General features: G+C 36.0%; 53 protein-coding genes (2 of these 53 only partly in view). 20 read left to right on the plus strand and 33 right to left on the minus strand.

The features are described 5' to 3' along the window. The 5 genes from BCF58_RS16130 to ileS all read right to left on the minus strand — a co-directional run. Window positions 1-152, minus strand: the 5' portion of a protein-coding gene (locus BCF58_RS16130) for a SanA/YdcF family protein (protein WP_121462825.1). 493 nt of this gene lie to the left of the window's left edge; the window shows 152 of its 645 coding nt (coding positions 1-152); its start codon is at window positions 150-152; the stop codon falls past the left edge of the window. A gap of 3 nt (window positions 153-155) precedes the next feature. Continuing rightward, window positions 156-794, minus strand: a complete 639-nt coding sequence (locus BCF58_RS16135) for a lipoprotein signal peptidase (RefSeq protein WP_121462826.1) — start codon at window positions 792-794, stop codon at window positions 156-158. Window positions 795-822: 28 nt separating this feature from the next. Beyond that, window positions 823-957, minus strand: coding sequence for a DUF6576 domain-containing protein (locus tag BCF58_RS17665; protein ID WP_262697008.1), 135 nt, complete (start codon window positions 955-957; stop codon window positions 823-825). Between the two features lie 191 nt (window positions 958-1,148). After that, window positions 1,149-1,529, minus strand: a complete 381-nt coding sequence (locus BCF58_RS16145) for a TraR/DksA family transcriptional regulator (RefSeq protein ID WP_121462827.1) — start codon at window positions 1,527-1,529, stop codon at window positions 1,149-1,151. 59 nt (window positions 1,530-1,588) lie between these two features. Further along, the gene (gene ileS, locus BCF58_RS16150; RefSeq protein WP_121462828.1) at window positions 1,589-4,978 is read right to left on the minus strand and encodes an isoleucine--tRNA ligase; all 3,390 of its coding nucleotides are present in this window, start codon (window positions 4,976-4,978) and stop codon (window positions 1,589-1,591) included. A 301-nt stretch (window positions 4,979-5,279) separates the two neighbouring features. Here ileS and BCF58_RS16155 point away from each other — a divergent pair, with 301 nt between their 5' ends. Together BCF58_RS16155 and BCF58_RS16160 are read left to right on the plus strand one after the other, a co-directional pair. After that, window positions 5,280-6,572: a phenylacetate--CoA ligase family protein gene (locus tag BCF58_RS16155; protein WP_121462829.1), complete on the plus strand. Its 1,293-nt coding sequence runs from the start codon at window positions 5,280-5,282 to the stop codon at window positions 6,570-6,572. Between the two features lie 40 nt (window positions 6,573-6,612). Further along, complete coding sequence (locus BCF58_RS16160; RefSeq protein WP_121462830.1) at window positions 6,613-7,206, plus strand: hypothetical protein; 594 nt, start codon at window positions 6,613-6,615, stop codon at window positions 7,204-7,206. A 42-nt stretch (window positions 7,207-7,248) separates the two neighbouring features. Here BCF58_RS16160 and BCF58_RS16165 read toward each other — a convergent pair whose 3' ends face one another. Next, window positions 7,249-8,496 carry an NAD(P)/FAD-dependent oxidoreductase gene (locus tag BCF58_RS16165; RefSeq protein ID WP_121462831.1) on the minus strand — a complete coding sequence of 416 codons (1,248 nt, stop codon included), beginning with the start codon at window positions 8,494-8,496 and terminating at the stop codon, window positions 7,249-7,251. Between the two features lie 98 nt (window positions 8,497-8,594). Between BCF58_RS16165 and BCF58_RS16170 the strand changes: the two genes are divergently transcribed. The 7 genes from BCF58_RS16170 to BCF58_RS16200 all read left to right on the plus strand — a co-directional run bounded on the left by BCF58_RS16170 (window position 8,595) and on the right by BCF58_RS16200 (window position 16,918). Continuing rightward, on the plus strand, window positions 8,595-10,115 hold the full coding sequence (locus BCF58_RS16170) for an HAL/PAL/TAL family ammonia-lyase (RefSeq protein ID WP_185144850.1): 1,521 nt from the start codon (window positions 8,595-8,597) through the stop codon (window positions 10,113-10,115). Between the two features lie 58 nt (window positions 10,116-10,173). Next, window positions 10,174-10,905: a 3-oxoacyl-ACP reductase FabG gene (fabG, locus tag BCF58_RS16175; RefSeq protein WP_121462833.1), complete on the plus strand. Its 732-nt coding sequence runs from the start codon at window positions 10,174-10,176 to the stop codon at window positions 10,903-10,905. A 75-nt stretch (window positions 10,906-10,980) separates the two neighbouring features. Then, window positions 10,981-12,201, plus strand: coding sequence for a beta-ketoacyl-[acyl-carrier-protein] synthase family protein (locus BCF58_RS16180; RefSeq protein WP_121462834.1), 1,221 nt, complete (start codon window positions 10,981-10,983; stop codon window positions 12,199-12,201). Between the two features lie 4 nt (window positions 12,202-12,205). Next, window positions 12,206-12,460: an acyl carrier protein gene (locus tag BCF58_RS16185; protein ID WP_121462929.1), complete on the plus strand. Its 255-nt coding sequence runs from the start codon at window positions 12,206-12,208 to the stop codon at window positions 12,458-12,460. Window positions 12,461-12,579: 119 nt separating this feature from the next. After that, a complete protein-coding gene (locus tag BCF58_RS16190; protein WP_121462835.1) occupies window positions 12,580-13,464 on the plus strand; it encodes an LpxL/LpxP family acyltransferase in 885 nt (294 codons plus the stop codon). Window positions 13,465-13,662: 198 nt separating this feature from the next. Next, window positions 13,663-15,189, plus strand: a complete 1,527-nt coding sequence (locus BCF58_RS16195) for a phytoene desaturase family protein (RefSeq protein WP_121462836.1) — start codon at window positions 13,663-13,665, stop codon at window positions 15,187-15,189. A 64-nt stretch (window positions 15,190-15,253) separates the two neighbouring features. Further along, a complete protein-coding gene (locus tag BCF58_RS16200) occupies window positions 15,254-16,918 on the plus strand; it encodes a C45 family autoproteolytic acyltransferase/hydolase (protein ID WP_170149047.1) in 1,665 nt (554 codons plus the stop codon). Window positions 16,919-16,951: 33 nt separating this feature from the next. On the opposite strand, the gene BCF58_RS16205 is transcribed toward BCF58_RS16200, so the two are convergent. The 6 genes from BCF58_RS16205 to BCF58_RS16230 form a co-directional block, all read right to left on the minus strand. Next, window positions 16,952-17,314 carry a thiol-disulfide oxidoreductase DCC family protein gene (locus BCF58_RS16205; protein ID WP_121462837.1) on the minus strand — a complete coding sequence of 121 codons (363 nt, stop codon included), beginning with the start codon at window positions 17,312-17,314 and terminating at the stop codon, window positions 16,952-16,954. Window position 17,315: 1 nt separating this feature from the next. After that, entirely contained in the window at window positions 17,316-18,185 is an 870-nt protein-coding gene (locus BCF58_RS16210) for a GLPGLI family protein (protein WP_121462838.1), read from the minus strand. Beyond that, complete coding sequence (locus BCF58_RS16215) at window positions 18,130-19,050, minus strand: HTTM domain-containing protein (protein WP_121462839.1); 921 nt, start codon at window positions 19,048-19,050, stop codon at window positions 18,130-18,132. The genes BCF58_RS16210 and BCF58_RS16215 overlap by 56 nt, the downstream gene beginning before the upstream one ends. Beyond that, a complete protein-coding gene (locus BCF58_RS16220) occupies window positions 19,047-19,604 on the minus strand; it encodes a hypothetical protein (RefSeq protein WP_121462840.1) in 558 nt (185 codons plus the stop codon). Before BCF58_RS16220 ends, BCF58_RS16215 begins: the two co-directional genes overlap by 4 nt. A gap of 79 nt (window positions 19,605-19,683) precedes the next feature. Beyond that, window positions 19,684-19,980, minus strand: a complete 297-nt coding sequence (locus BCF58_RS16225) for a hypothetical protein (RefSeq protein WP_121462841.1) — start codon at window positions 19,978-19,980, stop codon at window positions 19,684-19,686. A gap of 96 nt (window positions 19,981-20,076) precedes the next feature. Beyond that, complete coding sequence (locus BCF58_RS16230) at window positions 20,077-20,295, minus strand: hypothetical protein (protein WP_147462073.1); 219 nt, start codon at window positions 20,293-20,295, stop codon at window positions 20,077-20,079. A 239-nt stretch (window positions 20,296-20,534) separates the two neighbouring features. Here BCF58_RS16230 and BCF58_RS16235 point away from each other — a divergent pair, with 239 nt between their 5' ends. Next, window positions 20,535-22,253: a helix-turn-helix domain-containing protein gene (locus tag BCF58_RS16235; RefSeq protein WP_121462843.1), complete on the plus strand. Its 1,719-nt coding sequence runs from the start codon at window positions 20,535-20,537 to the stop codon at window positions 22,251-22,253. Here the strand turns inward: BCF58_RS16235 and BCF58_RS16240 are convergent. The 16 genes from BCF58_RS16240 to BCF58_RS16315 form a co-directional block, all read right to left on the minus strand. Then, complete coding sequence (locus BCF58_RS16240; protein ID WP_121462844.1) at window positions 22,250-23,422, minus strand: DUF2062 domain-containing protein; 1,173 nt, start codon at window positions 23,420-23,422, stop codon at window positions 22,250-22,252. The genes BCF58_RS16235 and BCF58_RS16240 overlap by 4 nt on opposite strands. 4 nt (window positions 23,423-23,426) lie before the next feature. Beyond that, the gene (locus BCF58_RS16245; protein ID WP_121462845.1) at window positions 23,427-23,912 is read right to left on the minus strand and encodes a hypothetical protein; all 486 of its coding nucleotides are present in this window, start codon (window positions 23,910-23,912) and stop codon (window positions 23,427-23,429) included. Window positions 23,913-23,917: 5 nt separating this feature from the next. Next, complete coding sequence (locus BCF58_RS16250) at window positions 23,918-24,289, minus strand: 3-hydroxyacyl-ACP dehydratase (RefSeq protein WP_121462846.1); 372 nt, start codon at window positions 24,287-24,289, stop codon at window positions 23,918-23,920. Between the two features lie 3 nt (window positions 24,290-24,292). After that, entirely contained in the window at window positions 24,293-24,928 is a 636-nt protein-coding gene (locus BCF58_RS16255) for a hypothetical protein (protein ID WP_121462847.1), read from the minus strand. Continuing rightward, complete coding sequence (locus BCF58_RS16260) at window positions 24,894-25,520, minus strand: LolA family protein (protein ID WP_121462848.1); 627 nt, start codon at window positions 25,518-25,520, stop codon at window positions 24,894-24,896. The genes BCF58_RS16255 and BCF58_RS16260 overlap by 35 nt, the downstream gene beginning before the upstream one ends. 148 nt (window positions 25,521-25,668) lie before the next feature. Then, window positions 25,669-26,424: a polysaccharide deacetylase family protein gene (locus BCF58_RS16265; protein WP_121462849.1), complete on the minus strand. Its 756-nt coding sequence runs from the start codon at window positions 26,422-26,424 to the stop codon at window positions 25,669-25,671. 189 nt (window positions 26,425-26,613) lie between these two features. Then, entirely contained in the window at window positions 26,614-27,675 is a 1,062-nt protein-coding gene (locus BCF58_RS16270) for a beta-ketoacyl synthase N-terminal-like domain-containing protein (protein WP_121462850.1), read from the minus strand. Continuing rightward, window positions 27,672-28,871 (minus strand): beta-ketoacyl-[acyl-carrier-protein] synthase family protein, encoded by a 1,200-nt coding sequence (locus tag BCF58_RS16275; RefSeq protein WP_121462851.1) that lies wholly within the window; start codon window positions 28,869-28,871, stop codon window positions 27,672-27,674. Before BCF58_RS16275 ends, BCF58_RS16270 begins: the two co-directional genes overlap by 4 nt. 80 nt (window positions 28,872-28,951) lie before the next feature. After that, the gene (locus BCF58_RS16280; protein ID WP_121462852.1) at window positions 28,952-29,209 is read right to left on the minus strand and encodes a phosphopantetheine-binding protein; all 258 of its coding nucleotides are present in this window, start codon (window positions 29,207-29,209) and stop codon (window positions 28,952-28,954) included. Between the two features lie 95 nt (window positions 29,210-29,304). Beyond that, entirely contained in the window at window positions 29,305-29,862 is a 558-nt protein-coding gene (locus BCF58_RS16285) for a 3-oxoacyl-ACP synthase (RefSeq protein ID WP_228434825.1), read from the minus strand. After that, entirely contained in the window at window positions 29,856-30,989 is a 1,134-nt protein-coding gene (locus BCF58_RS16290) for a beta-ketoacyl synthase N-terminal-like domain-containing protein (protein WP_121462853.1), read from the minus strand. The genes BCF58_RS16285 and BCF58_RS16290 overlap by 7 nt, the downstream gene beginning before the upstream one ends. After that, on the minus strand, window positions 30,986-31,414 hold the full coding sequence (locus BCF58_RS16295) for an acyl-CoA thioesterase (RefSeq protein ID WP_121462854.1): 429 nt from the start codon (window positions 31,412-31,414) through the stop codon (window positions 30,986-30,988). The genes BCF58_RS16290 and BCF58_RS16295 overlap by 4 nt, the downstream gene beginning before the upstream one ends. Then, window positions 31,404-32,669 carry an ABC transporter permease gene (locus tag BCF58_RS16300; protein WP_121462855.1) on the minus strand — a complete coding sequence of 422 codons (1,266 nt, stop codon included), beginning with the start codon at window positions 32,667-32,669 and terminating at the stop codon, window positions 31,404-31,406. The genes BCF58_RS16295 and BCF58_RS16300 overlap by 11 nt, the downstream gene beginning before the upstream one ends. Beyond that, the gene (locus BCF58_RS16305; RefSeq protein WP_121462856.1) at window positions 32,659-33,414 is read right to left on the minus strand and encodes an ABC transporter ATP-binding protein; all 756 of its coding nucleotides are present in this window, start codon (window positions 33,412-33,414) and stop codon (window positions 32,659-32,661) included. Before BCF58_RS16305 ends, BCF58_RS16300 begins: the two co-directional genes overlap by 11 nt. A gap of 3 nt (window positions 33,415-33,417) precedes the next feature. Then, on the minus strand, window positions 33,418-34,413 hold the full coding sequence (locus BCF58_RS16310) for a BtrH N-terminal domain-containing protein (RefSeq protein ID WP_121462857.1): 996 nt from the start codon (window positions 34,411-34,413) through the stop codon (window positions 33,418-33,420). Continuing rightward, window positions 34,410-34,817, minus strand: coding sequence for a hypothetical protein (locus tag BCF58_RS16315; RefSeq protein ID WP_121462858.1), 408 nt, complete (start codon window positions 34,815-34,817; stop codon window positions 34,410-34,412). The genes BCF58_RS16310 and BCF58_RS16315 overlap by 4 nt, the downstream gene beginning before the upstream one ends. A gap of 281 nt (window positions 34,818-35,098) precedes the next feature. Between BCF58_RS16315 and BCF58_RS16320 the strand changes: the two genes are divergently transcribed. Next, window positions 35,099-38,011, plus strand: coding sequence for a M16 family metallopeptidase (locus BCF58_RS16320; protein ID WP_121462859.1), 2,913 nt, complete (start codon window positions 35,099-35,101; stop codon window positions 38,009-38,011). Between the two features lie 216 nt (window positions 38,012-38,227). Here BCF58_RS16320 and BCF58_RS16325 read toward each other — a convergent pair whose 3' ends face one another. Genes BCF58_RS16325 through BCF58_RS16345 form a run of 5 tightly spaced genes read right to left on the minus strand, consistent with a single transcriptional unit; the run spans window position 38,228 to window position 44,860 of the window. Continuing rightward, the gene (locus BCF58_RS16325; protein ID WP_121462860.1) at window positions 38,228-38,671 is read right to left on the minus strand and encodes an ABC transporter permease; all 444 of its coding nucleotides are present in this window, start codon (window positions 38,669-38,671) and stop codon (window positions 38,228-38,230) included. A 5-nt stretch (window positions 38,672-38,676) separates the two neighbouring features. Beyond that, on the minus strand, window positions 38,677-39,108 hold the full coding sequence (locus BCF58_RS16330) for a hypothetical protein (RefSeq protein ID WP_121462861.1): 432 nt from the start codon (window positions 39,106-39,108) through the stop codon (window positions 38,677-38,679). Next, entirely contained in the window at window positions 39,108-40,247 is a 1,140-nt protein-coding gene (locus BCF58_RS16335) for a beta-ketoacyl-ACP synthase III (RefSeq protein WP_121462862.1), read from the minus strand. The genes BCF58_RS16330 and BCF58_RS16335 overlap by 1 nt, the downstream gene beginning before the upstream one ends. Before the next feature lies 1 nt (window position 40,248). Next, window positions 40,249-41,163: a dialkylrecorsinol condensing enzyme DarA gene (locus BCF58_RS16340; protein ID WP_121462863.1), complete on the minus strand. Its 915-nt coding sequence runs from the start codon at window positions 41,161-41,163 to the stop codon at window positions 40,249-40,251. A 43-nt stretch (window positions 41,164-41,206) separates the two neighbouring features. Beyond that, window positions 41,207-44,860: an MMPL family transporter gene (locus BCF58_RS16345; RefSeq protein ID WP_121462864.1), complete on the minus strand. Its 3,654-nt coding sequence runs from the start codon at window positions 44,858-44,860 to the stop codon at window positions 41,207-41,209. Window positions 44,861-45,050: 190 nt separating this feature from the next. On the opposite strand from BCF58_RS16345, the gene BCF58_RS16350 reads away from it, so the two are divergent. The 9 genes from BCF58_RS16350 to BCF58_RS16385 form a co-directional block, all read left to right on the plus strand. Beyond that, complete coding sequence (locus BCF58_RS16350) at window positions 45,051-46,052, plus strand: hypothetical protein (RefSeq protein ID WP_121462865.1); 1,002 nt, start codon at window positions 45,051-45,053, stop codon at window positions 46,050-46,052. A 3-nt stretch (window positions 46,053-46,055) separates the two neighbouring features. After that, window positions 46,056-47,195 (plus strand): EpsG family protein, encoded by a 1,140-nt coding sequence (locus tag BCF58_RS16355; protein ID WP_121462866.1) that lies wholly within the window; start codon window positions 46,056-46,058, stop codon window positions 47,193-47,195. A 308-nt stretch (window positions 47,196-47,503) separates the two neighbouring features. After that, window positions 47,504-47,653 (plus strand): hypothetical protein, encoded by a 150-nt coding sequence (locus BCF58_RS17500; RefSeq protein ID WP_170149041.1) that lies wholly within the window; start codon window positions 47,504-47,506, stop codon window positions 47,651-47,653. A gap of 156 nt (window positions 47,654-47,809) precedes the next feature. Further along, window positions 47,810-51,139 (plus strand): T9SS type A sorting domain-containing protein, encoded by a 3,330-nt coding sequence (locus tag BCF58_RS16360; RefSeq protein ID WP_121462867.1) that lies wholly within the window; start codon window positions 47,810-47,812, stop codon window positions 51,137-51,139. A gap of 151 nt (window positions 51,140-51,290) precedes the next feature. Continuing rightward, window positions 51,291-52,439, plus strand: coding sequence for a hypothetical protein (locus BCF58_RS16365; protein WP_121462868.1), 1,149 nt, complete (start codon window positions 51,291-51,293; stop codon window positions 52,437-52,439). 52 nt (window positions 52,440-52,491) lie between these two features. Continuing rightward, a complete protein-coding gene (gene topA / locus BCF58_RS16370; RefSeq protein ID WP_121462869.1) occupies window positions 52,492-55,032 on the plus strand; it encodes a type I DNA topoisomerase in 2,541 nt (846 codons plus the stop codon). Between the two features lie 157 nt (window positions 55,033-55,189). Then, window positions 55,190-56,260 carry a formimidoylglutamase gene (locus BCF58_RS16375; protein WP_121462870.1) on the plus strand — a complete coding sequence of 357 codons (1,071 nt, stop codon included), beginning with the start codon at window positions 55,190-55,192 and terminating at the stop codon, window positions 56,258-56,260. A gap of 3 nt (window positions 56,261-56,263) precedes the next feature. Then, the gene (locus BCF58_RS16380; protein ID WP_121462871.1) at window positions 56,264-57,265 is read left to right on the plus strand and encodes a glycosyltransferase family 2 protein; all 1,002 of its coding nucleotides are present in this window, start codon (window positions 56,264-56,266) and stop codon (window positions 57,263-57,265) included. Between the two features lie 93 nt (window positions 57,266-57,358). Continuing rightward, window positions 57,359-57,671 carry the 5' end (the start) of a glycosyltransferase family 4 protein gene (locus BCF58_RS16385; RefSeq protein ID WP_121462872.1) on the plus strand. It continues 806 nt past the right edge of the window, so only the first 313 of its 1,119 coding nucleotides appear in the window; the start codon lies at window positions 57,359-57,361; the stop codon falls past the right edge of the window.

The raw sequence follows: 57,671 nt of genomic DNA on the forward strand, positions 1-57,671 counted from the left end.
GCCGTTTTCGTTGCGGGAACATCTGCAATAGTATAAGATACAAAAGCGTCACTTTGCTTTTTAATGCTGTAGTTGGCAAAAGCAATAAAAATAATTCCTGCGACGATAAGAAGCAGGAAAATTTTAAAAATATTTTTGATTATTTTTTTCATTTTTTAAAATTCAAGGCCGTTGGGAAATGCCTTTTTCCTGAAAATTAACAATAGGACCGCTCCAATGGTAATGGCTGAATCCGCAACATTGAAAATATATTTGAAAAATTCAATATGTTTTCCTCCGATTAACGGAACATTTTCAGGAACGTTCCAGTCTACCAAAGGGAAGTGGAGCATATCTACCACACAACCTTTCATAAATGTGGAATACCCTTCACCAAAAGGGACGAATTTAGAAACTCCGCCATAGCCGATCCATCGATCGATGCTTGGGTCATAGACTGTTCCGCTGTCGAAAATCAAACCATAAAACATTCCGTCAATAAGGTTTCCGATTGCTCCGGCAAAAATCATGGCCATTGGAATCAAAAGGTAATTGGATTCTCCTCTTTGCAGCCACTTTTTGAAAAGATAAATCATTCCTCCGATCAATAATACCCTTACAATCACCAGGAAATATTTACCGATTATTCCTCCGAAATGAAGTCCGTAAGCCATTCCCGGGTTTTCTACAAAGGTAAGTTTGAATCCCGGTAAGACAGAGATACTGTCATCAAGGTTAAAATGTGTTTTAATATAGATTTTTGAAGCCTGGTCAATTAATAATATAAGGAATGTTACGGCTAGGATCTTTTTCAAGGTTTCTAAATTTTATCTTTCTTTAATTTTACTTTTTGGACAATTCATCAAGTCTTTTCCTGTCTTTTGCAGAAAGATCATTGATGCCATTTTTGCCCATTTTACCTAAAAGCTGGTCGATTTCTTTTTCTCTTTCCGCGCCTGTCGGAATTAAACTGATCATCAATGGTATAATTCTTTTGTTTATCCGGAAAGAACCTGTTTTTGATCCAATCCCTGTTGAAAAACCAAAGAACCGCGATAAGAATAATCCCTAAAATCAAATATTCGCTCATGGGTATACATTAAAAATTAGGTTTATAAAGTATTGATGAAATACCATATAAACCCAAATTTATTGTTGCAAACCTACTGCTATTTCTGCATGTTTTTTGCCTCGATACTTAACGTAGCGTGAGGAACCGCAAGAAGTCTTTCTTTAGGGATCAACTTTCCTGTTACCCGGCAAACACCATAGGTTTTATTCTCAATTCTTATTAGCGCATTTTTCAGATCACGGATGAATTTTTCCTGTCTTCCCGCTAAAATTGCATTTTGTTCTTTACTAAGGGTTTCTGCCCCTTCTTCGAATGCTTTGAAAGTAGGGGATGTATCATCCGTTCCGTTATTCTGGTCATTGATAAAACTTTCGTTGATCAGTGCCAAATCTTTCTCAGCTTTTGCAATTTTCTCGTGGATGATTTTCTTAAATTCCTGTAAATCAGAATCGTTATATCTTACTCTTTCGTCTTGCATGTTCTTTTCTCTTTTTTAATAAAATTATGAAATGGAATTTGAAATACAATAACTATATGTTAATTTTTTTCAATATTTATCTTAAAATTAACGTTATCTATTTCGATTTCGTTAAAATTAAGAAGTGAAGATACAACTTCTATTTTATTTGACAAGACTTCTGACGAAATATATTCTTCATTTTTCCTGATATCTTCAAGGAATGGAGAGTTTTCTTCGATAGAAATTCTAATTCTATCGGTCAGGTCAAAATCTTTGTCTTTTCTTAAGTTCTGAATTCTGTTGATGAATTCTCTTGCAATACCTTCAGATTTTAATTCCTCTGTTAACGTCAAATCTAATGCCACAGTTGTTTTTCCATCGGAAGTTACTGTCCAGCCGGGGATATCTTTCGTTGAGATTTCCACGTCATCAAGGGTGATTTCATAGCCCTGGATGTCTATTTTCCCTTCTTTTTCAAGAGTTGTAATCTGTTCTGCAGAGAACCCGGCGATTTCATTCCCAACCACTTTCATGTCTTTTCCTAATTTAGGACCCAGAGCTTTAAAATTAGGTTTGATCTGTTTTACAATTAAATGGGATGCTTCTTCCGCATTGATCAATTGTAATTCTTTTACATTCACTTCCTGCTTGATCAGTTCCGCAACGGCTAAGATTTGCTCCTCTGTTTTAGAGTCCAATACGGGAACCAATACTTTCTGTAATGGTTGACGTACTTTTACATTCTCTTTCTTTCTCAGAGAGAAAACCATACTGGTGATATTTTGTGCCAAATGGGTTTTTTCAACCAGATCCTGATCAATTAAGCTTTCATCAGCAACAGGGAAATCGGTTAAGTGTACCGATTCACATTTTTCTTTTCCGGTTACCTTATTTAAATCCTGATATAACTGATCCATAAAGAACGGAGCAATGGGAGCAGATAATTTAGCAACTACTTCAAGGCAGGTATATAAAGTCTGGTAAGCGGAGATCTTATCTTCTGTATAATCACCTTTCCAGAAACGTCTTCTGCATAATCTTACATACCAGTTACTCAAATTATCATTCACAAAAGTGCTGATCGCTCTTGCTACTCTTGTCGGTTCGTAATCCTCATAGAACGCTTTTACCTCTTTAATTAAAAGATTAAGCTCGGAAAGAATCCATCTGTCTATTTCAGGCCGGTTTTCCACTTCTTTTTCTGCATAGCTGAACCCATCAACATTCGCATATAAAGAAAAGAATGAATAAGTATTGTAAAGCGTGCCGAAGAATTTTCTTCTTACTTCATCAATTCCTTCAATATCAAATTTTAAGTTTTCCCAAGGATTGGCATTGGAGATCATGTACCAACGTGTTGCATCCGGTCCGTATACAGAAAGTGTTTCAAACGGATCAACGGCATTTCCTAAACGCTTTGACATTTTCTGTCCGTTCTTATCCAAAACAAGACCGTTACTCATTACATTTTTGTAAGCAACAGAGTCGAAGACAGCAGTGGCAATTGCATGAAGTGTATAGAACCAACCACGGGTCTGGTCAACACCTTCTGCGATGAAGTCTGCAGGGAATGCTTTATTGCTGTCAATCATTTCCTTATTTTCAAAAGGGTAATGTAATTGGGCATAGGGCATTGAACCTGAATCGAACCAAACGTCGATAAGGTCGCTTTCACGCTTCATGGGTTTTCCTGATTCTGAAACCAACACTACTTTATCAACTACATTTTTATGCAGGTCTACTAAAGCGTAATTTTCTTCAGACATATTTCCGATCTCGAAACCTTTGAATGGGTTTTCAGTCATGAATCCTTTTTCAACTGATTTTTCGATTTCATTATATAATTCCTCTACAGAACCGATGATCTTTTCTTCTTTTAAATCATCCGTTCTCCAGATCGGTAATGGGATTCCCCAATATCTTGAACGGGACAAGTTCCAGTCGTTCACATTTTCCAGCCAGTTGGCAAAACGCCCTTCACCGGTCGCTTTCGGCTTCCAGTTGATTTCTTTGTTCAGGTCAACCAATCTGTCTTTCACGGCAGTCATTTTCACAAACCATGAATCCAAAGGATAATACAATACCGGCTTGTCAGTTCTCCAGCAGTGTGGATAACTGTGGACGTATTTCTCTACTTTGAAGGCTTTGTTTTCTGTTTTTAATAAGATGGCCAATTCTACGTCCCAAGATTTTTCAGGAGCGGTACCTTCATCGTAATATTCATTTTTAATATATTTTCCAGAGAAAACTTCCGGAACATTATCTCCGGCAAGGAATTTACCTTGTAAATCTACCAACGGAACAAGATTGTCATTCTCATCTTTCACCAACATTGGCGGAACTCCTGCTTCTTTCGCAACTCTTGCATCATCTGCACCAAAAGTAGGTGCAATATGAACGATACCTGTACCGTCCTCAGTAGTTACGAAGTCTCCTAAAATTACTCTGAATGCTTTTTCAGGAGTTTCAGATGGAGTGAACCAAGGAATTAATTGCTCATACTGAGTTCCTGCAAGCTTTTCTCCCGTGAATTCTTTTAGAACTTTATACGGAATTGTTTTGCTTTCTGAAGTATAGTTAGCAAAATCCTCATCAGTTCCTTCTGCATATTTTTTACCAAAGTTCTTTTCTAAAAGTACCCTCGCCAAAACAACAGTTACAGGCTCAAATGTATATTGATTGAACGTTTTAACTAAATAATATTCAATATCTCTTCCTACCGCAAGAGCCGTATTGGAAGGTAAGGTCCAAGGAGTTGTTGTCCAGGCCAGGATATTTACCTCTCCATTTACATCATTGAATAATTCAGAAGATTCTTTTTTTACTTTGAACTGAGCCACGATCGTAGTGTCTGAAACATCACGATACGTTCCCGGCTGATTCAATTCGTGGGAAGAAAGTCCTGTTCCTGCTTTTGGAGAATAAGGCTGGATCGTATACCCTTTGTATAATAAGCTTTTATCATACAATTGTTTCAGCAACCACCAAACAGTCTCCATATATTTTGACTTATACGTGATATACGGATCATCAAGGTCTACCCAATATCCGATTTTCTCCGTAAGGTCATTCCAAACATCGGTATAACGCATCACCGCTTCACGGCAAGCTTTGTTATAGTCTTCAATAGAGATTTTTTTGCCAATATCTTCTTTCGTGATTCCTAATTCTTTTTCTACACCAAGTTCCACTGGAAGTCCGTGAGTATCCCAACCTGCTTTACGGAAAACCTGCTTTCCGTTCTGTGTCTGGAAACGGCAGAAAATATCTTTCAATGCTCTCGCCATAACGTGATGGATTCCAGGCATACCGTTTGCAGAAGGAGGTCCTTCATAAAATACAAACTCAGGATTGCCCTCACGAATCTCAACACTTTTGCTGAACGTTTTATTTTGTTTCCAGAATTCCGATACATTCTCGGCTATGTCGATAAGGTTGAGGTTTTTATATTCTTTAAATTGGCTCATTGTAAATATCTCAATTCGATGATTAATTAAGTTTGCAAATTTAGTGAATTTTGTCGGTTTATAATATATGTTTTATTTAGGTTTTGTCTATTAAAAACTTCACTTCCAGAATGGTAATATAAAGATGATATGAATATTGAAAACTGCTTTTATTTATCTCGTAGATTGAACAGATCACACAGATTTTACATATGATTATCTGTGGAATTTTGTGTGATCTGTGGGAAAATATATCTCTACAGGAATTAAAGAAAGAAGTATAGTTAAGTTTTAATAAATTTGTTACTTAAAATCGAAACTATTGGAATTATATCCGTCAATTGAAAAATCAACTGTTCAGGAAATTAAAAAGTTTCAGGAGGAAAAACTCAGGGAGCTGTTAATTTATCTTGAAGGAAATTCTCCTTTTTACCAGAGACTGTTTAAGGAAAGTAATATTGGTATTGCTGATATCCGATCTTTGGAAGATTTACAGAAAATTCCGACAACCACGAAAAATGACCTTCAACAGTATAATCATGATTTTTTCTGTATAACTAATGATAAAATTGTGGATTACAGTACGACTTCAGGAACATTAGGAGATCCCGTAACTTTTGGGTTATCGGACAATGACCTTGAAAGATTGGCTTATAATGAAGCTATTTCTTTTGCCTGTGCTGGAATTCAGAAAGGAGATGTTGTACAGATGATCACCACTATTGATAAAAGGTTTATGGCAGGGCTGGCTTATTTTCTGGGATTAAGGAAAATGGGGGCAAGTGTTGTCAGAATGGGACCCGGAATTCCCGAATTGCAATGGGATTCTATTTTCAGATATAAACCCAAATATCTGATCACTGTTCCGTCTTTTTTATTAAAGATGATCGATTATGCAGAGAAAAATGGATTAGATTATAAAAATTCCAGTGTTTATGGAGCAGTTTGTATCGGGGAAAGCATCAAAAACCAGGATTTTACGGATAATATTCTATCGCAGAAGATCAAAGAAAAATGGAATATTAAGCTTTTTTCTACGTATGCCTCTACAGAAATGAGCACGGCTTTTACGGAATGTGAGTTTCAGATCGGAGGGCATCATCATCCCGAACTGATTATCACGGAAATTCTCGATGACGATGGAAACCCAGTGAAAGAAGATGAAAGCGGTGAGCTTACCATTACTACTTTAGGCGTTGAAGCCATTCCTTTATTGAGATTTAAAACAGGAGATATAGTGAAAGCTCATTATGAACCTTGTTTATGTGGAAGAAATACGATGCGTTTAGGACCTGTTATCGGAAGGAAACAGCAGATGATCAAATATAAAGGGACCACCTTATATCCACCTGCCATGAATGATATCCTGAATGATTTTGCCACGATTTCCTGTTACCAGATTGTGATCCAGTCTAATGAAATAGGATTGGATGAGATCATCATCAAAGTGAGTACAGAGCGTGAGGATGAAAATTTCGTGAATGAAATAAGGGATCATTTCCGAGCTAAGTTAAGAGTAAGCCCTAAAATTGAAATATGGGATTTCGATGTATTGTCTAAAGTGGTTCATCATCCGAATAGCAGGAAACCTATTACATTTATAGATTTGAGATAATTTGATAAGTAAGAATAAATAAACATAAATATTAACAACCATGAAAAAATTACTATTGATCGTAATGATTATTACTTCATCTTTTGTTTTAGCACAGAAAATGAAAGTTGTATCGGGAAATTTTGAATTTTTAAAAGGCGAAAAGGAATTAAACGTTGAGTTTGATTATAGTACAGTGACCTTTTATAAAGAGAAAATGACAGAAGCACAATATCTGGAAAAAAGAGTAAAAGAAATTGCCAAAGATAAAGGGGATGCAGAAGCTGAAAGATGGAAAACAGATTGGAATTCCTCAAAGGAAACATCTTTTGTAGACAAGTTCCTTGCTTCTATGAATAAAAATATGGCTATTAAAACAGGTTTAAATCCTAATGCCAAATATACTGTGATTGTTGTAACAACGTGGATTTATCCGGGATGGTTTGCAGGAGTAATGAATCAACCCTCAAAAGTAAGTACACTTCTGAAGTTTGTTGAAACGGCAAATCCAGGAAATACCTTGTTGGCCATCGAAGCAACAAACGCTCCAGGAGATAACTTTGTTGGTTTGCCTAACAATAACGATAGAATAGCGGAGGGCTATGCAAAAACAGGGAAGACTTTGGCAAAAATGATAGAGAAAAAAATAAAATAGTATTAATAAAAGATTTCGGCGGCCAAAGGCCGCCGAAATCTTTTATTGCTGTTGCTCTCTTTCTGATTTAATGAGGTTTGCAAGATTTTTAATGACTGTATCATGTTTCTTTACAAAAGGATTGTCCTTATTCCATACATACCCCGCTAAAACAGCGCATATTTTTCTTTTTACATCCTCATTTTCAGGTCTGTGGAAGAATAATTCCTGAAGATTTCCTGTGTACCATTCCTTTACATACGTTGTGAAAACATCCACACCGTACAATATATAATCTGAGTATTCTTTTTGCCAGTCTATGGTTTCGCCGTTTATCTGTCTCAGTGCCAATTTTGCAGCAAGCATTCCTGATTCTGTGGCAAAAGCCATTCCCGAAGAGAATACCGGATCCAGAAACTCAGAGGCATTACCTGTTAAAGCAAAGCCGTCTCCGAATAATTTTTTCACGGAACAGGAATAATCTTTCAGATGTTTCGGTTCAAAAAGGAAATCTACGTCTCCGAAACGTTTTACATAATAATCCGAAAGGGAAATAGCTCTTTTTAAAGCTTCTGCGGGATCTCCGTTTTCCGATAACTTATCGATATAATCTGTAGGGCCTACAATTCCAACGCTGGTGTTGCCATTGGAAAAAGGAATTACCCAAAGCCAGACTTCAGTTTCAATAATATCAAAAGAGATCAGGGTTCCTTCAACACCTTCTTCTCTGTTAATATCTTCCACGTGAGAAAAAATTGCGGAATGTGGCGAAAGTTTAGAAGGTTTTTCAAGATCAAGCAAGCGGGGTAAAACCCTTCCATAGCCACTGGAATCGATCACAAATTTGGCGTGGATTTCTTTAGCTTTACCTTCTTTATTAACCACGGTAGTAACAGAATCTGTCCCATTAAATTTAATATCTGTAACCTCGGCTTCAAATTCAAGATCAATACCTTTATTAATAACTTCCCGGGCTAAAGTATTATCAAAATCAGCTCTTGGAACCTGCCAGGTCCAGTCCCAGCCTTCTCCGAATTTTTCACTGAAATCAAAAAGACAGACTTCGTCACCGCGTAAAAAACGAGCTCCCAGCTTTTTTTCAAAGCCCATTTTATCCAAAGCAGGAAAAAGGCCGGCTTCATCAAAATGATCCATCACTCTTGGAATTAAGCTTTCGCCTACCACCAATCTTGGGAATTTTGTTTTCTCAACAACCTTTACGCTGATATTATTCTTCTTTAAGTATGAAGAAGATACACATCCGGAAGGTCCTGCCCCAATTACGAGAACGTCAACAAACTCTTTGTCCATCTTTGATTTTTTATTTTAATAATAACTTCTATCTTTGCCGCAAAATTAATGACAATTAATTAATATTTTATAAAATTATATATTATTACTTTTAATTGATGAAAATAAATAACTTTTTAGAACTGAAGGATTTTCAAAAGATTATCGTTGAAAATGAAAAAATAGAACTGGATGATGCACTTTTAGCCAGAATTGATGCTAGCTTTCAGTTTTTAAAAGAATTTTCGAAGAATAAAGTAATATATGGTGTGAACACCGGTTTCGGACCGATGGCCCAGTTTAAGATCAATGATGAAGATAAGCACCAGTTACAATATAACCTGATAAGAAGCCACTCGTCAGGAATCGGAAATCCATTGCCTCCACAAGAAGTGAAAGCATGTATGTTGGCGAGATTAAATACCCTGTCATTAGGAAATTCAGGCGTTCATCAATCTGTTGTTGATTTACTTAAAGAACTAATTAACAGAAATATTACCCCGTTGATTTTTGAACATGGAGGAGTAGGAGCAAGTGGAGATTTAGTCCAATTAGCTCATCTAGCATTGGTACTTATTGGTGAAGGAGAGGTTTTCTATAAAGGAGAAAGAAAATCGACAAAAGAAGTATTTGAAATAGAACGCTTAAAGCCGATACAAGTAGAAATCCGTGAAGGTCTGGCTCTAATGAACGGGACCTCTGTTATGTCAGGAATAGGAATTGTGAATGCTTACAAAGCCAATCAGTTAACTGAAATTTCTATTCAGCTTTCTTGTGCCATCAATGAAATTGTTCAGGCATATGATGATCATTTGTCAAAAGCGTTGAATGGAACTAAAAAACATTATGGTCAGCAAAAAATCGCAGAAAAAATGCGTGCGCATTTATCTGACAGTCAGCTGATCAGGAAAAGAGAAGACCATTTGTACACTCATTTTGAAGAGCAAGAGACCGTATTTAAAGATAAAGTTCAGGAATACTATTCATTAAGATGTGTTCCACAAATCTTAGGACCAGTCCTGGATACGTTGGAATATACTGAGAAAGTTCTTGAAAATGAGATCAATTCAGCGAATGATAACCCGATTATCAATGTTGAAGATCAGCATGTTTACCACGGAGGAAATTTCCACGGAGATTATATCTCATTGGAAATGGATAAATTGAAGTTGGTAGTCACTAAGTTGACGATGCTAGCCGAAAGGCAGTTGAACTACCTTTTGAATTCGAAAATTAACGAAATTTTGCCTCCTTTTGTAAATTTAGGTAAATTAGGGTTTAATTTTGGAATGCAGGGAGTACAGTTTACGGCAACTTCCACTACGGCAGAGAGTCAGATGTTATCCAATTCCATGTATGTTCACAGTATTCCTAATAATAATGATAATCAGGATATTGTGAGCATGGGAACGAATGCAGCCGTAATTTGCAGAAAGGTAATTGAAAATGCTTTCGAAGTACTGACTATTGAAGCAATTACGATTGTTCAGGCTATTGAATATCTTGGTTTTCAGGATAAGGTGTCTTCATCTACCAAAAAATTGTACGATGAGATCAGAAAAATTATCCCGGCTTTTTCCGATGATATGGTGATGTATCCGTATCTGGAAGAAGTAAAGAAATATTTAAAGACAATGTAATTAAATCTTATAATTAATTGTCAGTAATTAAGGGTTGAAATAAAACTAACATTAATACATGAAATGTGCAATAGTAACAGGAGGCTCCAGAGGAATAGGGAGGGCTATCTGTATAAAACTCGCAGAAGAGAAAAACTATCATCTGCTGATTAACTACACTTCCAATGAAGCGGCAGCGAATGAAACATTGGCCAAAGTTACAGAATTGGGAGCTACAGGGGAGATCCTGAAATTTGACGTAGGAAATGCAGAGGAAACACTGAAAGTTTTATCAGATTGGCAGGAAAAAAATCCTGATGCGATTGTTGAAGTGATTGTAAATAATGCAGGAATCACGAGAGACGGATTATTCATGTGGATGAAAAATGAAGACTGGAACAGTGTGATCAATACCAGTTTAAATGGATTTTTCAACGTAACCAATTTCTTTATCCAGAAACTGTTGCGTAACAAATATGGCAGAATCATCAATATGGTTTCTGTTTCCGGAGTGAAAGGAACTGCCGGGCAAACCAATTATTCTGCAGCAAAAGGCGCTTTGGTAGGAGTTACAAAAGCTTTGGCTCAGGAAGTAGCTAAAAGAAATATCACTGTGAATGCAGTGGCTCCCGGATTTATCAAAACAGATATGACACAGGAATTTAATGAAGATGAACTGAAAGCAATGATTCCGGCCAATAGATTTGGAGAAGCAGAAGAAGTAGCAGATTTGGTGGCATTTTTAGCCTCTAAAAAAGCTTCTTACATTACAGGTGAAATTATTAATATTAATGGGGGAATTTACTCATAAAATAAGGTGGCAGATAATGGGTAACAGTAAAAAAGCTGTACCTACAACCTGCAACCTAAAACCTTTAAATTTTAAATGGAAAATAGGGTTGTAATTACCGGAATGGGAATTTATTCCTGCATCGGGACTTCTTTGGAAGAAGTCAAAGAATCCCTGTATCAAGGAAAATCCGGTATTGCTTTAGTGAAAGAAAGAAAAGAGTTTGGTTTCAGATCAGGACTTACAGGTGTTGTCCCGAAACCGGATTTAAAAAACCTTCTTAACAGACGACAGCGAGTAAGTATGGGAGAAGAGAGTGAATACGCTTATCTTGCCACGATGGATGCTTTGAAACAAGCCAACCTGGATCAGGATTATCTTGATACCCATGAAGTGGGGATTTTATATGGAAATGACAGTGTTTCTCAGGCAGTTATCGAATCAATTGATATCGCCAGAGAAAAGAAAGACACTACCTTAATGGGTTCAGGAGCCATTTTCAAATCCATGAACTCTACTGTTACCATGAACCTTTCCACCATATTTAAGCTAAGAGGGATTAATTTGACCATTAGTGCAGCATGCGCAAGCGGATCACATTCCTTAGGACTGGCTTATATGATGATCAAAAATGGTTTCCAGGATATGATTGTATGTGGTGGTGCTCAGGAAACCAATAAATATTCAATGGCAAGCTTTGATGGATTGGGCGTTTTTTCAGTAAGAGAAGACGAGCCTGCAAAAGCATCAAGACCGTTCGATTCAGGAAGAGACGGATTAATTCCAAGTGGTGGAGCAGCCTCTCTGATTGTTGAAAGCCTGGAATCCGCACAAAAAAGAGGAGTGCCCATATTAGCTGAAATTATAGGCTATGGGTTTTCATCCAACGGAGGGCATATTTCCACTCCAAATGTTGACGGGCCAGCTTTAGCAATGGACAGAGCATTAAAGCAATCAGGCTTAGCTGCAAAAGATATTGATTATATCAATGCTCATGCAACTTCCACACCTATTGGTGATGCCAATGAAGCCAAAGCCATTTATGAAATTTTCGGAAGTGAAGTCCCTGTAAGTTCTACCAAATCCATGACAGGTCATGAATGTTGGATGGCAGGAGCAAGTGAAGTGATCTATTCTATTCTGATGATGCAAAACGATTTCGTTGCCCCGAACATCAATCTGGAAAATCCTGACGATGAGGCGAAAAAGATAAATTTAGTCTCCGAAACGAAAAATCAAAAAATTGACGTATTTTTGTCAAATTCTTTCGGATTTGGGGGAACCAATTCCGCATTAATTGTTAAAAAATTTAATTAAAAACATGGAAAGGGAAAAAATTGTTGCCATTGTTAATGATTTTCTGGTTAATGAATTTGAGGTAGATGGTGACGAAATCAGCAATGAAGCCAACCTTAAAAATACATTGGGTCTGGACAGTCTGGATTATATTGATATGGTAGTGGTAATAGAATCTAACTTTGGAGTGAAGTTGGGAGAAGCCGATTTTAAAAAGATGGTTACCTTTGATGATTTCTATACAACTATCGAGAATAAAATTGCTGAAAAAAACGCTTAATTATTAGATTAGAACTTGACTTAATTAATGTAACAATACCAATTCAGCAGTATACCAATGTTGCTCAATTCCAATAAAATATTGTTGCACTGTTATATTGTACATTGGTAAACTCAATTATGAACAAATGGAAAGGTAAGTCTAAAGGGACAATATTAGGATATAAGATATTCGTCTGGTGCATTAGAAATATTGGTATCCGAAGCTCATATATTGTTCTCTATTTCGTAGCAGCCTACTATTTTCTTTTTCTGAAAAAAAGCAACCAATATATCTTTTATTATTTCCGCAAAAGGCTGAACTATAGCTTTTGGAAATCCAAGATGTCTATATTCAAAAGCTACTTCATTTTCGGCAAGGTCCTAATAGATAAAACTGCTATTTCTGTAGGGCTGCGAGATCGTTTTACTTATGAATTTGATGGTGTTGAAAACCTGAAGAACCTTTTAAATGAAAAAAAAGGAGGTGTTCTTATCAGCGCCCACATAGGAAACTTTGAAATTGCAGAACACTTTTTTGCAGATATAGATTTTGATTGCCAGATTAATTTGGTGACCACAGATCAGGAAGTTACGGTGATCAAAGAATATCTGGAAAGTGTAACGGTTAAAAAAAGCAATATTAAGTTCATCTATGTGAAAGAAGATATGTCGCATATTTTTGATATTAATCAGGCGCTTTCCAATAATGAATTGATCTGTTTTACCGGTGACCGCTATTTCGAAGGCTCAAAATATCTCGAAGCGGAATTGCTGGGGAAAAGTGCCAAATTTCCTGCCGGACCATTTTTAATTGCTTCCAGATTGGGAGTTCCTGTTGTGTATGTATATGTGATGAAAGAAAGCAACCTGCATTATCACTTATTTGCAAGACTGGCTCAAAATATTAAAAAACGTGATGCACAGGGACTTTTACATTCTTATGTTCAAAATCTTGAGTTCATGTTGAAAAAATATCCTGCCCAATGGTTCAATTATTTCGATTTTTGGGATGATATTGATTAATTTTTCTAATTTTAAGTCTGAAAACTAATAATAAAATAACTCAAACCATTAAGATTTTTAGAGGATAAAACTTTAAGTCCGGGTATTATGATTCTTCATTTCTTAGGAATATAAACCTGGTTAGAATTCTTACAGAAGGACCTATATATACCTGTAAAGAAAAGCTCTAAAATTCTTGCTAAAAAACACTTTTCTCTATTGAAAAAAGAATACGACATACTTGTAATCGGAAGCGGATTGGGAGGCCTTGTTTCGGCACTTATTTTGGCTAAAGAAGGCTTGAAAGTTTGTGTTCTGGAGAAAAACAACCAATATGGCGGAAACCTGCAAACTTTTTCACGGGATAAGCTGATCTTTGATACCGGTGTTCATTATTTAGGCGGACTTTCCAAAGGACAGAACCTAAACCAATATTTTTCCTATCTGGAAATAATGGATGACCTTGAGATCAAAAAGATGGATGAGGATGCCTTCGACAGAATTACTTTTGAAGACGATACAACCGAGTACCCTCATGCACAAGGCTATGAAAACTTTGTAAAGCAATTATCTGAGTTTTTTCCCAATGAAAAAGAAAACATTGAGAATTATTGCGAAGAAATCCAATATGTATGTAGCCAGTTTCCGAGATATAATGTTATCGGAAACGATAATTATGACCGGGAGATCCTCCATCTTAATACCAAAAGGTTCATAGAATCCATTACTTCGGATAAAAAACTTCAATCAGTCTTATTAGGATCCAATTTCCTGTACGCGGGAGATTCGGAGAATGCTCCCTTTTATGTTCATGCTCTCACCGTAAATTCATATATTCAAAGTGCTTACAAATGCGTGAGAGGCGGAAGCCAGATCTCTAAATTGCTGATCCGGAAATTAAGGCAGTACGGAGCAGAAGTTCATAAACATTCTGAAGTTTCGGAAATGATTTTTAAAGATGACCTGTTGGACACTGTAAAAACCAAATCCGGAAAAGAATACCATGCGAAGAAATTTATTTCAAACATTGAAATTCGTTCTACCATACAACTGATCGGCGAAGAACGGCTAAAGAAATCTTTTTTGAACAGGGTGATGAGCTGGGAGCCGGCGCCCTCATGTTTCAGTGTTTATCTTGTTTTGAAACCTCACACAATCCAGGCTTTTAACTATAATATTTACCACCATTCTTCCACAGAACATGTATGGAGTACTTATCGATATACAACGGAAGCCTGGCCGGAAACCTATATGCTTTCCTCTACCCCGTCAAAACTTTACCCGGAATTTGCCGAAAGTTTAACCGCTATCTCTTATATGAATTTTGATGAGGTTGAAGCCTGGAAAAATACGGTAAATACAGTGGCTGATGAACACGAAAGAGGAAAACAATACGAAAAATTCAAACAGGAGAAAGCTGAGAAAATGATTGATGCGCTGGAAAAGAAAATTCCGGATTTAAGACATGTGATCAAAAAAGTGTATACATCCTCTCCATTATCTTACCGGGATTATATCGGGAGTTTTGAAGGAAATATGTACGGATACATGAAAAGCTCGGAAAACCCTCTTAAAACAATGGTTTCACCCCGAACTAAAATAAATAACCTTTTCCTGACAGGGCAATCCGTCAATATGCATGGAATTTTGGGAGTAACAATTGGCGCATTCAATACCTGTGCTGAAATCTTAGGAAGGGATCTTATCGATGAACGTCTCACTCAAATGATGAATAAAAGTGAGTAATAATTGGTTGAATGTTGTCATCCAGGGTACAGATGAGGGCAGAGATTCCTTCTTGTGTCGGAGTATCAAACGTTTCGCACTAGCATTTTTCTCACTGTTCCTCATTGTCCACCTCATTTCCTGCGGTGTTTCAAAATCCGTTCATCATCTTCCGGACGTTAAGCAATATTCATTAGAAATTCCTAAAGTCAGTAAAATCAATGATTCTACTTTTAGTTATAAACATAATTATTTGACTAAAAACAGGCAACAGCTGTGGGAACTCTATATACAGGGAAATCCTTTACAATTGGGTTATAATAATGGTGCATTGACTCAGGATTTAATGCAAAAACAGGAAGAAATATTCTTCTCTAAGGTGGAAGGCTTTGTTCCATCCAAATTCAAGCAGAAATTATTAAGAGGTTTTTTAAAATGGTACAACAGGAAAATGTACCTTAATGTAAGGGAAGACTATCAGGCAGAATTATATGGGTTATCCCGATATTCATCTGAAAAATACAATTTCATTGCTCCCCAATATTTAAGAAGCCTGTATTTACATGGGGCTCATGATATTGGACATGTATTACAGGATTTAGCGATGGTTGGTTGTACCTCCTTAGCCGTGTGGAATGAAAATACAGAAGATGGAGATTTACTGATCGGAAGGAATTTCGATTTCTATGTCGGAGATGATTTTTCCAAAAATAAAGTCGTTGAGTTTGTAAAACCCGAACAGGGGATCCCATATATGTCCGTAAGCTGGCCGGGAATGATAGGGGTAGTTTCGGGAATGAATAAGGAAGGAATTACCGTTACCATTAATGCCGGGAAATCAAAAATTCCTTTAACGGCGAAAACGCCTATTTCCTTAGTCACGCGGGAGATTTTACAATACGCTGCCACTATTGATGAGGCGATTGCCATTGCTGAAAAAAGAAAAGTTTTCGTTTCCGAATCTATTCTGGTGGGAAGCGCGAACGATAAAAATGCAGTAATTATTGAAGTTTCTCCAACAAATTTCGGGGTTTACAGGGTTCAGAATTCAAGCCAGGTATTCTGTACCAATCATTTCCAGTCAGAAGCCTATAAAAATGATCAAAGGAATCAGAAGCATATTGTAGAAAGCCATTCCGAATACCGTTATGAAAAGCTTCAGGAGCTTTTACAGGAAAAGAAAAAGCTGAATCCGGAGAAAATGGCGGCCATTTTAAGAGATCAATCCGGTTTAAAAGGAGAGAAGATAGGTTATGGAAATGAGAAAGCGATCAACCAGCTTTTGGCACATCATGCGGTAATATTTTCGCCTCAGAAGAAATTGGTTTGGGTTTCTTCAAATCCGTATCAGTTAGGAGAATTTGTCTGCTATGACCTGAATGAAATTTTCTCAGGCGAAAGTTTGCAGAAAAGAGAACTGGCAAAATCACAGATGAATATTGCGGAAGACCCGTTTGTACATTCCCGGGAATTCAAAAACTATGAGCAATATAAAATAATGAACTCTGAAATAATTGACGCTATTAATAAGGATATATTGCTTCCAGAAGATTTCATCAGCCATTATCAATCTTTAAATCCGGATTTCTGGGGGGTATATTATCAGGCTGGAAAATATTATTATCAGTTAAAGGATTATGAAAAAGCAAAAACCGAGTTTACAAAAGCACTGACAAAAGAAGTTACAACGCTTCCGGATAAAGAAGATATTGAGAAATATTTAAGAAAAACATTGGAAAAGCTAAAATAAAAGACTCTTAATCCCTTTGCCGTATCTAAAGCTCTAAGGTATTTCGCAACTATTTTCATCACAATGGATCGGAATGATTTTTCTTTTAAGAGCTAATTCCGAGTATAAGAATTGCCCGATCGCGGATATTTTGAGCAAATAAAGAAAAGGTATAAAGATCCAAAATACAGGTAGCTTGATAAGAATAAAGTAAATTGATGTGAAACCATAATGCCATTTTCCGTTATAGGATGCCATTTGTTTCAGAGCAACTGTTCTATCAAGTTTTGGGAATTTATTGGTGTGAAGAATGTCTCTTAACGGTTTTTCTTCAATACAATAAAGCCAATCGAGCTTTTTGACTATTTGCACAAATCTTGTGCAATTCGGGCACCAGTTATCATAGAAAATCAGCATGTCAATTACAAGTTGGGGTTAATTCTATAGGATCTTCAAAAAATTTCATTGCTTCCCATTCTTTTTTATTAAAAGCATCTTTTACCTCACGGCTATTGACATCCTTACCGTTGATGACATAAGTTGTTTTCTCTGTATTCAGATTTTCAAGGACCATCGAAGGCTGTTTCCGGTAACTATCCCAAAATTTCTCCCATTGTTTAGGTGATAGACTGGCTGCTTTGGAAAAACCAAAATTGCGGTGTTCAATATCATTACTTTCTTTTGTAATGGATTTTATTTCGAAAATATAGTTCTTTTCAGAATCCTGAATTTTCAGAATAAGTCCGGGAAGTCCGGAGAATTTGTATGGACCATCCATAATGGGGATCTCATTGGTAAACCAGGCTGTCCACTTTCTTCCTCCAAATTCACAAACGGCTTTTTGAGCTTTATATCCTAAGATAGTTTCTGTATTACTGTCTGATTTTATCACCCATTTTATTGGACAGTTATAAGTCACTGAAAATAGTTTGACATAGGCCTTTTCTTCTACTGTAATTGTTTTGTCTACAGGGTTTTTGATAATCAAAGGCCTGTAAACAGATTTTTTTTCATCAGAAGGAAGTCGCAAAGGTCCTTGTCGGTTATTTTTAGAATAATCGGTTATTATTTTTGTTTTTAAAGAATCCAGCCTGAAATTTTCATAGGACTCAAAAAAAGAAGGCTGATTATCTCTCGTAATCAAAGCACAAAGCTCGCTATTGTACTCCATGCTTTTTTTGTTTGATTTCCATTTAAAATCGTATATAAACTTGTATGATTGTGCATAGGAGCTAGTAAATGCCACTAGCAGAAGGATGAGAATGGGTGGAAATGGTTTTATTTTCATGATAATAATTAAAGTAATATGATGTGAGGTTCCATACGATCATTATAGAAGAGAAAAAGAAAAGGTTAAAGCTCAGAATAATGCCAAGATGCATTGAAATGGTAAGCATAAGCCAGATCTTTCTCGTCTTATTTATATTAATAAAGATAGGATAAAAAAGTTCTATAATAATAACTCCCCACCCCAATATAATATAAAATAAAGGGTTTTGTATATGGTTACCTATTTCTATATAGCTGTAAAGATTCGGCAGATGTACTGCTTTCCATACAGATTCCCCGTTCCACCAGTTGAATCCTAATATCTTATCCAGCCCTGAAAAAAAATAAGCGAGGCATAAGTGAATCTGAATCAATCTTTTACATAGTGTTAATGATTGCTTGCTCTCTGAAAATAAGGGAAATAGTTTTTTCTGGATAGAGAAATAAGAGCTTGAGGGGAAAATTACAATATAGAATAAAGACATGCTCGTAAAAAAATCGGCACCATAAAAGAAAAGACTGCCGGATTTGATAAACGAGATTTGCAGTATGATAAGAATAATAGCACTAAGTCTGCTAAAAAAACCTGAGATAATCATTAAGCAAAGAAAAATATAAGAAAATTTAAAAAGTAAAATGGATTGATGATTATCTAAGAAGTTATTAAAAAATGCCAGAATACTTTCTACCGTCAATACATTATAAGTACCGTAAATGGTATGTAATTCGAGAGGAATAATGCTGTTATTCGTATATAGTAAATCGAAATCCTTCCAAAAAGATAAAAAATGAATGAGTATGATAATGCCTGTGGCGATTCTGAAAAATACAATGAAATCAGGGGTGAATGGTTTTGAAAATATGGAGTTGGTTATAGTTTTCATTTTATTTCATCGATTTTTATTAAATGCTCTTTTTTGATTTTTACCTCACCCAGCTTAGGATATTCATACAAATACACTGAGGTGGTGAACTTAGAATTATATTTCTTTTCAAACATTTTATTAATTCTTTTAAGAATGATCTTATTGGCCGCCATTTTATCCTCATCTTTTTTATTCCCGAAATTGTTGAAGAATACATCGTTTGCCCCCATAAAACGTGTTTTTCCCTCATTGGTCTGCAAAAGATCTGAAGAATTATAGACTTTCTCTGCGTTTTCACTGAAAATGATAAAATTGCTTGAAACGTTGGGAGCGAAAAACCCATACCCGGTATCAAAACCCGTATAAGTGAAAATGGGATTTCTATACAAAGAACTTTTATTGATCGTTTCTGCGAGTTCCGGTTGTTTATATTCATAAAATTCACAGAAACTGGAAATCGTTGTTACTACTCCTGTAATAAACACTTTAAGAATAACTATCGCAAATATGGCAACTTCTATTTTTCTGGGCTTATGAGTCATGATTACACTTACTTTTGATGTTATAGCCATTGAAACAAAACCTATTTGCTCCAATATTTTATAAAAACAGACAGGATGAGCTGTAACTCATCCTGTCTTTAGATGGAAATTATTGATATCTAGCAATAATTTGTTTGATCTGAGCTACAGTCTGAGCATTGTCCGGGAAATCTCTGTACTTTGTTGTACACTCATTGCTCATAGCCTGATAATCACAAACTGACCAGCCTACCATATGCTGAGCTAAGAAATCTAGATCAGCAGGTTTTACTGCTTGTGTATTCGTAAGAGTAACTCTTTGTCCTTCTATCTTGAAAATAGGATCTGCTTTTTTGTTATTAGAATCTGTGAAAGACATTAGGGAAATTGCTAAAATTCCTGCTGATGCAAAAAGGATTTTTTTCATGGTTTTAAAATTTTGAAATTAAATTTTGGTTGTTACACATATATTAAGATTCACCTTTTTATTGTATTGCGCACTACAAAACCGGATGAATAATAATCACTTTTTTTGTTTCCATTGCTGCCCATCCTTTACAGGTGGATCAGCAGGAGTGATATTGTTATCTATTGTATCATTTTTAGAAGCTTCATCATTATTTCGATCATTTTGCATTACTTCTTCTATGACTGACTCCGTAATGCTGTCTTCTTGTCTACAGGAGTTCAATACTACAATCAAGATCATTGCTACAATAATTATTGGGAAATAGTTTTTCATGGTTTTATGATTTAAGATGTTGTGCTAGAGCTTGTTTCCGATTTGGAAGGTAGAACAAGAAAATCAGGGTGAAAAACGATCTTTGTCGCTATTGGGAAATTAGGACGGTCTAATTTGCGAATTAAGACGGGTAGATTTTTTTTCCATGCCCCATGAATATTGGGTTAATAAAAATTATTCTACAAAGAGTGATATTTTAATGTTTTTATCTATTTTTATATAAAAACTAATACCATTTTATGATTGCTAAAAGAACTGCTTTTTTGTTGTTTCTTTTAATATTTCTCAATCTTTTATATTCTTATAAGAAAAAAGAAAAAAGTTTTGAAAATATTAGAAAGGAATATGAACACTATGAAGAGAATGACGATAAGGCTTTTCAGTATATCAATCAATATATTGATAAAGCAAAAACTGAAAAGAATTATTCTAAACTTGTACAGGGATATAAAGACGGAGTCTTCTATTCTCCCTCCAATGAAAGCAAGTTAGCCTACGCAGACAGCACGATAGGTGCCGCTAAATTATCAGGAGATAATGAATTGATAAGCATGGCCTATTTAGGAAAGGGAATTGTCTATTATTTTAATTATAAGAGATATCAGCTGGCGCTCAATGAATATCTTCAGGCTTATCAATATTCTAAAACGATAAAAGATGAATACCTCAGACATAAGATTATCTATCATTTGGGAGTAGTAAAAAGCTATCTGGGATATTATGAAGATGCTCTCATCCATTTTAAAGAATGTGCAGATTACTTTTCTTCTGAGATTAAAGAAAAGAACTTGCACCCTAATATGATCTTTAATAATAAAAAAGGCTATTTTAATAGTCTGCATCAAATGACGGAGTGCTATCTGAACCTGAATGATTATAAAAGATCCGATTCTTTGATCGAAATTGGGTTAAAATATACTGCTGGTATTAAAGATTTTAGTCAGGAAGAAAGTTATTTTCTCAAATGTAAAGGAATAGCATATTATTATAAGAAAGAATATAAAAGCGCTATCCAATTCTTAAATCAGTCCCTTCCCAGAATGCTTAAGAACAATAATTTTGCCTGGGCTTCTGTAAACTATTTTTATATAGGCAAAAGTTATTATGGCCTTGAAGACGAGAACAGGGCTATTGCCAACTTTAAAAAAGTGGATTCTATCTTTCAGAAACATCATTTCATTCACCCGGAGATCAGAAAAAATTATGAAGTATTGATCAGCTATTATAAGAAACAGAAGGATGTAGGCCAAGAATTATATTATACAAAGCAGCTTCTAAAAGCAGATAGCATTATTACCCAGGACTTCAGTTATTTATCATCTAAAATTCATAAAGAATATGATACCAAGTTGCTGTATGATGAGAAAAACAAATTGGAGAGGCAAACATTATGGAGCACTGTTATTATATACGGGCTCATCGCATTAATGACGGTATTAATGATACTCCTCATAATAAAATACAGCAGAGAGAAAAATATTCAAAGAAAATACACTTTACTCGAAGAAAAAATCCGTAAAAATTATACAGATCATAAAAATCCTATTGTTGAAGGTGATTTCCAACTTCCAAAGGAAAGAAAATCCAAGATTGATGACGACAAAGTCCAGAACATCCTTGAAAAACTGGAACAATTTGAAGAAAAAAAACAGTTTAATCAAAAAGGACTTACCCTTACGAAACTGGCGTTGAAACTGGGAACCAACGCCAATTATCTTTCGCAGGTCATTAATGAATATAAAGGGATAAATTTCAATAGATATCTGGGAGAACTTAGAATTAATTACATCACCCAGCAAATTTATAACAACAAAACCTATCTCAATTATACCATTGAAAGCTATGCGGAAGAATGTGGAATAGCATCAAGGCAGAATTTTTCCGATCTGTTTTACGAAATCAACGGAGTACGCCCAAAAGATTTTATTAAAAATAGAAAACGTGAGCTTGATAATTAATTATTCTCTGGATTTAATTTATGCAAAAGCAGATAAGTGGCAATTCCTGAAAGAGCAGACATGGTAGTCGCCAAAATCGCACTTCCGATCACATATTGCAGCAAATTGTTTTTTACAAGGTCGAAATTCAGTTCCTGTGTCAGAATATTACTGTCTCCCTGAACAAACGGCGCTCCCAAAAATAAGGCTGCAGCAATGATGAAAGGAATAAACGGTGGCAAACTGATATTGGAAGCAACAAAAGCCAATACTTTATTCAATTTAAAAAGAACAGCTAATGAAATAACGAGCAATGTATGAAGTCCCCAAAACGGAGATAAGCCGATAAAGATTCCCAGTGCAACGGAAAATGCCTTCGTGCGGTTGCTGCCGTCACTTTCAAGGACATCTTCCTTTATGAATTTTTTAAAGCTTTTTTTTTTGAAATTATTCACGAAGTTTCTCGGAATAATATAAAATAAAGTGATGATCACCAGAATGGTATTCAGGATACTGATCCTTGTGAAATCTTTAAACGGTCTGAAGTGAGAAACCCTTTCGGCAGGGTCATATAAAACCTTCACCGGAACATTTTTCACGGGAACATGCCTCCATGCAGTCCTTACAATGATCTCGATCTCAAATTCAAACTTTGGGGTAAAATATTTCTTCGGAATTTTATGTAAAGGATATAAACGATAACCGGATTGAGTGTCTTCCAGTTTAATTCCGGTCTCAAACCAGAACCAGAAATTGGAAAAACGGTTTCCAAAACTGCTTTTCTTAGGAATTCCGTCCTGAGACATATTCCTGTTTCCAATCAGTAGAACATCTTCTTTTTCCTGAAGTAAGGTTTCCACAAAAACAGGAATGTCATCCGGATAATGCTGCCCGTCTGAATCAATGGTGATTGCATAATCATATCCCAGTTTCTTAGCCTTTCTGAACCCGGTTTTAAGCCCGTTGCCTTTTCCTTTATTCTCAGGTAAAGCAACGGTCGTAATCTGCGGGTAAGCACTCAGGATTTCCGGAGTGGAATCGGTGGAGCCATCATTGATCACAATGATATTTTCGGTATAGTCCAAAACACCGTCTATTACTCTTTTCAGAGTTTTCTCATTGTTATAAGTCGGTATTAAAACACATATTTTCTTTTCAGAAATGGCGTTTCGTACTTCAGGGATGGTCATTGTTTTATTTTAATAAAGCTCTGTCTGCGGGAGTAAAAGTTTTAGATTGTGAAGCAAACCGTTTAATATAATTTTTTAAACCTGTATTCTGCTTACTGTAGTTGTTGATAAGGAAAGTTTTATCATCTTTTAAGCTTCCCCGGTAACCTACAATCTTGGGAAGATTTTCCTGGACGCTTAACCGGATCAGTCTTAATTCCGCATTATTCGGATTATTTTTGATGATATTTTCAAGGCTTGTTGCTCCGGATTTTATAAATGATTTTCTTTTGCCTTTGTCCGTTGTGATCTTGGCCTCCATGATCTTGGCGGCTGCTTTATATCCTGTAGTTATTACATCAGATGAAGACTGCTTTTCAGCAAGATTGATAAAGCTTTGGGTGTTTGCACCGGATTGATTGGCTTTGGCGTAGCTATTCCTTAATGCTTCTATATCTGCGGACTGAAAGAAAAGAAACAATCCGGTAAATAAAGATAAGAGAAGTTTCATAATGTCTATTTATTATAGTTTACTGACATTTTTAATGCAATAGTCTCGCCAAAAGATGTTGTATTTTTTACTTTAACCTCTCCTTCACTTTCGTGAATATCCAGTTGAAGTTTCAATTCAGGAGTTTCAACGGGATTAATGATGGCCATAAACTTCACATTGGACGCAGATTTTAAAAATAGTTGGGAACCGGTAAACTCTTCCGTAAGTTCTTTTACAATCTGCATCATGCAAACTCCCGGAGTCACGGGATTTCCCGGAAAATGTCCTTTGAAAATATCATGATCTTTATTCAGTCGGATATTGGCAATGAAGTTTCCGTTCTCTGCTTTTTCGTAGGATTGTAAAGTATAAAAATCTGTAAGAATGGTTTGCATCAGTTATTCGGTTTCGGTTATTTGAACAAGTTTAATATTGATCTTAAAATCTTTATGCTGAAGATGGATACTATCCGCGAAGATATGTTTTTTTGCCTCAAAAGTAAAATCGATTTTTTCCTTCCTGTTTTTCGTGTAAATGATCTTGTTTAGCAAACCATTTCCTTTATTGAAAAATAAATAATAGCTCTTCTTGTCAATTTTTGAAAGGTAAATTTTAGATTGGGAATTTTCAAAACTTTCACTTACCGGATATTGCCTTTTCAAAAGTTGCTGGAAATCATTCTTTAAAAAATTAATAACGATCTTTTTATCCAGATCAGGAATCACATAATTAACCTTGAAATCTCGATCAGAAATCTCAAAATCAATCAGTTTGTTTCCGAAATCAGAAGTTAGGGCCACACGGTGTGTCGTTTCATTCAGCTTTTTAATGATCAGGATTCCGCTTACATGGTTTTTATAAATGTCGATCTGGCATTTATATACATAGTCTTCCCCAGAAGAAAAATATAAATTTTCTACAGTTTTTTCAGAATTAGAAACCGCTTTTGCATCCGTAAGCTGAAAGGTTTTACACGAAACCAGCACCAGCAAAACGCAACTATAAAGAAAACTCTGAAGCAGCGACCGGTGCATTGATTTTGGTATTTTTGAAAACAATATTCGTAGTATCTCCAGAAGCTTCCAGCATATTTACCTGTGAAACGGTAGATTGATTTTTAGGAAAGTATAATTCAATCTGCTTAATGTATTTTAATAACTGAGCTGATTTCGGAGTAAACTTGGCAATAATGAAATTCGCATTTTTAAAATAGGTGACCTTGAATTCCGGATCATTGAACATTTTTCCATTTGAACTTCCCACGATCAGCTTATTGATCTTTTCAAAGGTTTTGCTTTTAGCATCTACCGATGATTTTTTTCCCTGATCATTAATGAAAATCTTATTATCCTTAAAAATGATACTGTACTGATAGGGTTTTGTATACCTCCAGCTCAGCATATTCGGAGATTTTAAAGACATCTTGCCGTAGGTTACAATGTTTTTATCCAAAAAATCCATCTTTTTGGTTTGGGTAAAGTCGCTCTGCAATGTTTTGATCTGTTGGGTCCCCGAAGAAACCTGGGTGACAAATGCTTTAGCTTCCGCTCCTGTCATTGCTGTATTTTGAGCAAAAAACAGGCTTGAAACTAATAAAAATGTTCCGAAAGCAATATTTTTAATCATTTTTTTAAGGTATTAATTAACCACAAAAGTCACAAAAGGTTATAAAGTTAAAACACTTTAGTATCTTTAAGGATAATGCTTTGAGCATCAAGTTCACATAAATTGAAAAATCAAAGATTTTCATGAGCTAAGTGTTATAAAAAGTCTTTTATGACTTTTGCGGTTTAGATATTATTGAGTCCACTGTAAAAGTGGAGTACTTTTTCTCCTTCAAAAATAGCAATAAATTGACCAAAACGTTATACGTTTTTTCCGAGGTATCGTGAAGAAGAATGATACTTCCTTTTTTTAAACCTTTGGTGACTCTATTATAAATTTTCTTTTCGCTGTCAGTGATCGTGTCTAAAGAACGAACATTCCAGCCGATGCTTTTTTTATGGGTTCTCCTGATGGCTTTAGCAATATTCGGATTGGTAACACCAAAAGGAGGGCGATAGAAATCCGTTGTGATATTTCCGACTTTAGAAATGATCGCATCACATGTTTCAATTTCTTCAATCATCTTGGAAGTGGATAAAAACCCTGTTGAATTGGAATGAGAGAGCGTGTGATTTCCGATGGTATGTCCTTCCGCAATAATTCTTTGAAAAGTTTCAGGATATTTTTCAATCTGCTTTCCGATGCAGAAAAAGGTAGCTTTAACCTGATGCTCTTTGAGTATATCTAAAAACTTCGGGGTAAACTCGGTAGGGCCGTCATCAAAAGTGAGTGCAATTTCTTTAATTCTTGTCCTTTTATGAGTAATGCTGTTAACAAAATATCCTAATTGGATATCAAAAGAACCCCATACAACTACAGCAGAAAAAGCCAGAAAACACACCAAATACACCCAGAAACTCCCTTGGAACATATAAATAAATACGTTACAGAAAAGATAAAACAGGATGAATAGGTAATGTTTCACTTTTTATACTTTTTAAGTTTACAGTTTCTTTCACTTTGTCATTCTGAATGCAGCATAGCGAAATGAAAAATCTAAATAGTACAGTTGAGATTCTCCCTTCGTCAGAATGACAAACTCTTGATTCACTTACGGCTTAACGATTTTGCTTTTTTACAAGTTTATGAATTCGCAGTTTTGTCTTCTAGACAATTAAGCTCTTTCCAACAAAACCAAACTATGATCATGTCCGGACAAGTGATTATAAAGAAGAACATTTTTAATGCCATCTTTCTTCACTGAATTGATCCTCATCACTTCCGGAATCTGCTGATCTTTCAAAATATGACAAGCCATAAATGTTGAAAAACCACTTGCCGTATTAAATTCACCACTCAAATGTTTATAATATAACAACGCTGAATTGGGAAATAAATCCATTGCTTTGGCATAATACACATCAGATTTTGCATCTCCGCTGAAACCTAAGATAACCGCATCAATATCATTACCTGTAAGATTGTTTTCAGCTAGAAAATCTCCGATAAAGTTTTGAGTTTCATCCAGCTCTAATGTATTACGGAGCTGGATGTCTTTAAGCTGAGCATAAGAATTTTCTGTTTTTTCCTTTCCTACAACAAAAAAACTTGATCCTTCTCCCCAAATAACACCATCTGTTGTTGAGTTCAGATAGTCAAACGGAATATCTTCTGATTTCTTGATCGTATTGTTCAGGCGATAAAGCTCCATTGTTCGCTCGGTTTGTTCATCCGTAGAACCTACCAGAATGTTTTCCGCCTCTCCATCATTGATCTGTAGTTTGGCATCAAGAAATGAAAATTCCAGGGATGAAGAACTATTCACGTATGTGAAATTGTAAGCATGACACTGCAAGCCCAGAGCAATCTGTCCTGCAACCGTATTATGGGTGGATTGAATAAAAAAAGTAGGAGTCAAAAACTCTTCCTGATTATCAATCACATTTTTCAAAAACTTTTCGGAATCCTGGGAGCATCCCATTCCCGTTCCTACAATAATGGCATCGGGCTGTTGAATTCCTGCTTCCTTCAAAGCGTAATGAGATGCTACAGAACTCATTTTTACCGTCTTAGACATTCTTCTGATCATTGCTGCCGGAATGAACTCCTTATAATTAGGTTCAATCGCTTTGATCACCTGCGAAGAATTTTCAGGGGTAAGATGTTGAAAGAAATCTTCATTTAAAGTGTCCTGAACAGAAATGCAGGAAGCACTGTTGATGTAAACCGCACTCATGATTTCGAGAAAATTAAGGTTGAACAATTTCCTCCAAACCCGAACGAATTGGAAAGCACATGATTAATATTTTTGTCTTTCAATTCTGTCACAGGAATTAAATCAAACTCTTCCATCTTCGTTTTGAAATTCAAATTCGGGAAAATGATGCTGTTCTGCATCGCTAAAATTGAAAATACGGCTTCAATTCCGGCCGCTGCAGCCAAAGTATGCCCTGTAAAGGCTTTTGTAGAACTGAATTCAGGGACATTGTTTTCTCCAAAGATCCTGATCATCGCAATGCCTTCCGAAAGATCATTATTGGGAGTTGCTGTTCCGTGAACATTAATATAATCTATATCTTCCTTTTGTAGCCCGGAAACTTGTAAAGCTTTTTGCATCGCTAAATAAGCGCCTTGTCCGTTCTCTGAAGAAGCCGTTTGATGATGGGCATCATTGGCATTTCCGTAACCTGAAAGATAAGCCAGGACTTTTTTGTTTTCCTTTTTCACCACTTCATCAGACTCAAGCACTAAAAATGCGGCAGCTTCTCCTAAATTCAATCCTTTCCTGTTGTTGTCAAAAGGTGTATTATAAGAATCAGTAAGGATCATTAAGGTATTGAATCCATTCAACGTAAACTTGGAAAGAGAATCTGTTCCGCCAACGATCACACGGTCCAAAATACCATTTTTAATAAGCTTTGCACCCATCATAATGGCATTGGCTGCAGATGAACAGGCGGTACTGATGGTAGACACCATTCCTTTCAATCCTAAATAATCTGCAATAGCCAATGAAGAATTCCCTGCATCATGGGCGTCAATATATTTTTGCTTTTCGGGAAAGTCTTCGTAAGCGTAGAAGTATTTTTCAGTGATATCCATTCCCCCTACACTGGTGGAAGAAATCAGGCCGGTTTTGTATTGATTGATATCTGAAATTCCGGCATTTTCTACAGCCTCTTTTGCGGCAACCATTCCTAATAAAGAAGTTCTTGTTACATTGTTGTCTTCATGAAGCTGAAGTTTCTGTACAAGCTCTTCATTAGATAATTTTATTTCACCTGTTTTAATGTTTCCGGCGTGGCGGGTTTCAAACAATTCAATGTCTGAAATGCCATGTTTACCATTTTTAAGTGAATTTAAATTCTCCTCCACATTGTTTCCAATGGAAGAAATGATGCCCATTCCCGTTATGGCAATTTTTTGACTCATGGTTTATATGATATAGCAATGTATCAATCTGGCAATGTAAAATATTGGTAAACTGATACATTGTTACACTGTTACATTAATTATTTTGTTCTGTTTTCTTCGATGAATTTTGCCATAGTATCAATAGACTGGAAGATTTCTTTTCCTTTTTTAGGATCAGCCAATTTAATTCCGTAGTCTTTATCAAGAAGCACGATCAATTCCAAAGCATCAATAGAATCCAATCCCAATCCGCCTCCGAATAGCGGATCCGAATCTTTGATCTCTTCTACAGAAACATCTTCAAGGTTTAATACTTCAATAATTTTGTTCTTTAATTCTGTTTTTAAGTTTTCCATAAAAAAATATAATTTTTATTATGTAGCAATGTACCATTTTGCCAATGTACCAATGTTATATTGTTACACTGCTAGATTGATATATTGTTACATTTTTACAATGTTAACAAATATACGAAAGCTTTATAACTTTCCTGATAGAGTTCCACCCAGCCGCATAATACTTTCTCTGCCTTTCCGGACAGTAGAATCTGGTGGGAATATTCATTTAAAAAATTTTCATCAAATTCATCCAAAATAAAAAAGGCATTCTCTGTCTGCATTTGATGTTTAATGCTGATTTCTCCTACGCAAATGTTAGGTAATGTATAAACAAAAACAGCAGGGCTCGGGAAATAATTTTCCTGAGAATTGATGCTTTCCTGATATTTAAAATCAGTGTCTAAACTGGATGATTTGTTTGCAAAAACCAATGCTGTTCTACTGTTGTCTTTGTCTTTCAAAAGAGTTTCGGCAGCCAGGAAAGCCAGTTTGCTCAGGTTATCCATTTTGTGAAACTTCGGATAGCTGATCTCTAAACTTTTATAAGCTTCTTTGGCAAATTCTGAAAAGGTTTCGTTTTGATTTTCAACAATAACGTTTCCGTTAACTGTTATTGTTGAATGTTCTATGATACAATGGCCTGTTTTCTTCATCATTTTTCCTGTTAACATTTTTCTAAAACAATCGCCGCATTACACCCTCCGAATCCTGAAGCAGTTTTCAAAATATAATTAATTACCGCAGATTGGTTTTCTTTAATAATATGTAAAGGCTGGGAAATTCCCGTCTCTTCAAAATTCCTGGATGGAATTAAGGTGTTATGTAAAGCACTTTCCATAGAAATAATGCTTTCCAGCAACCCTGATGCGCCTAAACAATGTCCGTAAAAGCCTTTCATGCTGTTTAAAGGTACATTGTGCAATTCCATTCTGTTGAAAGCAATGGCTTCCATTTCATCGTTGTATAAAGTGGCGGTTCCGTGTGCAGAAATAAAATCAATCTCTTCTGCTGAAACGTTGGCTTCTGTCATCGCATTTTTGATGCTTGCATACAATCCGTCTCCTGTTCTCGAAGGCCCTGAAATGTGATTGGCATCATTAATAGCGGAGTCCCCTAAAACTTTAAACCTGAATTTTTCGTTCTCGGTTGGGGTAGAGGTTACATAAACAGCAGCAGTTGCTTCGCCAATGTTGATTCCATCTCTGTTTTTATCGTATGGTTTGCAGGGCGTAGTTCCGATAGCCTGAAAAGAATTGAAACCGGAGATCACAAATTCTGAAATTTCATCACCTGCAACTACAAAAGCGTCTTTATATTTTCCTGCTTGGATCATATTCTTAGCAACAGCAATTGCCATCACTCCGGAAACACAGGCGTTGGAAACCACGACCGGTTTTGTGCTAAAACCAAAGAAATCAGCAATTTTTTGTGCTAAAGCAGAAAGATAAACACCTTCAGGTAAAGCAGACTGGTTTTTCAATAAGCTGATGTTTCCTTTGGTGGTAGAAAGAATAAAAGCTGTTTCCCCTGTAATGGTATGTTTTTCCAGCAAAGGTTTTAAACATAAAAGAAACATCTTTTCTAACCTTGTGAAATCCTGATTGCTGAAGTTTTTACTGAATTCTTCTTCCAGTTGTTCAGAATTCATCATGGAGGCATAAAACGCCTCCTGATTTTCAATGATCTTATGTAAAGCAACTCCGGACTGTCCTTTTAACAAAGCCTCCCAATTGGAAGCAATGTTCAGGCCTAATGGAGTTACACAATTATAGTCTGTAATATAAATTTCCTTCCTCATGACAATCCCATTTTATCTTTCCAACTCTGAAAAAACTCAGGATTGTATAAACATAAATTTCCCTCTGAATCTAAAAATACCTGAATAGTCTCTCCGCTACAAACCAACCTGTCTTCCTGGTTGAAAAGCTCATATTTGTAGATAAGCTTTGCGGAATTAGAATTCACGAAAGTGGTTACAATCCTAAACGTTTCCCCATATTTTAGGGGAAGAAAATGTTCGCAGGTACTTTTTACGATAGGGGTTACATAGCCTGCCTTCTGGATATCAAGATAGGTCAGTCCGTGCTGTCTTCCGAAAGCTTCTCTTCCATCCTCGAAGTATACAATGTAATGTCCATGCCAGACAATTCCCAATGGATCTGTCTCATTGAACCGTACTCTGACTTCTTCCGTACAACGTAATATGTTTTTTTTAGACTGCATTTTGTTTTCTTTCGTAAAAAATGGAAATAGCTACCATAGCAATATAAAAGGCAAAGAGCAGAGCTAATTCTTTACCTATATTTCCAATACCACTGTTTCTTAAAATAATATCATAATAAGCATTCAATCCCCAATTCATAGGGGAGAACTTAGCTACATGCTGCATAAATTCAGGCATCAGGAAAACCGGAACCCAAATTCCTCCGATAGCTGCCAAAACCACTACTGAAGTAGCGCCAAAAGGGGCAGACTGTTCCTGAGTATCGGCAATAGTTCCCAGCAGAACTCCGAAACCTATTGCGGCCAATCCTGCAAACAAAGTGACAACAATTAACTGGAACATTTTCCCTGAAACATCAAATGCCGGAAGATCCATATAAGGGAAAAGGTAAATCCCCACCGCAACCATCAATAAAAACTGGATGATACATATAATAAGGTAGGTAAATGTTTTTCCCAGGATATGAATGAAATACGGAGTAGGGCTTACTCTGACTCTTACACTCGTTCCCTGGCTTTTTTCTTTCACTAAGTTAATGGAAAGCGGAACGACAATGAAGAAAATGGCAAATAACGTCCACGCCGGAACATTATGCTGAACAGAATTGGGAAGAACTTCTGCATCGCCTTTTTTAGGGGTGATTTCCTTGAAGCTGATCAGGTTTTTATTTTCTTCAAGATTTTCGGTAGTTCCCAACTGATCCTGAAATGATTTATAGATTTTTTTATTCTCAATTTCAAAAACCATTTTGTTCACGGAGTTCATTACAGAACTTTTGAATCCTGAATTGGTAGCCGGATCAAAATACAGATGAATGTCTTTGGCTTTTGAAACGGTTTTTTGAGTAGCTGTAGAATCGGTTTCCAATCCGAATGAGCTTACTATTTTCTGTACTTTGTTTTCTATATTGGAATTCAGGTCTTTGGTCAGGTTTTCAGGAATGACGATCGCCATTTGGTACTCGCCTGAAAAAACTGCATTTTGAGCTGATTTTTCGTTGAAATTGGTCAATAACTGGAAGGTCTTATTGTTTTCCAGCTCTTTTTTTATATTTTTTGAAACTTCGGATTTATCATTATCAATGAAAATGATCGGGATTTTTGATCCTTCAAGGTTTTTAAAGGTAGAATCCTGAATTAAGGTAATGGTAACAATAAGCAATAATGGCATTACGAAAATAATGACAATACCACCGATATCTCTTTTCAGCAAAAGAATTTCCTTGATAAAGCTTCGCCACAATTTATACAACATCTCTCAATTCTTTTCCGGTTAATGATATAAATACATCTTCAAGGTTTTCTGCATTGGCAATTTGGGCAACAAGCTCTTCCGGTGTTCCGATCGCATGGATCCTGCCTTTATCGATAATCGCAATTTTCGTACAGAATTCCTCCGCTTCCGAAAGGTGATGGGAAGTGTAAATGATACACGTTCCGTTATTATTCAGTTCTTTTAAATAATCAATGATCACTTTTTTAGACTGAACGTCTACTCCTACAGTTGGTTCATCAAGAAAAAGCACTTTCGGGTTGTGTAGCGTTCCTGCGATGAGGTTGCAGCGGCGTTTCATTCCGCCTGAAAACTGGTCTACTTTTTTATCTGCAAACTTTGATAATCCCATGATTTCTAAGGACTCATCGATGCTTTTATGAAGACTTTTATGTTTTAACCCATATAAACTTCCGAAAAACATCAAATTTTCTCTTGCTGTCAATGTAGGATAAAGAGCATATTCCTGTGGGACGATTCCGATAATTTGCTTTATTTTGAAGCTGTGTTTCTGAGGAGATAATCCATTGATCTTAAACTGTCCGGAAGTAGGTTTAATTAATCCCGAAAGCATTGAGATCAATGTTGTTTTTCCTGCACCATTGGGCCCAAGAATTCCGTAGATCTCATTTTTGTCGATATTCAAAGAGATATCGTTTACAGAAAACTCGTCAGAATTTTTGTATTTCTTATATAGATTTTTGATCTCAATAATATTCTCAGCCATATTTTAGATAGCTTTTCTCAGTTTTTTATAGAAGGCTTCTTCCAGATCGGCAATATGAAGCATAGATTTTGAAAGCTGGTTGTAGATGTCGCTTTTTGAATTTCTATTCTTATAGACTCTTGCAATATCTACGGCAAAATCTCTCCAAAGGTCACCAATCATGGTAATTTCCTTTGAAAGCTCTTTTAGCTGATCATTTTTAAGGATTTCTGCTGCTTCCTGTAAGAATGCTCCGTAAATGAATCTGAAACCTCCGCCTCCGGTTCCAATTTCTTCCTGCATTCTGATCAGTTGTCCCAAATAGTGATTGGTCACTTTTGTTCCTTTTTTCTCTGCCCACTTTGGAATGCTCTTGGCAACCCATCGCATAGCTTTTACCCCGATAAGCGGAACAGGAGCCAGCATATTTTTGCAGGTATCTTTAATTCCTTTTTTAATAGCTTCTTCCAGGTTCACGGTTTCCGGAACATAGATAGGGTAATACATATGCCCTTTGGGAGGAAGTGCTCCTTTGGCATATCTTACTTTTTCCAGTTCTTCTTCGGAAAGGGAGGTTACGTAATCCATTACCGGATCACTAATAAGGAATTTTCCATCTTCTTTTCCATATACCACCAGGTTGTGGGCATTGAAATGGAATTTATATTCTTCAGGAAAGTAAGTAAGGTTGAAAACTCCTACCTGTAAACCTGTCGGGATATTGTTTTCTAAATTTTTCTCTAAGGCTATTTGAGCCTCTTTAGGATTGGAGAATTTCTGTCTTTTGATTTTAATTCCCAGTCTTTTTGCCGCTTTACTGAAAATAGCGCCCGGCATCGGACGATAGCTGAACCCCGGCGCAAAGTTCACTTTTAAAAAAGGAAGGTATACGAAGAATAATCCTGACCCGATCCCGAAGATCATAGGTTCGCTTAGTTTCAATCCTTTATATAATAATAAATTAGAGGCAACACCGTTTTCGCAATGCGCTGTCTGATGGTGTTCAAAATTCAATTTCATTTTTTTCCGTCAAAGTTTTTTAATTCATCCACTGAAATCCCGAATGCATCGGCATATTTTTTCAGTACGTTTTCGCTTAGTGTCTTAAATATTTTTGGTTTAGTGTGTCTTTTTACACGCCATTGCCACATTCCCACATAGGCTGAAAGTACACTCAGGTCCATTTTATTCAGCTCCATGAAATAAATAATAGGACTTACCTTATTGTTGGCAACGGCTTGCCTGGCTTCTTCAATTCTTTCATGAATAAGCTCCATTGATTCTTCCAAAGCCGCTTTTTTAGCTTCCCAACCAATGCTGTTTGCCGTCGTATAATTATCATTTTCATCAGTCACATACAACACTTCGGTCATATTTGCTGACTTCAGATTACTTTCGTCCTGAGGAAGGTCTTGTTTTTTCATCTAAAAAAGATATTTAATTTAGACTTCAGATGAAAAATTATTCACCTGTTTTTTTTGTGATTGTTTTAATCAGTTGGCTAAAATAGTGAAAATACATTATATGTTTGTCATGTTAAATCTGACTAAAGTTTTTCGTGGAAAAGTAGGGTAAATATTGCTGATTTTCAGTTTTTTTATGGCAGATAGAAAAAAATATATTGCTTTTTAGATTCTTGTGTAACAAGTAGATCATCAAGTAAGACTAATGTACTTTAAAGAAATTTGGATTAAACAATATTACTATGAAGAAATTTTTTATTTCTGTCTCGCTGTTTTGCATGATCAGTGCAATGGCTCAGAAATTTGATACTCAAAAGATTACAGATAATCAAGGGTACACTTATGAAACGGTAAAGAAAGATCAGTCCGGTGTAAGGGTATATACCTTAAAAAATGGATTAAAAGTATACCTGGCAAAGAATGATGATGCTCCGAGAATTCAAACGTATATTCCGGTAAGAACAGGTTCAAATAATGACCCGGGCGACAATACAGGATTGGCTCACTATCTTGAGCACATGGTTTTCAAAGGAACTTCACACCTGGGAACCCAGGATTGGGCAAAAGAAAAAATATTGCTTCAGCAGATCTCTGATCTTTATGAGCAGCATAAAGCTGAAAAAGATCCTGCAAAGAAGAAAGAATTGTATAAAAAAATAGATGAAGTTTCCCAGGAAGCCTCTAAATATGCAATTGCTAACGAATATGATAAAGCCATTTCATCACTAGGAGCTACGGGAACCAATGCACATACATGGTTGGACGAAACTGTTTATAAAAATAATATTCCTTCCAACGAACTGGAAAAATGGCTTAAAGTGGAAAAGGAACGATTTTCAGAATTGGTTTTGCGACTTTTCCATACAGAGCTGGAAGCGGTTTATGAAGAATATAACAGAGCTCAGGATAATGATGGCCGTCTCGTAAACTATGCATTAATGGATGCTCTTTTCCCAAAACATCCCAACGGGCAACAGACTACCATCGGAACTTCAGAGCATTTAAAAAGCCCTTCCATGGTGGCGATTCATAAATATTTTGATACCTATTATGTTCCTAATAATATGGCCGTGGTTCTGGTGGGTGATCTTGACTATGACAAAACAATCAAATTGGTAGACCAATATTTCGGAGGTTTCAAATACAAAGAACTACCAATGAAAAAAATGGTTACGGAAGAGCCGATGACAAATATTGTGACCCGAACGGTAAAAAGTCCATCGACTCCCAGAATGACCATTGCCTGGAGAACGGATTCTTACGGAACACAGGAAGCCAGACTGGCGGATATGGTGGCTGAAATATTAAGCAACAGAGGAGATGCCGGTCTTATTGACCTTAATATCAATCAAAAGCAAAAAACATTGGGAGCGGGAGCTAATGAATCTCCTTTTAAAATGTATGGTTCTTTTTCTCTTACTGTAACTCCAAAAGAGGGACAAAGCTTTGATGAGGCTAAAAAACTATTGCTTGACCAACTGGAGCTGGTGAAAAAAGGACAATTCCCTGATTGGATGCTGAAAGCGATCATTAATGATAAAAAAGTTCAGAGAATGAAGAGCTGGGAAACGGCTGATGGATTGGCAACCAATCTTTATGATTCTTATATCAACGAAAGAACATGGGAACAGGAGCTTGACGAGATTAACCAATATGAGAAGATCACAAAAGCGGAAATTGTAAAATTTGCGAATGAATTTTTCAAAGAGAACTACGTAGTGGTTTACAAAGAAAAAGGAGTGAATGATAAACTTGTTCGTGTGGAAAATCCGGGAATTACCCCGATCAAGCTGAACAGAGAAGCGCAATCCCCTTTCCTTAAAGATCTTCTGGCAACAAAAGCAACAGAAATCAAACCTGAATTTATAGATTATAAGACTGCTATTCAGACTTCCCAGATCAAAGATAAGAAGGTAAGCTTTGTTAAAAATAAATACAATGAAATTGCCCAAGTGAGCTATATTTTCCCTTTCGGAACAGATAACGATAAAGAATTGTCTTTGGCTGTGACTGTTTTAGAGTATCTGGGAACAGATAAATATTCTCCGGAACAATTGAAAGAAGAGTTTTATAAATTAGGAATTTCAAATAGCTTCAGAACATCTAATGATCAGACGGTTATCACTTTAAGCGGGCTTGAAAGCAATATGCAGAAAGGAGTAGAGCTAATGAATCATTGGATCACCAATGTAAAAGCTGACAAAGCTATCTATGATCAGACGGTAAAGGCTATTTTAGAATCAAGAGCGGTTGCTAAAAAAGATAAGAACAGGATTATGGCTGCTCTTAATAATTATGCGAAGTACGGGAAAGATTCCAGAATGACGGATATTATTTCTAAAGAACGTTTACAAAGTATCGACGTCAATGAATTGATGAAAAAAATAAAAACGATCAACCAATATCCATATGAAGTTTTTCTTTACGGACAGGAGCAGAAAAGTCTTGAAAAGGCCGTAAAGCCATATATTATAGCGACAAGCCTTCAGCCTTCAAAAGCAAAAGAATATCCTGAACCGTCAACGGAAGGAAAGGTGTTCTTCACCAACTATGATATGGTTCAGATGGAAATGTCTAAAGTAGCAAAAGGAAGCAATGTAAATCTTGGAAATTTCGGGAAAGCTAATGTTTTCAATGAATATTTCGGACGTGGATTATCTTCTATCGTTTTCCAGGAGATCAGAGAAAGTAAATCTTTGGCTTATTCTGCTTACGTTTCTTATGCCAATGCAACGGAAAAGAACCATCCTAACTATATTACCAACTATATAGGGACACAAGCCAATAAACTTCCTTTAGCTGTCAATGCGATGAATGATCTTATGGTGCAACTGCCACAAATCCCTACACAGTTTGAAAATGCAAGAGGTTCAGCCTTGAAACAAATTGCTTCCAACAGGATCAACAGAACTAATATTTTCTTTAATCAGCTGGCACTTAAAAAATTAGGTGTTGATTATGATATCAGAAAGGATATTTATTCTGAAATCCAGGGATTAACATTACCGCAACTTACCAACTTCTATAATACAGAGGTTAAGCCTGTAAAATATAATACTGCTATTATCGGGAAAAGAGAAAACCTGAACATGGAGTCTATTAATAAAATGGGAGAGTTTAAGGAAGTAAGCCTGGAAGAAATTTTCGGATACTAATCTTTTAGTTGACAATATATTTAAAAGTGGGGTAGAAATACCTCACTTTTTTTGTTGAATTTCCCACTGATTTCCCACTGATGTTTACGTATTAGAAAATGTAAGCTACTATCTAATATAAGCATAATCATCTGTGTAAATCTGTGGGATCTGTGGCTTAAAAATGAAAAAAGCCGTACTTTTTTGTACAGCTTTTTAATATTTTGGTTTAATCTTTTACGGTTTAACTTCCTGAATAAATAAGTTGATTTCTGCCCTAATCAATAACTCGTCATTATTAAACGTTTCGCAAAACATATTGCAGATATTTTCATACTGTGAGATCAATGAGGCTTTTGAAGTAATTTTATCGCCCACTTTCGGTAAAGATAAGATCTCAATCTTTTTAATATTGGTAATGAAACCGATCACTTTTACATCTGCCTCCGGATTTTCAAAGAAACTTTGTCCAAAAATGGATGAACAGGTCTGAGCCATATTTTCAATCAGCCCGGATTCTGCGAATGTATGGTTATGGACAAAAATATTGTCTTCCGTAATCATAAAGGAAGTAATAACATTTTCCTTGGTCAGTTCCAGGATATAATCCACCATCATCATGGGTTCACGATGAGGTAAATAATGATGGATATTGATGAGATTGCCTTCCTTGATTTTCATGTAAGCTATTTTACAACAGTTTTCATTTGAGATTGTGCAATCATTACACCATTTAATTTAGTGATAATATTGACCAATGTAACACCCATGATTTCATTCAGAATTTCCACTTCCGATATTATACGATCTCCTACCTGGGGTAAAGCCTCAGCTTCAAAAGATTTAATAGCTCCGATATACCCTGTAGGGGCCCCTTTCCCCAACAGATAAAATTGATATCCGGTATGTAATGCTACGCTTTGAGCCTGATGCTCGACTAACCCTGAAGCCTGAAAAACACCATTATGAACAAAAATATTCTCTTCCTTGATTTTAAATCCTGAAATTAAATGATTCTCGGAATATTCCGAAAGCTCATTCACCATCACGAAAGGAAATCTTTGCGGAATAAGGCTCTCCACAAAATTCTGATCAGCTGTTGGCAATCTGTTTTCCATTAGCAAACAGTTAACAGAGCGCAAGAGTATGCAAATCTTCCGCTTTCAGGAACACAAAGCAATACTTTTTCTCCTTTTTTCAGTGTACCGGAATTCATCAGTTCTTCCAAAGCAATGAAAATAGAACCAGCGCCGATGTTTCCAACTTCGGAAAGGTTGTAGTACCATTTCTCCCAAGGGAAATCCATTCCTTTTTTAGCAAACTCTTCCTTTAATCCTTCTTTGAAATATCCTGAAGAGATGTGCGCCAGAACGTGGTCAATTTTTTCAGGATCTAATTGGTGTTTATCAAAAGATGCTCTTAAGCTTTCAGCGCCTTTTACCAGAATATATTCATCTAATAGTTTGGTATCCTGTTTTAAAGCAAAGATAGATTGCTTCAGCCATTCGTCTGAAGGATAATCTGCCCAAGACTGCAAGCTTCCGTCTTCCTGCTTTTCACAACCTGAATACATACAGGCTTCAATTTCATGAGCATAAGAATAGAAATCAATGAATTCTACCTTTAAAGAAGTGCTGTTTTCTCTTGGTTTGTTTTCCAATAAGAAAGCACCTGCCCCGTCGGAAAGCATCCATCTTAGGAATTCTCTTTTGAAGGCGATGATGGGTCTTTCTTCAAGTAATTTTAAATTTTCTGCCTCATGATTGAATTTATCAGCAGTCATCCAGGACGAAAATCTTTCAGAACCTACACAAACTGCATTTTGTTTTACTCCGGCTTTTACAGAAAGAAAAGCATAATTGAATGCATTCATCCCCGAATTACAAAGCCCCATAGAAGTATTGATCTCTATAGATTTCCCTAAATTCAGTTCGCCATGAACCATAGATGCATGAGACGGCTGGATCTGATCTGCAGAAGTCGTTCCGCAGGACAGTAATTCCATATCCTCTTTTGAGAAATTCTCATCGAAAAGGCCCTCTACCGCTTTTGCCGTAATCTGGGCATTGGTATGGGTAGGTTTTCCGTTTTTATCTAATGCGTAATATCTGGTTCTTATTTTGTTGTTTCTTAAAATTAAAGCCCTTGCTTTAGATGGAGTGTCGTTTACCAAGCCAAGATACGTTTCCATGTCATCATTAGAAACCGGCTCATTGGGTAAGTATGTTGAAGCTTTTGTTATAAATACGTCGTACATCTTATTTTAATTTTATTCCTTGTAAATATTCTTTTTCTTTTTTTCTTTTAGCCCAGAATAAAGGGCCCAGCAATATATGAAATATTAAAACAACCGGGGATATAATCCAGATTGCAGCCATCAAATATACCTTAAAGAATTTGACCAGCAAGGGGCGTTTTTCTTTTTTCTTGATGATGAGGTTGGACCAAACGGTGAAGATTTTGTTTCCTACTTTTTCCACTCGCACCAGGAATGGGCGGATCTCAACAGCTCCGTTCTTCACCAAATCCGGTTGTAGATTTTCCAGGGTGTTGTTTTCAAAATGTTTTTTGATGATTTCCCCGTACTTTCCTGCACCGGTGATCTCTTCATATGAAACTCCCGCAGCAGGTAATATCCCGGATTTTTCTTTTTGCCCTGTTGTCAGCCAGCGCAAGATCGTTAATACACTGGTATAATTATCATGCCGGTCTACCAATGCAATATTTCCTACGAGTTTAGCTTTCAGATTTTTTAAATATACCTTCAGTTTTTCCTGGGAAAGCATCCACATATTTCTTGTTCCGGAAACAGTAACTACAGGAGTGTCTTTTAAAAGATTTTCCGCATAGCCGCTTTTCAGGAATGAAATAATAGGAATAGAAGGAGTAAGATACCAAACCTGATACCCAAAAATGATCAGATCATATTTTTTATCCAGTATTTCAGAGGATGGGGGGTGAATTTCGCTCGGAATCTGTAGGTAAGATTCCGGGAAAGTGTTAAAAAAAACATCACTTGGCCATGGAAAAGGGAAATCCGTCTTTAATTGGATATTATAATAAGTAACCTCATATTCCTCCTTTTTATCCTCAAAAGGTTTGGATACATTCTTCACAATATCTTCCAGCTGCCCGGTTTGTGAATAATATATAACAAGTATGTTTTTTTTCATTAAATTTTTTTAGTGTTTACAAAAATATACTTTTCAGATTTATTTACTGTTTTTTGAAAATTTTTATTGCTTCGGTGTCAAATACCTTCTGATAAGCACTGTTTTCGAATCCTGTATTATTCATGTTCAGGAAAATGATGGTTTCAGGTAAATTGGGAATTGTATTTATCCCAAAGCTTTCATCCGAAATCAAAAGTACATCTATCTTTTTATTGACATCCGAAATATCATGTATATAATTTAATTTTCTTCTTTTTACCAAATAATTTTGTTTAGCAATCTCACGCTTTTCTTCATTTCTGATCCAACTGAATATTTTTCTTCCGGCCTGATAAAGGGTAAGCAAAACATCTTTTTGCCCGAAATCATCCGAAACATGCAAAATACTTGCCTCTTTTGAGATATGTTTATTCAATTCAAAATATACTGATTTATTATCATTGAAATCTCCCTTTACTTGTTTTACAACATCGTCTTCTTTGTACAGGTAGCTCAACAATAATTTCTTTTTAAAATAATTTTCACCTTCAGTTTCTTTCCTCAGATGAGCAAATTCTTCCCTGAAATAAGCATTGATCTTCTTCGTCCTTTCTGAGTAATTATTGCCGAAGTTTACATCATCCTTTTTGATTCTGTCACCAACCTTAACGGTAATGCTCCCATCATAAATAATAAAATCTCCTTTAGGCAAAACTTCGGAATTTCCATGAATATAAAGAGGCAAGATATCCAGTCCAAACTGCTCGGCAAGATAAAAAGCACCCTTGTGAAACCTTTTGATATCATGAGTATAAGAACGCTCTGCTTCCGGAAAAACAACCAGAGAATATCCCTGATCCACCTTTTCCTTCAATTTTTCCATCCCGTTTTCTATTCCCTGGGAAACCGGATAAAAGCCCAAAGCTCTTACCATTTTCCCAAAAACGGGAGACTGATACACCCAGTCATTCACCAGGTACACAATTTTATGAGTGGTCATGGCAATCGCTAAAGTGTCTAAAAAAGAAGTGTGATTAGCAATAATGACTGCCGGTTTACTGAAATCCTCATGTCCGTTTTTAATCACCTTTTTCTTTACAAATGGATTCGAAAATAAGACAGAAGTTAAAAACTTAGCCATTAATAATTTAATGAAGTCTAATGTTTTCCCTTTTGAATTCTTTACCAAGAAGCTCCCGAATACGGAAAAGAACAGTCCCCCCAATCCATAATATAAAAAGGAAAGAACAGAGTGTAGAAACAATCTGAAGGTAATAGGTGAAAGTCCTTTTTTAGCTCTGTTGATGATCAGAAATCTGAACCAGAACGGATACAATGTTGAGGTAATGATGATCACGGAAAACATTCCGATTAAAGCAACCAGTGCCAATGAATGTAACGCAGGATGTTTGGCGAAAATAAGAGACCCGATGGAAAGGACAGTGGTGAAAACGGCCAGAATGATAGAAATTCTGTAGGTAGGAAGTTCATTCTTCCCCGTTGTATGTTCCTTTTGCATGGCCTTTGTGAGGAAAATGCTGAAATCATCTCCAACTCCGAACACTAAAGTACAGACAACCGTGCTGAAAATATTAAGCTCCAATCCTAAAAAATATAAAATTCCGGCGGTAACGATTCCCGTTAAAACAATCGGGAACATCGTAAGAACTGTCAGTTCAAAGTTCCTGAAGAAAACAATAATCGTCAGAATGATCGCGAGAAGAGAATAATTGATCAGCGTATTGAAGTCTCTTTTTAGTAAGCCTAAAAAGTTTTCATTCATTTGTTGGCGGTCGATCGCTAACGCATGATGTTTCTTTTCGACATCTTTGATAAAAGCGTCTCTTTTCTTTTCATCTACCTTCACAACATTGGAAACGGTGTAAAATTCCTTTTCGTTGCTTACAAACTCTGAAACCTGTAAGGCTTTTACTTTTTCATAATCCTTCAGGCTTAAAGCAGAGTAGTTTTTGTTTAAAATGTCATTGAACTGTGTAAAAGCTGCATTATTAAATCCAAATTGAGCTCCATTGCTTACCAGTTCAGATAGAGTCTGATTTTTTTTATTTTCATCCCAGAAATTTTTCCAGGTTTCAATCTTTTTCTGTTGGTCTTTCTCAGATAAAACAACATTTCCTAAAGAATTATAGCTTAAAATTTTCCCTTCCTGCTTTTCTTTCTCTAAGAATTGGCTTAGTTGGGAATTTCTGGACAATGCTTCTTCCTCAGAGTCTCCATAAGAAATTGTGTAAATAGATTTGGAGGTAATATCAGAAAGCTTTTCCAGCTTGGCTTCATTGAGTTTTAATTCTTTCGGGATATAATTCAGGTCGCCGATATCTTCATTGAATCCGACATGTCTGAAACCAAACAGGCAGGCAATGATAACCAGGGAACATCCGATAATTAAAGGTTTGTTTTTCTCATAAGGGTAAGACCCTATTGTATCAATAAAATTTGTATTCTGTTTTTTGGCACTTTCTTTAGGATGATAAAGTTGCGGTACGATAATTAAGGCAGATACAGAAGACAGGATGACTGTGATAGATGCAAAAAGTCCCAAGTCCTTTAATGCTTCGGAACGAACAAAAACGAGGCATAAAAATGAAACAGCGGTGGTAGCGCTGCTTAATATAACAGGTTGGGTGATTTCTTTATAAAGCTCTTCAATATTATTGTTATGCTTGTAATGCGTAAGAATATGGAGTGCATAATCAATGGTGATCCCTATAAGAATGGCTCCGACGCTTAAAGAGATTGCCGAAATCTTATCCTTGATAAAATATAAGGTCAACAGAGCAAGTAAAACAGAAAAAACCGTCGGAAGAAAAACAATAACAGGAGTAAAAAAGTTTCTGAAATAATACATCAGCAAAATAAAAAGGACCGTCATCGAAATCAGAACTGTGTTCTGGATATCCTTTTTGATCTGCTTGGCATTAGCAACGGCAATTACCGGTGAACCGAAATAACTGAGTTCTGTTTTTCCCTTAAATTGTTGGTTGATAGTATCTTTAATGACATTCAGCTGATCAACGAATGCTTCATTGTTTTTAGTATCGTTGCTTTTATTTTTAGGTTCAATAAAAAGAAGAAGATTCTTGCCGTCTTGGGTAACAATGTAATTGTCTTCCAGCCTGAAATCCTTGCCGATATTTAAGGCATTGAGCTTTTTGATTCCTAAAAAAGTAATTCCCAGCGGATCTTTTTTAATAAAATCTTTGGTCACCAGACTTGTGGGAGATACTAATGAAATGTAATTGCTTTCTACCTGTTTGGCAATGCTGTCCTTCTGTAATTTTTTTTCAATTTCCTTATAATCGTTTTCGCTTAGAAATAAAGGCAGGTTCTGGTTGACAAAATCAAAAGTTTCGGAGATTTCATCATCATTCACCTTCCCCTGAACAGAACCCACGTACTTCTGCAGAGGCTGCAACTTCTGTAAAAAAGCATCAGCGGTTTCGGAAAGCTGGAAACTGTTTTCACCGGATTTATTTTCAATGATAACAATAATCTTATCTGAAAAGTTGAGTTGCTTAAGAACTTTTCCTGTAAGATCGGACTTTTCATTTTTAGGAATAATCTGATTGATATCTTCTTCAAAATTAATTTTTGAAGCAAAATACCCACATGCTATAGCAATGCCCAATGCAATAAAAACAGATAAAATTCTGTTTTTAGAAATCAGGTAATATAAATAAATGAAGAAGCGATGCATTGCATTATAAAATAAGGTTGCAAATTTAAATTTTTAAGCATTAGTTTAAAAGTTTTTACAGACAAGTTTTCGCTGAAAATCAATAAAATATTTCTAGGTGAAATGAAAAAAACTTATACTTTTGCAAAAGTTCCCCTTAATTAAAATGTATTTTAAACAAAATTTTACACAAAAATGATGCTGTTTTGATATGTTAAAACCAATTGATGAAAAAATAAACGGATTTTTATTTATAATAATTTTTCCTCTCCTGCTTTTCTTTATATCCTATTATGGATTTGAGTCTGCTTATGTGGTCTGGATAAAATCTGCTGAAAAGGCACCTGATTTTATGTTTGAATCTGTATATGCTTACAGGGTAATTCCTAATTTTCTCAGTGTGCATGTTACGGAAGTAATGACTTACATTATAGATCGGTATTTACCATTCACTAAAAATTTCCTTTTGAAAAATGGGTCTGTTTTTTATCACAGTACCTTTTTGATCAATGCTTTCTTTTTTGTCTTGTCCTCAGTCATCTTAGATAAGATTTTCAAACTTAAGCCGGTGGAAATCATTCAGAATAGTAATGTTAGGAGAATGCTTCATTTGTTGGCGGTATTTTTTATAGTGATATTGCAATACGTCCCGACCAATTGTGATCTGATCGCTATTTTCTTTTATCTGTCAGGGGTTTATTTTACCCTTACCTATTTAGAAGGCCGAAAGCCTATGGATCTTATGTTGCTGAGCATCATTATCATTATTTCGACATTTGCCAGAGAAACAGCTTGTCTGAATATTGCTTTTTTTGCGGCGGTTTTCTTTGACCCTGAAACATGGAAGAAAAGAGATTTTGCGGTTATAAAAGAAATGTTGTTACTGGTGATAGCATTTGTGCTGCCTTATGTTGGTCTTAGGTTGTCAATCCGCCAGGATGCTTCTTTTTTTGAAGGGGTTTATCTGATTAAGAATTTTACGAGTCCATACAATATAGCCGGGCTAATGTTCGGAATAATTGCATTGTATTTTGGGTACAAACTATGTAGTGAGGAAGGAAAGGGAATATTGAAAAAATATCTTTTTTTCTCACTTCCATATCTTATAATGATTACTTTAGTGGGGCTTTTTTGGGAAGCAAGGTTATTTTTGCCTTTAATTCTTACAGGAATCGTGCTTGCTTCACAGAAATTTAAAATTGTTCATCCATAATAAATGAGTTTACTACATCCATATTATATAATTGCATTGGTTTTCATGCTCATTATGAGCTTTCAGGAAGTGTACCGGGGAAGAGTCGAGAAACGATGGCTATATTTTTTAGGGATTTATCTTGTGATTCTTGCGGGACTCCGAAATGAGGTGGGTCCGGATTATGGAAGTTATAAGGGGATTTATATTTATTCGGATACTAAAGAATATGTAACGATCTTTCTGAAAGCTCTTCGTATGGAAGGGAATCAACCTATGGAAGTTGAGTGGCTGTTTGTGCTGATCAACAAAATATTATTGAACGTTTTCAATGCGCCCTTTTATATTCTTACTCTTGTTATTGCAGCGCTCGCTGTCTTCTTTAAAATTGAATATATTGAAGATAATACGTTCTATCCCTTTACCTTCATGGCTTTTATGTTTATTCCCGGGTTTTTTATTGGGGAAAGCGGGCAGATCAGGCAGAATCTGGGGTCGTTTGTTGTTTATTTTGCGATAAGATTTATTAAGGAGAGAAAATTATTCTATTATCTCCTGTGTATTTATCTGGCGGGTGGTATTCATAATGTCTGCTATCTTTTCCTTCCGATGTACTGGGTAGCCCGTATTCCTCTGAATAAAGCCGTTATGCTTATTCTCATCATTACTTCCGTATTTTTATCCCCTTTTGAAGTCTACCGGGCATTTGGTGAATTTTTGAACAATGTGGCGGCTGATAATACGCTTGCGATGGGATTCAACGGATATATAGATGAAACCACCCAAAGACTTAATGGCGGCTTCGGGATTCCTGAGGCTATGATGGCTATCTTAACTTTTTTCCTTTTTGCTTTCGATACAAAGATGAAAGAAAAATTTCCTTATTATGAGTATCATAGAAACTATGCAGTTATAGGAATATGTCTTTATTTTATTTTCAGGAACAATCCCATTTTTTCTTCCCGATTGGCGGGAGCATTTATTGGGTTTTCATATATTCTGATTCCTAATACGATGTATGTGGTATCTGAAAACACTAAAAAAATGATCTATACCTTTATTCTTGCTTTGGTAGTATTTAACTTTGTAGTATTCTCAAGCTTTAATAATATAAAGGCCGGAAGATTTACAATTGATCTTTACAGAAACCATCTCCTTCCGTAATATTAACCTAAAATTTTATATAAAAAGCAGTGCCTGTTGGTACTGCTTTTTTTGTTGATTTGAAAGTTGGAAAAATGAAGTTATGACCTGATATTTCTTAAAATAAATAAATTATTTATAAACATTTAATAATTATACATACTTTTGCGACGGATGAAATTTATATGCTGTATTTTCATTAGTAATCGTTTAATTTTAATGTATTAATAAAATAATTTGTTTATCTCGGTTTTATATATAAAATAAATGATTATTTTATAGCAAAGGCTTAGATATTGCACTTTTGATAGCAGCACAAACTTAAGGATATGAAAAATTTAGTAAAAAAGCAAGAAAAAGAAACAGTGAGGTCTCAATGGACCTGCTTTTTAAAATCAGTAGAAAGCGTATTAGCTTTAAAAGTGCAGAATGTCAAAAAGTCTGGTTACTCCATGGCTGTAATTATTAACAAAAGATAATCTATTTTTTAACAGAGGATAATGCGTTGTTTAGCAGAAGATAACGTATTTTTTAGCAAAAGTTAATTAATAGTGCTTTAATGTTGAATTTTATCACAATAATCAATGGTTTTGTTGTGATTTATTTAAATTCGAATTGAAAAATAATTACAAGCCATGAAAAAGTTAGTCTTTAAAATTTTTATTGCAATTTTTTGCATAGTATCGGCTTATGCATATTCCCAAGACTGGACAAAAGCTCCCAACAGTTACATATTTGATCCTGCCTTAAACAATGAAGGTTTGTATATTCCTGTAAAAAAGGCTTATGCAATGTGGGAACAAGATAAATATCTTAAAGGAAGCGGAATTCCTGCCGGGAAGGTTACAGCGGATGTATTATGGGAGGATGTTCACGGATTGATAAAAACCGGACAGGCATACTCCCTTGAAATTGTAGATTCCGGAGTGAATGCAAAAATAAAAGTACCGGTCAATAAGTCTAAAAAAGGAAATGCTGTTGTCGTTTTAAGAGTAAATGATGAGATTTTTTGGAGCTGGCACATTTGGGTTACAGATAATCCTGCCAATGGATCTACTTATAAGAGCTTTAATACCCTGAGAAGAGAAAAGAGCGACGGTACTCTTGAAGCTATTCCGGATGCAGACTGGGGATGGATGGATAGGAATTTGGGAGCGATAAGCAGCTCCATTACAGCATCAGACTGGAATCGTAATGGCGGGTTACTCTATCAGTGGGGCAGAAAAGACCCTATTCCGCCTTTAGTGTGGCGGGGAAATGATTTCTATGAAGTTTCCGGCTCTATAGGAAGAGTGAGACACAGAGGAGCAGTAAATATGACGAATGCTATTAAAATTGATGACCTAAGAAAATTTGTTTTATTGTCAAATGCCAGTATTACCAATAATATAAGATTGTCAGTAAAAAATCCGTTAAGTCTTATTTACGTTAATAAAGATGACAATTCAGGACCTGCATATTATAACAATAATGCTAACCTGCCGGTAAACTGGTTTGGTATATTTTCCGGATTGGCAGCCAATCAGCTTAGTGAGCTGAATTTGTGGTCTGATAATTCAAAGGGATTGATTGCTGCTAATTACAATGATGATAATAATGCCAATCCTTATAGGGATAAATCATCTTTTGATCCTTGTCCCAACGGGTGGAGAATCCCTTCAGCGTTAGTGGCTAATTCAGCTTCAGCATCATATATCGATGATGTGAGAATTGATTTTTCGCCTTTCGGAGTAAGAACCAATATGGCGAAAAATGTTTTTGAGTCCAATAATTATCATATCATTAAACCAACGGATACCTCTACCCCAACATTCATGAAAGGGTTTAAGATCTATCCTAATTTTGGTTTTGATTTATCCAATGTGGGAGGATTTAATATGGGTGTTTTCCCGGGAACGGGACAGCTGGTTTTAAATTTCCATAACGGGCAATATACGGATCAGCACCAGACTGCTTTATGGACAGCAACAATGACAAGGCATTTTGATGCAACCCCGGCTGTCGGGGCAAGAGCTTTATCTCTGATTCCAGATAAAGGGCAATCGGATATTCCGGATTCCGGATTTCCTGATGTAAAGGGGAGATACTGGTATTCACCTCTGTCTTCGGGACCAACATCTAATGCTGCGGGATGCAGGTGTATAAAAGACCCGTTATATGTGGTGAATAATTATGATTTCCCCACAGAATATTTGGTATCTGCCAGTGAATACAAAGTAGGTATGGATAATCCCAACACCTATCAAATTGTTAAAAATACAGTGATTTCAACCGTTGAAATTCCTGTAAGCAAGGCGTTTTCTGTTCAGAGTGAGCTTTTAAATAACAAGATGATCCTTAATTCTTCAAGCTTTAGCAATTTAAAAGCTAATGTTCTTTGGTCTACCAATACGGAACTGATCAATACCGTTACTGTAGTTAATCCTTCTCCTGGAACACTGGATAATATTGCCAATACTAAAATCCTGGTTACCGTAAAGCCTAACCAGAGTGGTAATGCAGTAATTACACTTCATAACGAAAATACGACCAATCCTGTATATTGGAGTTGGCATATCTGGGTAACGGATACTCCGGTAGGATCAAACGCATATACTACTGAGCTTCCGAATACTTCTGTTACCAACTATGTAAACTATGTAAACAAGGCAGATAATGTTTTCCAGACAGAGTTTATGGACAGGAATTTAGGAGCAACAGATGCTTTCCCGGTAGTGGTAAATCCTTTTACACCTACTACAGCTGAGATGGCGAAGATCAGGGCTGCAACTGGTTTACATTATCAGTGGGGGAGAAAAGATCCGCTTCCTGTTTTCCAGCACGCAGATAACAGGGCTTCTTATAATGTATTCTTAGGAAATGTTATGGCAAGCGGTTCTGTAACCTATTCTACTTTGTCGTCATCAACCTATAACAATATGTCTGGAAATTATATTGTTCCTTATAATACTTATACCGGAACAGCTAATGTGCAGGCTTCCGATAAAGTTTCGGAAAAAATAGCCAAAGTGCTTGCTTATTCTGTAGGGAATCCGTTGGTGTATATGATTCCGAGTACCTTTGCGCCTTTCAACAGTGCCGTTCCAAACTATACAAACGGTTCGGACTGGTTGTCTGCTGAGCCTAATCTTGCTCCGGACAGATGGGGAAGAGGAGGAAAAAAATCGCCATTTGATCCTTGTCCTGCAGGATGGAGGATACCCGACCTGTCAGGTGTTGCTATTATTTCCAATAAGGATTTCGGACTTACCCCTTTCTATAAAAAAGATAAGAATGTAGCAACCTCTTATAGTATCATCAATGATTATTCAGGTATCCGGGTGAGAAATCCGAGCACGACTTCTACCATTGGATATACATTTAACGATTCATCTTATAAAATAGGAAATTATCCTAATTCCGGATCCAGAGGATTTAGAAGTGTAATCGGTAATCAGGCTCCACAGGGAACATTCAATTTCATTAATTTTCAGTATCCCGGAGTGTGGACCGCCGCATTGAACTCAAATTACATAGGAAGACCTGTGAACATGTTGTTTGATGCAGCCTCTTCTGCCAATCGAATCATTGCTTTCCATGATAATAATGATCCTTATTTCGGAATGAGCTGCCGTTGTGTTAAAATAAAGTACGATGCTAACGGGAACGAAGAAGGAGTGATTCCAAAATTACAGATTACTTCACTTCCGGTAACTAAAGCTGCAGCTCCTCTGACCAAAACGGAAATAGATGAAAGACTAATCGCTAATAAGATCAAAGTGTATCCGAACCCTGTGAAAAGTGTTCTTTATATTCATGCACCAAGTGATAAAGGATACTATTACCAGATTTATAATATGTCCGGCCAGCTTGTGAAATCGGGAAAATTTGAGAACAAACAAACTGATCTTTCAGCATTGGTTACGGGAACTTATCTTATGAGAATTAACAATGAGGAAACTGTAGTTAAAATCATCAAAGAATAAGAGCATTTCATACTATTTGTTTAAAAGAAACATAAAAGTAGTGTTCAGATACATGTAAATTCATATTTTTGAAATTGAAAATGATGAATATATAACATGAACTGGAACAGCTTTTATGTTTCTTTTCATTTTTAATGTTAAAAACACACGTATGAAGTTCCAAAAAGCCGGACAGTATTTCAATAGTAAGATTCTGATTTATTTGCTTATTGTTGCTACGGCTATTTATACCCTTGTCTTTACTTATATTTATAACTTTAAGGATGATGGCTATATTCTGGCAGACTGGCTGATCAATTATCAGGACGGAGGTTTTAAAAGAAGAGGACTTTCGGGAAGTTTCTTCTTTCTTTTGCAGGACGTTACTGGAATCGGGCTCAACTACCTGGTATATTTTTGCCAGTTTTCAATTATTTCACTGTTCTTCTGGTGCTATACCAAGCTGATACGGTATAAGGTTACGACACTCTTGTATGTATCGTTATTGCTTTCTTCCATAGGATTTGTAGGGCTTTTAAATACGGTTACCTATGTGGGAAAGAAGGAATTTATTGTTTTTCTGCTGTTCACATGGTTTGTCTACCTTCTAGATCAGGAAAAGCTTTCAAAATATAAAGAATATCTTTTTTGTATTTTGCTTTGTGTCAGTACTTTATTGCATGAAGTAACCTTGTTTTATATTCCTTATTTTGCTATTGCACTTTATGTAAAAACAGGAAATTTTGAAGCTAAAAGATATATCAAATATTTTCTTGCTGCCGGAATTCCAGCCATTCTTATCATACTTTTTGGTAAAAATGTAAACGAAGGAATGTCATTAGAAATGTTAAACAGCAGAGGGGTGTACCCTACATACGGGATTTTTTACTGGCAGATTGACGAAAGACTTTATATAAAAGAACACATCAAAGAATACAGGCTTTATATAATTAGCTTGGCAATAAGTATAATTCACATTGGGTATTATTTAAAATATCTAAACAACCGAAAGCTATTATCTATTTTATTAGCCGGTGCTTTTTTATTTTCGTTACCGCTGTTTTATTTGGCAATTGATTGGGGAAGATGGATGTATATTCATATGATGCTCATCATTGTCCTTTTCGCTTTGTTATTAAGGAAAGGAGGCTCGGTGTATGCTTATGAACCTGTTGTTTTTGATAAGAAATTTTATATCACATTATTCATTATCATAATATCACTCATCTATAGGGTTGAAATGTCCGGCAAAGGATTTACATTCGAAGGAATCATCTACAGAATCTTCATTGCACCTTTAGAATTATTAAATAAAATGTGATTAAAAAAATCTATCTGATAAAAAAACTTTACTTTTGCAAAAATTTTTTAGAATGTCGAAAAATTTAGTAATCGTAGAGTCTCCAGCAAAAGCAAAAACTATTCAGAAATATTTAGGGAAAGATTTCGAAGTGAAATCCAGCTTTGGGCATATCCGGGATTTACCTAAAAAAGGAATGGGGATTGATCTTGCTACATTCAGTCCTGATTATGAAGTTTCGGCGGATAAAAAGAAACTGGTGGCGGAACTGAAAGCAGCCGTGAAAAAAGCCGACATGGTTTGGCTGGCTTCCGATGAGGACCGTGAAGGAGAAGCCATTGCCTGGCATTTAGCTGATGAATTAAAACTGAAGCCGGAAAACAGAAAAAGGATCGTCTTCCATGAAATTACCAAAAATGCCATTCTGAAAGCGATTGATAATCCAAGGGATATAGATCAGAACCTGGTAAATGCCCAACAGGCAAGAAGGGTTTTAGACAGAATCGTAGGTTTTGAAATGTCTCCCGTTCTTTGGAAAAAAGTAAAACCGGGATTATCTGCAGGAAGAGTACAGTCTGTTGCCGTGCGATTGATCGTAGAAAGAGAAAAGGAAATCCGTGAGTTCATTCCTAAAGCAAGCTTCAGATTAGATGGGGTTTTCCTGAATAAGAATGAGCAGGAAATAACAGCAAAGCTGAAAAAAGACTTTGAAAAAGAAGAAGAAGCGGAAAAATTCCTTGAGCTGGCAAAAACTACAGAATTCAAAGTTCTGAATGTGGAAACGAAGCCGGGAACCCGTTCTGCATCTGCTCCTTTTACCACTTCTACCCTTCAGCAGGAAGCTTCTTCCAGACTGGGATATAATGTAACCACGACTATGCGCCTGGCTCAAACATTATATGAAGAAGGGCACATTACCTATATGAGAACGGACTCTGTAAATCTTTCCCAGGAAGCGATTGAAGGAGCGAAAAATCAAATTACCTCAGAATACGGAGCAGAATATTCTGCGCCGAGAAACTATACAACCAAATCAGCTTCCGCACAGGAAGCTCACGAAGCTATCCGTCCTACGGACTTTAGTGTAAAAAGCATTGGAGATAATCAGTTGAACAGACTGTATCAATTAATTTACAGAAGAACATTAGCTTCTCAGATGGCCAATGCCAAAATTGAAAAAACGGTTATTGAAATCGGTAATTCAAATTTGCCTCAACAGTTTGAAGCACAGGGAGAAGTGATTGTTTTTGATGGTTTCTTAAAAGCATACGGAATTGTTAAAACCGAAGAAGAAGATGAGGAAAACAACGAAAAATTATTACCAAAAGTAACTGTTGGTGAAATTTTAAGCTATAAAACGATTATTGCAGCAGAAAAGTTCACAAGACCAGCGGCAAGATATACGGAAGCAGGGTTGGTAAGAAAGTTGGAGGAACTGGGAATCGGTCGTCCTTCCACGTATGCTCCCACCATTCAGACCATTCAGAACCGCGAGTATGTGGATAAACGTGAGATCGAACCGCAAACCCGGGAAGTTCTTAAAATGTCACTGGTAAATGGCGCCATTAAAAAAGCCGTTCTTGAAGAAAAATTTGGCGGTGATAAAAACAAATTTGTTCCTACAGACATCGGAGAAGTGGTGAATGACTTCCTGACGGATAATTTCAAAGAAATCCTGGATTATGGATTCACGGCAAGGGTGGAAGAAGGATTTGACGAAATTGCCAACGGAGACCAGAAATGGAAAGAAATGATGACGGATTTTTACTCCAAATTCCATCCGAGAATTGAAGATGTAGAAGAAAATGCAGACCGTGCAACCGGAGACAGATTATTAGGTATTGATCCTAAAACGGGTAAAAATGTTCATGCGAGAATCGGAAGATTTGGAGCGATGATCCAGATCGGCGAGACAGATGATGAGGAAAAACCGGTATTCGCTTCGTTAATGACGGGTCAGAATATTGCAACCATCACTTTAGCGGAAGCATTGGAGCTTTTCAAACTTCCTTTTGATCTTAATGATTTTGAAGGACAAACAGTCTCTGTAGGAGTAGGAAGATTCGGACCTTATGTAAAATGGGGTGAAACGTTCATCAGTATACCAAAAGGGGAAGATCCGCTATCTGTAAATCAGCAGCGTGCAGAAGAAATTATCAGGGAAAAGAAAAAAGCGGATGCGCCTATAGCTACTTATAAGGGAGAACCTGTAACAAAAGGAACAGGAAGGTTCGGTCCATTTATCAAATACAAAGATATCTTCGTGAATGTCCCGAAAAAATATAATTTCGAAAATCTTTCACAAAGCGATATCAATGAACTGATTGAAGCTAAGCTGGAGAAAGAAGCCAACCGGTATATCCAGCAATGGGAAAAAGAAAAAATTTCCATTGAGAACGGAAGATGGGGCCCTTTCATCAAATTCGGCAAGGCAATGTTTAAAATTCCGAAGAAAAAAGATGATACAAAGTATGTTGCAGAAGAATTGAAGGACGTTTCTTTGGATGAAGTAAAAAAATGGATTACAGATCAGGATAAAAATGCCTTCGCCGAGAAAAAGAAACCGGCAGCGAAGAAACCGGCAGCTAAAAAAACAGCCGCTAAAAAGAAGTAATACGTTTGAAAAAATATAAAAGCCATTAGCAAACCCTGTTAATGGCTTTTTTTATGGTTTGATTCTGTAAAAATATTAATTTGATAAGGTTTTTTGTATGTTTGCGGAATAGAATAATTAAGACATTATCACATTCTCAAATTTTCAAATTAAAAATATGGATTTTGAAGATTTCATCATTTCACCCAGAAATTTCAAGACTGAAAACTGGCAGATTGGAAGCAGAATTACAAAAGAAATAAAAGAAGACAGTATTGTTCTTCTATTCGTTTCTGATTACAGAGGAGCGAACGGAGAGGGCGAAGTACAGGATTTTACAGCGGTGAGAAAAGAATTTTATAAGCTTTCACAACTGGATTTTGAGATTCCTGTAGTAGATTTAGGCGATCTGGTTTCAGGAAAAACCATTCAGGATAGTCATTATATTTTACAGGAGGTACTGTCCGCTTGTCATTATAACAGGGCAATCCCGGTCATTATCGGCGGGTCTAATGATTTTGCGTTCTCTTTATTCTCCGCATTGAATTTTCACCAGAAAAATATCAATTATACACAGATCAGCAATAGTATTTCCCTTAAGCAGGGGGAAGAAATCAATGAACATACTTTTTTAAGTAAAATTTTCGGTGCCAAGAATTTTTCTATCAAAAATTACCATCATTTGGGATATCAGAAACATCTGAACGAAGTAGATTCCATAAAGCTGATCAAAGAAGTGGAGTTTGATATCATCCGTCTGGCGGAAATGATGAACTCTACGGAAAAAACAGAGCCTTTCTTCAGAAAAGCAGATCTGGTAACAGTAAATTGTGATGCTATTGAAAGCTTCAGTGATGCTTTTTCAATGAATCCACAGGTAAACGGTTTAAACCGGAGAGAAATCTGTGCTTACATGAAAGAAATAGGGTTGAGCGAAAACCTTAAATCGGTGGGGATTTTCAATTATAATATTTATTCTGAAAATCAGCTTAATCATCAGCTTTTAGCACAGATGATCTGGTACCTGATCGAAGGGATTAATATCCAAAAAACACATCCGAAAGAGAGGCACTATGAAATTTTTTACGTATTGATTGATGATAGACAATATGTTTTCAAAAGAGATACTTTCAGTAATTTATGGTATTTCGGAGATGATGATAATATCGAAAACTGTATTCCCTGCTCAAGAAAAGATTTTGATGAGGCCAAAAAAGGCTGGCTGAGCACAAGACTGACGAAAATATAATGTATGACTAACGTTCCCTCAAAAGTTTCCATCATTGTTCCCGTTTATAATGTCGAAAATTATTTGGCAAAATGCCTCGACTCTTTAGTCAGCCAGACACTTCAGGAAATAGAAATTCTGGTCATTGATGATGGAAGCAAGGATAATTCCGGACATATCATTCAGGAATATGCTCAAAAATATCCCGGAAAAATAAAAGCCTATCAAAAAGAAAACGGAGGATTAAGCGATGCCCGTAACTTTGGAATTGACCGGGCAACCGGAGATTATATCGGTTTTGTGGATAGTGATGACTACGTTACGGAAACCATGTTCGAGGAAATGATGGGATTAGCGGAAAAACATCAGTCGAAAATGGTGATCTGCAACATCCAGAAGGTGAATGAGCATGGAAAGGTAACCCAAAAGCTTACCCAGATTCCCAATATGCATGAAAGAATCGATTTGCGTCAGCATTTTTCAGTATTTTCCGATATCAGTTATTTTGCATGTAATAAATTGTTCAAAAAAGAACTTTTTTCCAATAAAAGATTTAAAAAAGGAGTGCATTTTGAAGATATTCAGTTAATCCCTCAGCTGTTACTGGAATGTACCGTTATTGCACAGACCCAAAATTTCCATTATCAATACCTGGAACGCAGCGATTCTATTACAAAGACGCATACGGAAAAAGGACTGCATATTTTGAAGGCTGTTGAAGACGTCGAAGAAATTTTTAAAAAATCCATGTATTCAGGAAGAATAAAAGAGCTTAAAAATTTTCAGATTTTTGAAGGAGTATACTCTTTTTTAGCCTATTTGGCCTTTGTAAAAGACGAAAGGCTTTTCTATGAAATGGGCGATAAACTTAGTGATTTTATAGTACAAAGAGGAATAAAAATTAAAGATATATTAAACTATAATCGTTTTGATAAGAATTATCTTTTATCTTTGCCTTTGAAAAAAAAGATTTTTTATCTGCTTTATTTTGCCGGCCAAAAGACACTGATAAGGAAATTAATGTAAACACAAATGTAAGGTACTATTGTTTCGATTGGATTTTTATAAATTCAGGATGTATCCTTCTTACCGGAACAAAGCAAGTACTTGAATAAAAAAATGAAGAATTTTGAATTGTTCTTAACTCAAAGTGGAATCCCTATTTTTTATGTAAAAATAGGACTTGGTTTTATATTTTCTTTTTTAATTACTTTCTTTTCCATCCCTACTATTGTTAAAATTTCCAGAAGGAAAAATCTGATGGACGAACCAGGTATAAGAAGTTCCCATCTTCGAAAAATTCCTAATCTTGGCGGAATTGCCATTTTTTATTCCATAGGAATATGTGCCTCCGTTTTCGCATATGAGCTTTTTGATCTGTATAAATTCTTGTTTGCCTCTCTGGTAATCCTCTTATATATCGGGGTGATGG

Origin of the sequence: Chryseobacterium defluvii, assembly GCF_003634775.1 — a bacterium.
Lineage (GTDB): Bacteria > Bacteroidota > Bacteroidia > Flavobacteriales > Weeksellaceae > Chryseobacterium > Chryseobacterium defluvii.

Bases quoted from the DNA above. Each gene is read 5' to 3' on its own strand.
- BCF58_RS16190 (WP_121462835.1), top strand. From the start codon at position 12,580: ATGAACAAATGGAAAGGTAAGTCTAAAGGGACAATATTAGGATATAAG.
- BCF58_RS16335 (WP_121462862.1), bottom strand. From the start codon at position 40,247: ATGTACGACGTATTTATAACAAAAGCTTCAACATACTTACCCAATGAG.
- BCF58_RS16375 (WP_121462870.1), top strand. From the start codon at position 55,190: ATGGATTTTGAAGATTTCATCATTTCACCCAGAAATTTCAAGACTGAA.
- BCF58_RS16365 (WP_121462868.1), top strand. From the start codon at position 51,291: ATGAAGTTCCAAAAAGCCGGACAGTATTTCAATAGTAAGATTCTGATT.
- BCF58_RS16270 (WP_121462850.1), bottom strand. From the start codon at position 27,675: ATGAGTGCGGTTTACATCAACAGTGCTTCCTGCATTTCTGTTCAGGAC.
- BCF58_RS16165 (WP_121462831.1), bottom strand. From the start codon at position 8,496: ATGGACAAAGAGTTTGTTGACGTTCTCGTAATTGGGGCAGGACCTTCC.
- BCF58_RS16330 (WP_121462861.1), bottom strand. From the start codon at position 39,108: ATGGAAAACAGATTGCCAACAGCTGATCAGAATTTTGTGGAGAGCCTT.
- BCF58_RS17500 (WP_170149041.1), top strand. From the start codon at position 47,504: ATGAAAAATTTAGTAAAAAAGCAAGAAAAAGAAACAGTGAGGTCTCAA.
- BCF58_RS16185 (WP_121462929.1), top strand. From the start codon at position 12,206: ATGGAAAGGGAAAAAATTGTTGCCATTGTTAATGATTTTCTGGTTAAT.
- BCF58_RS16325 (WP_121462860.1), bottom strand. From the start codon at position 38,671: ATGAAAATCAAGGAAGGCAATCTCATCAATATCCATCATTATTTACCT.
- BCF58_RS16260 (WP_121462848.1), bottom strand. From the start codon at position 25,520: ATGATTAAAAATATTGCTTTCGGAACATTTTTATTAGTTTCAAGCCTG.
- BCF58_RS16355 (WP_121462866.1), top strand. From the start codon at position 46,056: ATGAGTTTACTACATCCATATTATATAATTGCATTGGTTTTCATGCTC.
- topA (WP_121462869.1), top strand. From the start codon at position 52,492: ATGTCGAAAAATTTAGTAATCGTAGAGTCTCCAGCAAAAGCAAAAACT.
- BCF58_RS16230 (WP_147462073.1), bottom strand. From the start codon at position 20,295: ATGAAAAACTATTTCCCAATAATTATTGTAGCAATGATCTTGATTGTA.
- BCF58_RS16280 (WP_121462852.1), bottom strand. From the start codon at position 29,209: ATGGAAAACTTAAAAACAGAATTAAAGAACAAAATTATTGAAGTATTA.
- fabG (WP_121462833.1), top strand. From the start codon at position 10,174: ATGAAATGTGCAATAGTAACAGGAGGCTCCAGAGGAATAGGGAGGGCT.
- BCF58_RS16210 (WP_121462838.1), bottom strand. From the start codon at position 18,185: ATGAAAATAAAACCATTTCCACCCATTCTCATCCTTCTGCTAGTGGCA.
- BCF58_RS16235 (WP_121462843.1), top strand. From the start codon at position 20,535: ATGATTGCTAAAAGAACTGCTTTTTTGTTGTTTCTTTTAATATTTCTC.
- BCF58_RS16255 (WP_121462847.1), bottom strand. From the start codon at position 24,928: ATGCACCGGTCGCTGCTTCAGAGTTTTCTTTATAGTTGCGTTTTGCTG.
- ileS (WP_121462828.1), bottom strand. From the start codon at position 4,978: ATGAGCCAATTTAAAGAATATAAAAACCTCAACCTTATCGACATAGCC.
- BCF58_RS16345 (WP_121462864.1), bottom strand. From the start codon at position 44,860: ATGCATCGCTTCTTCATTTATTTATATTACCTGATTTCTAAAAACAGA.
- BCF58_RS16340 (WP_121462863.1), bottom strand. From the start codon at position 41,163: ATGAAAAAAAACATACTTGTTATATATTATTCACAAACCGGGCAGCTG.
- BCF58_RS16350 (WP_121462865.1), top strand. From the start codon at position 45,051: ATGTTAAAACCAATTGATGAAAAAATAAACGGATTTTTATTTATAATA.
- BCF58_RS16205 (WP_121462837.1), bottom strand. From the start codon at position 17,314: ATGCTGATTTTCTATGATAACTGGTGCCCGAATTGCACAAGATTTGTG.
- BCF58_RS16220 (WP_121462840.1), bottom strand. From the start codon at position 19,604: ATGGCTATAACATCAAAAGTAAGTGTAATCATGACTCATAAGCCCAGA.
- BCF58_RS16300 (WP_121462855.1), bottom strand. From the start codon at position 32,669: ATGTTGTATAAATTGTGGCGAAGCTTTATCAAGGAAATTCTTTTGCTG.
- BCF58_RS16245 (WP_121462845.1), bottom strand. From the start codon at position 23,912: ATGAAACTTCTCTTATCTTTATTTACCGGATTGTTTCTTTTCTTTCAG.
- BCF58_RS16380 (WP_121462871.1), top strand. From the start codon at position 56,264: ATGACTAACGTTCCCTCAAAAGTTTCCATCATTGTTCCCGTTTATAAT.
- BCF58_RS16315 (WP_121462858.1), bottom strand. From the start codon at position 34,817: ATGAAAAAACAAGACCTTCCTCAGGACGAAAGTAATCTGAAGTCAGCA.
- BCF58_RS16310 (WP_121462857.1), bottom strand. From the start codon at position 34,413: ATGAAATTGAATTTTGAACACCATCAGACAGCGCATTGCGAAAACGGT.
- BCF58_RS16305 (WP_121462856.1), bottom strand. From the start codon at position 33,414: ATGGCTGAGAATATTATTGAGATCAAAAATCTATATAAGAAATACAAA.
- BCF58_RS16215 (WP_121462839.1), bottom strand. From the start codon at position 19,050: ATGAAAACTATAACCAACTCCATATTTTCAAAACCATTCACCCCTGAT.
- BCF58_RS16225 (WP_121462841.1), bottom strand. From the start codon at position 19,980: ATGAAAAAAATCCTTTTTGCATCAGCAGGAATTTTAGCAATTTCCCTA.
- BCF58_RS16170 (WP_185144850.1), top strand. From the start codon at position 8,595: ATGAAAATAAATAACTTTTTAGAACTGAAGGATTTTCAAAAGATTATC.
- BCF58_RS16275 (WP_121462851.1), bottom strand. From the start codon at position 28,871: ATGAGTCAAAAAATTGCCATAACGGGAATGGGCATCATTTCTTCCATT.
- BCF58_RS16360 (WP_121462867.1), top strand. From the start codon at position 47,810: ATGAAAAAGTTAGTCTTTAAAATTTTTATTGCAATTTTTTGCATAGTA.
- BCF58_RS16320 (WP_121462859.1), top strand. From the start codon at position 35,099: ATGAAGAAATTTTTTATTTCTGTCTCGCTGTTTTGCATGATCAGTGCA.
- BCF58_RS16295 (WP_121462854.1), bottom strand. From the start codon at position 31,414: ATGCAGTCTAAAAAAAACATATTACGTTGTACGGAAGAAGTCAGAGTA.
- BCF58_RS16180 (WP_121462834.1), top strand. From the start codon at position 10,981: ATGGAAAATAGGGTTGTAATTACCGGAATGGGAATTTATTCCTGCATC.
- BCF58_RS16290 (WP_121462853.1), bottom strand. From the start codon at position 30,989: ATGAGGAAGGAAATTTATATTACAGACTATAATTGTGTAACTCCATTA.
- BCF58_RS17665 (WP_262697008.1), bottom strand. From the start codon at position 957: ATGATCAGTTTAATTCCGACAGGCGCGGAAAGAGAAAAAGAAATCGAC.
- BCF58_RS16285 (WP_228434825.1), bottom strand. From the start codon at position 29,862: ATGTTAACAGGAAAAATGATGAAGAAAACAGGCCATTGTATCATAGAA.
- BCF58_RS16240 (WP_121462844.1), bottom strand. From the start codon at position 23,422: ATGACCATCCCTGAAGTACGAAACGCCATTTCTGAAAAGAAAATATGT.
- BCF58_RS16145 (WP_121462827.1), bottom strand. From the start codon at position 1,529: ATGCAAGACGAAAGAGTAAGATATAACGATTCTGATTTACAGGAATTT.
- BCF58_RS16160 (WP_121462830.1), top strand. From the start codon at position 6,613: ATGAAAAAATTACTATTGATCGTAATGATTATTACTTCATCTTTTGTT.
- BCF58_RS16250 (WP_121462846.1), bottom strand. From the start codon at position 24,289: ATGCAAACCATTCTTACAGATTTTTATACTTTACAATCCTACGAAAAA.